Annotated in this window: 49 protein-coding genes and 1 pseudogene (1 of these 50 running past the window's edge); 34 read left to right on the top strand and 16 right to left on the bottom strand. The window is 61.3% G+C overall.

Annotated elements, in window-relative coordinates:
- From D0550_RS22060 to D0550_RS22050, 3 genes are all read left to right on the top strand, one after another.
- Positions 1-581, top strand: the 3' end of a protein-coding gene (locus tag D0550_RS22060; RefSeq protein WP_116811355.1) for an efflux transporter outer membrane subunit. Its footprint begins 817 nt before the window's first position; the window shows 581 of its 1,398 coding nt (coding positions 818-1,398); the start codon falls outside the window, past its left edge; the stop codon is at positions 579-581.
- Between the two features lie 79 nt (positions 582-660).
- Positions 661-1,914 carry a hypothetical protein gene (locus D0550_RS22055; protein WP_153067267.1) on the top strand — a complete coding sequence of 418 codons (1,254 nt, stop codon included), beginning with the start codon at positions 661-663 and terminating at the stop codon, positions 1,912-1,914.
- A 60-nt stretch (positions 1,915-1,974) separates the two neighbouring features.
- Complete coding sequence (locus tag D0550_RS22050; protein WP_116811353.1) at positions 1,975-3,981, top strand: MSCRAMM family protein; 2,007 nt, start codon at positions 1,975-1,977, stop codon at positions 3,979-3,981.
- A gap of 55 nt (positions 3,982-4,036) precedes the next feature.
- Here D0550_RS22050 and D0550_RS22045 read toward each other — a convergent pair whose 3' ends face one another.
- Positions 4,037-4,879: a leucine-rich repeat domain-containing protein gene (locus tag D0550_RS22045; RefSeq protein ID WP_116811352.1), complete on the bottom strand. Its 843-nt coding sequence runs from the start codon at positions 4,877-4,879 to the stop codon at positions 4,037-4,039.
- A 75-nt stretch (positions 4,880-4,954) separates the two neighbouring features.
- Positions 4,955-6,055 (bottom strand): hypothetical protein, encoded by a 1,101-nt coding sequence (locus tag D0550_RS22040; protein ID WP_153067266.1) that lies wholly within the window; start codon positions 6,053-6,055, stop codon positions 4,955-4,957.
- Positions 6,056-6,424: 369 nt separating this feature from the next.
- On the opposite strand from D0550_RS22040, the gene D0550_RS22035 reads away from it, so the two are divergent.
- The 5 genes from D0550_RS22035 to gstA all read left to right on the top strand — a co-directional run bounded on the left by D0550_RS22035 (position 6,425) and on the right by gstA (position 13,480).
- A complete protein-coding gene (locus tag D0550_RS22035) occupies positions 6,425-6,943 on the top strand; it encodes an RNA polymerase sigma factor (RefSeq protein ID WP_116811350.1) in 519 nt (172 codons plus the stop codon).
- Positions 6,940-7,875 (top strand): FecR family protein, encoded by a 936-nt coding sequence (locus D0550_RS22030; protein ID WP_116811349.1) that lies wholly within the window; start codon positions 6,940-6,942, stop codon positions 7,873-7,875. The genes D0550_RS22035 and D0550_RS22030 overlap by 4 nt, the downstream gene beginning before the upstream one ends.
- A 124-nt stretch (positions 7,876-7,999) precedes the next feature.
- Positions 8,000-11,425, top strand: a complete 3,426-nt coding sequence (locus tag D0550_RS22025; protein WP_161965981.1) for a TonB-dependent receptor domain-containing protein — start codon at positions 8,000-8,002, stop codon at positions 11,423-11,425.
- Between the two features lie 18 nt (positions 11,426-11,443).
- Positions 11,444-12,697: a ComEC/Rec2 family competence protein gene (locus tag D0550_RS22020; RefSeq protein WP_116811347.1), complete on the top strand. Its 1,254-nt coding sequence runs from the start codon at positions 11,444-11,446 to the stop codon at positions 12,695-12,697.
- Positions 12,698-12,871: 174 nt separating this feature from the next.
- Positions 12,872-13,480 (top strand): glutathione transferase GstA, encoded by a 609-nt coding sequence (gstA, locus tag D0550_RS22015; protein ID WP_116811346.1) that lies wholly within the window; start codon positions 12,872-12,874, stop codon positions 13,478-13,480.
- Between the two features lie 492 nt (positions 13,481-13,972).
- Here gstA and D0550_RS34645 read toward each other — a convergent pair whose 3' ends face one another.
- Positions 13,973-14,647 carry a nucleotidyltransferase domain-containing protein gene (locus D0550_RS34645; RefSeq protein ID WP_161965980.1) on the bottom strand — a complete coding sequence of 225 codons (675 nt, stop codon included), beginning with the start codon at positions 14,645-14,647 and terminating at the stop codon, positions 13,973-13,975.
- A 385-nt stretch (positions 14,648-15,032) separates the two neighbouring features.
- On the opposite strand from D0550_RS34645, the gene D0550_RS22005 reads away from it, so the two are divergent.
- Together D0550_RS22005 and D0550_RS21995 are read left to right on the top strand one after the other, a co-directional pair.
- Entirely contained in the window at positions 15,033-15,488 is a 456-nt protein-coding gene (locus D0550_RS22005) for a DUF1877 family protein (RefSeq protein ID WP_116811344.1), read from the top strand.
- A gap of 808 nt (positions 15,489-16,296) precedes the next feature.
- Complete coding sequence (locus D0550_RS21995; protein ID WP_116811342.1) at positions 16,297-17,868, top strand: hypothetical protein; 1,572 nt, start codon at positions 16,297-16,299, stop codon at positions 17,866-17,868.
- Between the two features lie 156 nt (positions 17,869-18,024).
- Here D0550_RS21995 and D0550_RS21990 read toward each other — a convergent pair whose 3' ends face one another.
- From D0550_RS21990 to D0550_RS34970, 8 genes are all read right to left on the bottom strand, one after another.
- Entirely contained in the window at positions 18,025-18,708 is a 684-nt protein-coding gene (locus D0550_RS21990; protein WP_116811341.1) for a hypothetical protein, read from the bottom strand.
- A gap of 752 nt (positions 18,709-19,460) precedes the next feature.
- The gene (locus D0550_RS34640; RefSeq protein ID WP_153067263.1) at positions 19,461-21,470 is read right to left on the bottom strand and encodes an InlB B-repeat-containing protein; all 2,010 of its coding nucleotides are present in this window, start codon (positions 21,468-21,470) and stop codon (positions 19,461-19,463) included.
- Positions 21,471-21,732: 262 nt separating this feature from the next.
- On the bottom strand, positions 21,733-22,065 hold the full coding sequence (locus D0550_RS35585; protein ID WP_206606460.1) for a glutathione S-transferase C-terminal domain-containing protein: 333 nt from the start codon (positions 22,063-22,065) through the stop codon (positions 21,733-21,735).
- On the bottom strand, positions 22,037-22,303 hold the full coding sequence (locus D0550_RS36910) for a glutathione S-transferase N-terminal domain-containing protein (protein WP_349770732.1): 267 nt from the start codon (positions 22,301-22,303) through the stop codon (positions 22,037-22,039). The genes D0550_RS35585 and D0550_RS36910 overlap by 29 nt, the downstream gene beginning before the upstream one ends.
- Before the next feature lie 78 nt (positions 22,304-22,381).
- Entirely contained in the window at positions 22,382-23,128 is a 747-nt protein-coding gene (locus D0550_RS21965; protein WP_116811337.1) for a ribonuclease H family protein, read from the bottom strand.
- A 107-nt stretch (positions 23,129-23,235) separates the two neighbouring features.
- Positions 23,236-24,720 (bottom strand): mannitol dehydrogenase family protein, encoded by a 1,485-nt coding sequence (locus D0550_RS21960; RefSeq protein WP_116811336.1) that lies wholly within the window; start codon positions 24,718-24,720, stop codon positions 23,236-23,238.
- A 14-nt stretch (positions 24,721-24,734) separates the two neighbouring features.
- Positions 24,735-25,700, bottom strand: coding sequence for a carbohydrate kinase family protein (locus D0550_RS21955; RefSeq protein WP_116811335.1), 966 nt, complete (start codon positions 25,698-25,700; stop codon positions 24,735-24,737).
- Positions 25,697-25,834 (bottom strand): hypothetical protein, encoded by a 138-nt coding sequence (locus D0550_RS34970; RefSeq protein WP_161965979.1) that lies wholly within the window; start codon positions 25,832-25,834, stop codon positions 25,697-25,699. The genes D0550_RS21955 and D0550_RS34970 overlap by 4 nt, the downstream gene beginning before the upstream one ends.
- A 160-nt stretch (positions 25,835-25,994) precedes the next feature.
- Between D0550_RS34970 and D0550_RS21950 the strand changes: the two genes are divergently transcribed.
- The 3 genes from D0550_RS21950 (at position 25,995) to D0550_RS21940 (ending at position 28,236) form a co-directional block, all read left to right on the top strand.
- Positions 25,995-26,705 (top strand): hypothetical protein, encoded by a 711-nt coding sequence (locus D0550_RS21950; RefSeq protein WP_153067262.1) that lies wholly within the window; start codon positions 25,995-25,997, stop codon positions 26,703-26,705.
- Positions 26,706-26,721: 16 nt separating this feature from the next.
- Positions 26,722-27,348 carry a hypothetical protein gene (locus D0550_RS21945; RefSeq protein WP_206606458.1) on the top strand — a complete coding sequence of 209 codons (627 nt, stop codon included), beginning with the start codon at positions 26,722-26,724 and terminating at the stop codon, positions 27,346-27,348.
- Positions 27,349-27,957: 609 nt separating this feature from the next.
- Positions 27,958-28,236: a hypothetical protein gene (locus D0550_RS21940; RefSeq protein WP_116811332.1), complete on the top strand. Its 279-nt coding sequence runs from the start codon at positions 27,958-27,960 to the stop codon at positions 28,234-28,236.
- Between the two features lie 67 nt (positions 28,237-28,303).
- Here the strand turns inward: D0550_RS21940 and D0550_RS21935 are convergent, their stop codons facing one another.
- Positions 28,304-28,714, bottom strand: a complete 411-nt coding sequence (locus tag D0550_RS21935) for a hypothetical protein (protein ID WP_116811331.1) — start codon at positions 28,712-28,714, stop codon at positions 28,304-28,306.
- A 572-nt stretch (positions 28,715-29,286) separates the two neighbouring features.
- Between D0550_RS21935 and dusA the strand changes: the two genes are divergently transcribed.
- A complete protein-coding gene (gene dusA, locus D0550_RS21925; RefSeq protein WP_116811329.1) occupies positions 29,287-30,276 on the top strand; it encodes a tRNA dihydrouridine(20/20a) synthase DusA in 990 nt (329 codons plus the stop codon).
- 11 nt (positions 30,277-30,287) lie between these two features.
- Here the strand turns inward: dusA and D0550_RS21920 are convergent, their stop codons facing one another.
- On the bottom strand, positions 30,288-31,112 hold the full coding sequence (locus D0550_RS21920; RefSeq protein ID WP_116811328.1) for an LOG family protein: 825 nt from the start codon (positions 31,110-31,112) through the stop codon (positions 30,288-30,290).
- Between the two features lie 132 nt (positions 31,113-31,244).
- Between D0550_RS21920 and D0550_RS21915 the strand changes: the two genes are divergently transcribed.
- A complete protein-coding gene (locus D0550_RS21915) occupies positions 31,245-33,494 on the top strand; it encodes a serine hydrolase (RefSeq protein ID WP_116811327.1) in 2,250 nt (749 codons plus the stop codon).
- 14 nt (positions 33,495-33,508) lie between these two features.
- Here D0550_RS21915 and D0550_RS21910 read toward each other — a convergent pair whose 3' ends face one another.
- Positions 33,509-34,987 (bottom strand): M20/M25/M40 family metallo-hydrolase, encoded by a 1,479-nt coding sequence (locus tag D0550_RS21910; protein ID WP_116811326.1) that lies wholly within the window; start codon positions 34,985-34,987, stop codon positions 33,509-33,511.
- Between D0550_RS21910 and D0550_RS21905 the strand changes: the two genes are divergently transcribed.
- The 4 genes from D0550_RS21905 to D0550_RS21890 all read left to right on the top strand — a co-directional run bounded on the left by D0550_RS21905 (position 34,938) and on the right by D0550_RS21890 (position 40,650).
- Positions 34,938-35,864 (top strand): adenylate/guanylate cyclase domain-containing protein, encoded by a 927-nt coding sequence (locus D0550_RS21905; protein WP_116811325.1) that lies wholly within the window; start codon positions 34,938-34,940, stop codon positions 35,862-35,864. The genes D0550_RS21910 and D0550_RS21905 overlap by 50 nt on opposite strands.
- Positions 35,861-36,088 carry an FHA domain-containing protein gene (locus D0550_RS34965; protein WP_161965977.1) on the top strand — a complete coding sequence of 76 codons (228 nt, stop codon included), beginning with the start codon at positions 35,861-35,863 and terminating at the stop codon, positions 36,086-36,088. The genes D0550_RS21905 and D0550_RS34965 overlap by 4 nt, the downstream gene beginning before the upstream one ends.
- A 221-nt stretch (positions 36,089-36,309) precedes the next feature.
- Positions 36,310-37,878: a hypothetical protein gene (locus D0550_RS21895; RefSeq protein WP_116811323.1), complete on the top strand. Its 1,569-nt coding sequence runs from the start codon at positions 36,310-36,312 to the stop codon at positions 37,876-37,878.
- A gap of 99 nt (positions 37,879-37,977) precedes the next feature.
- Positions 37,978-40,650, top strand: a complete 2,673-nt coding sequence (locus D0550_RS21890; protein ID WP_116811322.1) for a TonB-dependent receptor domain-containing protein — start codon at positions 37,978-37,980, stop codon at positions 40,648-40,650.
- A 106-nt stretch (positions 40,651-40,756) separates the two neighbouring features.
- Here the strand turns inward: D0550_RS21890 and D0550_RS21885 are convergent.
- Positions 40,757-42,523, bottom strand: a pseudogene (locus D0550_RS21885) (phosphoenolpyruvate carboxykinase (GTP)); the annotation flags it as partial.
- Positions 42,524-42,682: 159 nt separating this feature from the next.
- On the opposite strand from D0550_RS21885, the gene D0550_RS21880 reads away from it, so the two are divergent.
- From D0550_RS21880 to D0550_RS21845, 8 genes are all read left to right on the top strand, one after another.
- Positions 42,683-43,153, top strand: coding sequence for a DUF11 domain-containing protein (locus tag D0550_RS21880; RefSeq protein WP_116811320.1), 471 nt, complete (start codon positions 42,683-42,685; stop codon positions 43,151-43,153).
- The gene (locus D0550_RS21875; RefSeq protein ID WP_116811319.1) at positions 43,153-45,147 is read left to right on the top strand and encodes a DNA repair helicase YoaA; all 1,995 of its coding nucleotides are present in this window, start codon (positions 43,153-43,155) and stop codon (positions 45,145-45,147) included. The genes D0550_RS21880 and D0550_RS21875 overlap by 1 nt, the downstream gene beginning before the upstream one ends.
- Before the next feature lie 4 nt (positions 45,148-45,151).
- The gene (tsaB, locus tag D0550_RS21870; protein WP_116811318.1) at positions 45,152-45,823 is read left to right on the top strand and encodes a tRNA (adenosine(37)-N6)-threonylcarbamoyltransferase complex dimerization subunit type 1 TsaB; all 672 of its coding nucleotides are present in this window, start codon (positions 45,152-45,154) and stop codon (positions 45,821-45,823) included.
- Between the two features lie 172 nt (positions 45,824-45,995).
- Complete coding sequence (gene phoB / locus D0550_RS21865; RefSeq protein ID WP_116811317.1) at positions 45,996-46,691, top strand: phosphate regulon transcriptional regulator PhoB; 696 nt, start codon at positions 45,996-45,998, stop codon at positions 46,689-46,691.
- Positions 46,692-46,694: 3 nt separating this feature from the next.
- Positions 46,695-48,029 (top strand): phosphate regulon sensor histidine kinase PhoR, encoded by a 1,335-nt coding sequence (gene phoR, locus D0550_RS21860; RefSeq protein WP_116811316.1) that lies wholly within the window; start codon positions 46,695-46,697, stop codon positions 48,027-48,029.
- Positions 48,030-48,298: 269 nt separating this feature from the next.
- Positions 48,299-49,681 (top strand): putative porin, encoded by a 1,383-nt coding sequence (locus D0550_RS21855; protein ID WP_116811315.1) that lies wholly within the window; start codon positions 48,299-48,301, stop codon positions 49,679-49,681.
- A gap of 104 nt (positions 49,682-49,785) precedes the next feature.
- Positions 49,786-50,538, top strand: coding sequence for a phosphate signaling complex protein PhoU (gene phoU, locus D0550_RS21850; protein ID WP_116811314.1), 753 nt, complete (start codon positions 49,786-49,788; stop codon positions 50,536-50,538).
- A gap of 3 nt (positions 50,539-50,541) precedes the next feature.
- Positions 50,542-51,042, top strand: a complete 501-nt coding sequence (locus D0550_RS21845) for a disulfide bond formation protein B (RefSeq protein WP_116811313.1) — start codon at positions 50,542-50,544, stop codon at positions 51,040-51,042.
- Here the strand turns inward: D0550_RS21845 and dapE are convergent, their stop codons facing one another.
- Positions 51,043-52,188, bottom strand: coding sequence for a succinyl-diaminopimelate desuccinylase (gene dapE / locus D0550_RS21840; protein WP_116811312.1), 1,146 nt, complete (start codon positions 52,186-52,188; stop codon positions 51,043-51,045).
- 286 nt (positions 52,189-52,474) lie between these two features.
- On the opposite strand from dapE, the gene D0550_RS21835 reads away from it, so the two are divergent.
- From D0550_RS21835 to D0550_RS21810, 7 genes are all read left to right on the top strand, one after another.
- Positions 52,475-53,479: a PstS family phosphate ABC transporter substrate-binding protein gene (locus D0550_RS21835; RefSeq protein ID WP_116811311.1), complete on the top strand. Its 1,005-nt coding sequence runs from the start codon at positions 52,475-52,477 to the stop codon at positions 53,477-53,479.
- Positions 53,480-53,689: 210 nt separating this feature from the next.
- Entirely contained in the window at positions 53,690-54,583 is an 894-nt protein-coding gene (gene pstC, locus D0550_RS21830; protein ID WP_206606457.1) for a phosphate ABC transporter permease subunit PstC, read from the top strand.
- Positions 54,583-55,530 carry a phosphate ABC transporter permease PstA gene (pstA, locus tag D0550_RS21825; protein ID WP_116811309.1) on the top strand — a complete coding sequence of 316 codons (948 nt, stop codon included), beginning with the start codon at positions 54,583-54,585 and terminating at the stop codon, positions 55,528-55,530. The genes pstC and pstA overlap by 1 nt, the downstream gene beginning before the upstream one ends.
- A gap of 111 nt (positions 55,531-55,641) precedes the next feature.
- Positions 55,642-56,439 carry a phosphate ABC transporter ATP-binding protein PstB gene (gene pstB, locus D0550_RS21820; protein WP_349770730.1) on the top strand — a complete coding sequence of 266 codons (798 nt, stop codon included), beginning with the start codon at positions 55,642-55,644 and terminating at the stop codon, positions 56,437-56,439.
- Between the two features lie 12 nt (positions 56,440-56,451).
- A complete protein-coding gene (locus D0550_RS34960; RefSeq protein ID WP_161965976.1) occupies positions 56,452-56,679 on the top strand; it encodes a phosphate signaling complex PhoU family protein in 228 nt (75 codons plus the stop codon).
- Positions 56,597-57,193 carry a phosphate signaling complex protein PhoU gene (gene phoU, locus D0550_RS21815; RefSeq protein ID WP_116811307.1) on the top strand — a complete coding sequence of 199 codons (597 nt, stop codon included), beginning with the start codon at positions 56,597-56,599 and terminating at the stop codon, positions 57,191-57,193. The genes D0550_RS34960 and phoU (D0550_RS21815) overlap by 83 nt, the downstream gene beginning before the upstream one ends.
- A gap of 225 nt (positions 57,194-57,418) precedes the next feature.
- The coding region (locus D0550_RS21810; protein ID WP_153067261.1) for a hypothetical protein at positions 57,419-57,671 on the top strand (253 nt) is incomplete at its 3' end.

Genomic DNA, 57,671 nt, shown 5'->3' with positions numbered 1-57,671 from the left:
CCATTGGCGGACCTGAAGCGTTGCTACGGCGGCGACCGGATGTGCGGATCGCGGAGCGCAATCTTGCCGCCGCGACCGCTCGCATCGGAGTCTCAGTGGCCGACCTGTTCCCTCGCATCACGTTCGTTGGATCAGTGGGCTATGACTCGGCTGCGTGGAGCGATCTCGGCACCGGCGCCGCAGAGTTTTATTCGCTGGGGCCGAGCATCACATGGGCGGCATTCGATCTCGGCAGAGTGCGGGCTCGCATCCACATTGCGCGCGCTGAGACGGACATTGCGCTCGCTGCATACGAGGCTGCGGTTCTCAATGCACTCGAGGACACGGAGAACTCGCTAGTCGCCTACGGTGAGTCGCATCGGCGCGAAGCGACGCTCGAGCGTGCGGCGACTCAGAGCACGATGGCTGCAAAACTCGCTCGGCAACGATTCGAGGGTGGCCTCAGTGATTTTCTCAGCGTGTTACAGGCTGAGCGTGACGCGCTCACGGCCGAGGACAGCCTCGCGCAGGGGCGCACGCAGACAGCCACATCGCTCATTGCCGTTTACAAGGCGCTCGGCGGCGGGTGGATGGCGCCGTGAAAAGACGTGCGGCCTTCGTCGATTTGCAAATATTCCCGGCCAGCGCACAATGTCCCCGGTCGGGAACGAGGGCGAACGGATGCGGTGGGCATTGATACTGCTGGCAGTGCTGAGCCTGGTGGCGCTCATGAATTGGATGCGACACAACTCTCCCGATCTCATTATGGCTGCGCAGAAGAAGGCGCCGGACGAACCCCCGCGACTCTTTGCGCAGCAAGTAATCATCGGCGGCGGACTCCAGGAGCCGCCCGTGTTGCCCATCGAAACTGAACAGCAGCGACTTCAGCGGCAGCGAGAATTGTATCTGCAGTTGTATCCACGTCTCGGTGAGGTTCTGGAGATCGATGCGAAAACCGAAGGCGATCTTTACGATCTCCTCGCGAGGCAGAGCATGGATCCGCGCGGCAGCGAATGGGATACCGCCGACGCGCAGGATCAGGTCGCGTCGGAGAAGGACGCGCAGCTCGAAAAGTTGTTGGGTGAGCGGGCGTTCAGCCGCTTCGAGCAATATCGGTCGATGCCCGCTTCCCGCGATGTCGCGCGGCTCAATGCGACCTTCGATGAAGCGAACAGGATCCGCGGTACGGCGATCTGGCAACTCACCAAGCTGATCCATGAGAATTCGGCCCACGGCAGCAAGTCTCCAATATCCTCCTCGTCATACCAAACCTTACCGCCCGATGTGGAGGGCTCGGGGCGCAGTCAGGCGCTGGTCGCGCTGGCTCAACAGCAAGATCATTTCCGCATGCAGGAGGGATGGCACAATCGTATCGAAACGGAGGCAGCGAGCTTTCTGACTCCGCAGCAGCTCGACGCGCTCAAACGCTCGCACGCGGAAACATCACAAAGTTGGCGGCGTGGGATCGAGAGCCTGCGAGCCGAAGTGGGGCTGACGCCGGCGATCCCGGAAACACCGGAGGCGACGCTGCTCGGCATCGTCCGCAGGCGCATTCCAGTGCCCGGAGAGATCGAGTCGGAGCTCACGCTGACGGTCAATGGTGAGTCCGTTCACATCGAGCACATCGGGCCCAATAGTGAGCGCTTCAGCTTTCAAGCGGGCAGCGGCTTGCAAGTGGGAGCAGTAGCCACGCTCTACGACGATGGCTGGCTCGAGATGCTGCTGGCTTATTTTGAAACGCGACGAGGCAAGCCGCGGCAGCTGGATCAGTGGGTAATGATCGGTAGCCCGACGCGCCACAAGGATGGCGAGCGGAGTGCACCTCACGACGCAGGTATGGAAACGCATCGCGGACGAATGGAGTATCGCATTCGGCCGACGGGCATCACCGCAGCTATTGCCGATAGTCCTGTTCGGCGCAGTCAGGATCGGTAAAGCTTTGCTGAGCATAATATCGCGATCGGCTCCGCCGCCATTCACCTTTGGATCAGCAGCATGGAATTGCTACGCCGTTTGCGTCTTGCCGCGAGTTTGATCCTGGTCGGAGTCCTGGCATTGCTTGGCTGGCAACTGCTGCCGGAAACTTTGCAGCCAACAACTCCGGATACGCAGCAGCAGGCACTCCCAACGCCGCCACCGTCGGCGGAAGCGCCGTCCTCGGCATCATCGGCAGTTATCCCGGCGCCAGCTGCCGAAGCTCCGGTAGCAAATGTTCTGCGCGGCCGCGCCTTCGACGCTGTAACCGGCGAGCCGGTAACGAGGTTTGAGATCGTCTGGCGTCAGCCGCGCGAAGAACGGTGGCAATTTTTCAAGTCTCGGGAGCGAACGTTCGAAACAACCGACGGCCGCTTCGAGTACACCGATGTGCTGCCCGGAAAATGGATCGTCACCGTGACGGCCCGCGGCTATCAACGTTTTGAACTGCCGGATATCAGGATCACCACAGGGCCGCAGCAGGAGCTGTTGCTCCCCCTGCAGAAAGGGCACGCTGTGCGCGGTCGCGTCTATGACGAGGCCACTGATGCGGGCATCGCGGCTGGCATCGACGTGCTCAATCCCACCGCTTCAATGGCGCTCAGAGGCACGGGCGGAAGGAGCCCGAACAAGGCCGGCGAGGATGGCAGTTTTCTCATCGACAGCGTGGCTCCGGGACGCACCACATTGGTGGTGGAAGCAAAGAACTACACCACTCGCACGGTTCTGGTGGAGGTAGGGCCAAACACACCGTCGTTGCAGATCGGTCTGTCTGCTGGGGGTGTCATCGCGGGCCGTTTCACAACCGGCGCCGGCAAGCCCATCGGCAATGGTTTGATAACGCTGTATCGGTCGGACGGCGTCATTGCGGGCACCCACAATACCGGTCCGGCCGGCACGTTCGAATTTCGCGGTCTCGATGACGCCAAATATCAAATAGCGGGCAGGCATGGCAGCGCCATCATCACGCAGGACGTCGTGCTTCGCGGGAGTGCCGCGAATATCCAGCTGGCGCTCAAAGCCGGTCGCATTCTTCGTGGCAAGGTCACGGGCTTGCGGTCGGAGCTGTTGGACAAGGTGTCGATCAGCGTGCTTCGCGAGGGGGAAAACATGTATTCCCACAATCGCGTCGACTCGCGTGGTGAATTTGAATTGAACGATGTCGCGCCGGGGCCGGTGCGAGTGGTGGCCGACGTCAACCGCACGCGCGAGGTGTCGAAGGCGATCGAGATGCCCGCGGACGCGGATATCACAGTTAATCTTGACTTTCCCCCCGGTGCCTCTCTGTCCGGGCGCATGACTCGTAACAACAAGCCGCTGGCCGATTTCGATTTCTTTGTTCGTCCACCCGACTCGGGTGCCATGACCGGATGGCATCGCGTGAAGACATCTGCGGCGGGAACGTACACTGTGAGTGACATGGAGCCGGGCGAGTACGTGGCGATCGCCGGTTCATTCGTCAGCAAGCCGGTGCAGGTCAACAACCAGGCGATATTCGATATCGAACTGTCGGGAGGCGATCTCACCGGGCGCACGCTCGACGAAGCGGGCAGCGCGCCGATGGCCGGCGCATTGGTGGATATCGACTTCGTCGAGGGCGAGTCGCCGCCGATTCGGCTGCATGCTCTATCCGATGCATTGGGGCAATTCAAGATTGCGAGCGTCGTGCCGGCCGAGTACACGCTGACTGTTTACAAACCGGGGTACCGGCTATACCGCGAGCGAATCGTATTCGATCCGCAAAGCGACGCACCCGTTGTGCTATTGCGCCAGGATCCTGGCGTCGAGATCCGCGGCCGCGACGCCGCCGGCAAGCCGGTGCGCGAAATCATGCTGATGGAGACCGTCGGCGGGCGCAACGGCATCTTCACCAATCTGCAGCTCGATGAGAATGGCGTCGGCTATCTGCCGAGCGGGCTCGCCGGCAGCCATCTGCAACTCGTCGCGCGCGGTGCAGGCATGGTCGAAATTTCGTCCTGGGATGGCGCCGCGCTCGATTTGAGGTTCGAGACCTTCAAGAAACAGTAGTCAATACCTCGGGGGTTTCGACGGACAGGAGAGGATCGCGTGCGTTCGCTCCTGCTTAGTCCAAATCTGCAGTGTAGAAAGCCGAGCCGGGCAGTTCCTCGCGGCCCCGATAAGAAACAGTGCCGTTACTGAAAAGGATGGCGGGATACTGAACAGCCAGTTTGCGTAGCGCAGTGCTACCCAGTGCGAGAAAAACATTTCGCAAACTTTTGCATCGACGTAGGGAATCGAAGCCAGTGGGCGAAGCTTTGGTGGCCATGGCGAGTGTGCGCAGCTCACTGCACCCTTCCAGAAATGAGACGTCGTCGAGCCGCGTACGACTGATTAACCGGAGTTCCACGAGTCCAGATGCTTCGCTAAGAGTGCGTAAATCGACGCGGTTGCAGGTCTCCAGCGTAAGCCGACGGATCCGAGCCGGCCCGAACCGTCTAAGCCGCTGGCAGGCTTGCAGAAGGGCGTATGACACCTCGATATCGACAGTCTCTACCGAGCCTCTAATCAGGCGCAGCTTCTTCAATGGGGCCGCTCTCAGCGCTGAAAGGGTTTCGACCTTCGCATTTGCGATATAGAGACTCTCTAGCTTCGTCAGGCTGGATAGATCGCCAATCTCTCGTATATCCCGACCGCCGATATGAAGAAACCGGAGATTGGTGAGACGTCGCAAGTCAGGTAGCGTCCGACTGCGAGATTCATAGTCGATCTCCAGGAGATCTATCTGACTCGCCGGTAGTCGTGCGATAACGTCATCGATCCCTGCTGCACTCGGGCGCGCTTTGTAGTTGGATTTGTCGGCAACAATAGCAATCGCTCGAACACCCTTCGGCACCACGCTGTCACCCGGGCGCGTCTCGACGATAGAAACCGTTCGGTCGAGATAGGGATTGGCTTGCCGGGTCATAGGTGATCGATTGCATCATCAGAGACCGCCTGGACAAATACTATACACGACCGGTTTCATGCGAAGCCCCCGATCTCACTGCGCGTCTGCAGGCGTCGCCGCTTCAGCCCTCTCCTGGGGAGCATAGGCAATCGCGTTGCTATCCGGTCTGGTGTAGTCGAGCGGCTCGGACACCAGCGAGCCCTCGAACGGGAGCCAGTTCATGCGGGACACGACGCGCTTGTCGCCCGTCACCACCGTGGACTTGTCCGGCCGGGAGGATTTATCGACCACCGTCGCGTCTTGCAGATCGCGCGCCAGCAATTCGGCAACACCCGCCAGGCCGGCCTGCAGTTCGTTGCGCAGGAGTTCGGCATCATTGGCAAGCCACATGTTCATGTAGTACTCAGCCAGGAATTCCGGCGGATACTGGCGCGCCCGTGCGGTCTCCTTCTTGATCGCCGCCTCGCGTTCGGCGGTGGTCATATTCGCTCTGGAGCGGTCGCGCGACTTGGAAAGATTGGCTTGCGAGTATTTCTCCTTGATCTGCTCGATCTCGGCATCGACTTGCTGCGCCGGTTTTTCCGGGTGAGAGGCGAGCGGCGTCGAGCGGTACTCGAGCCGATTGCGATAGACGATACCCTCGTCGGGCGTGCCCTTCCTGTTGCCACGCTTCCTTATCTTGACGGCGTCTTTACTTACGGCGCTCGCGGTGAGCACCACCTCGAGCGAGCGTAGATCCTGGGTCAACGAGTACTCTACTTTCGCCAGTACTGCGGCCGCCTCGGGGAACTGCCCCGCCTCCCACTTGCGCGCCTCGTCCAGCGCTTGAATCGTCAGCGCGGCTCCGAGCAACGGCGGTTGCCCAAGCTGTGCCTGCAGCGATTCGCCGAACTGCGCAGCCGTCCGCTCATGGTTGAACGACTGCGACAGCCGGGCCGCGCGACTCGAGGCAACCTCGATCCGTGGGGCATTTGCACCTGCGTCGAAGGTCGTGACCAGCACTGCGCCAAGCACGCCCAATTGCGCGCCCAGATCGGAGCCGTCTTGCGCCACGAATTGCACACCGAAGCCCCGCTCGTCGACCTGCGCATAGACAGCGGCTCCGCGCAGTTTGCCGTTGTTGGCGGCATCGAGGGGTCGCTTGGGAGCGGCCTCGCACACCGATATGCCGATGGCTGCCGCCAGCAACAACACTAGCTTCCACATTACTTGTTTTCCCGCAGTTCAAACGCCGCAGATTATGGGGATGCCACGACCCCCTCTGCAACGCAGTTCACGATTCGCCGAGTTGTCCGCTGTACGTCGAGAGTTCTCCCGATGCCGTGCTACAGATAGGAACAGGTCGTCGCGACACATCTTCGTCGAAACCAAGATATCCAAACCGGTGGCGGGCGACCCGGTGAAATTCGCCAGGTTGATCGGCGCCGCTCGGCAACAAAACTGTAGTCAAAGCTTCCTATACTGACGGTTATCGGTCGACGTTCCCAAGCGCCCAGTGCGATCACGCGGGATCGGATCATCTTTTGCCGTGAATGCGAAGCGCAATTTTGGAAGTCTCGTTCGATGCGGGCTACTCACTTGATGGAGCAGCTCTATCTCAAGTACTGGCGCGAGCTGAATCGCTATATTGCAAGACGCTTCGGACCAGGCTCGGTAGAGCCGGAAGACGTCGCGCAGGCTGCCTTCGCCAAGCTGGCGGAGTCGAGCAATGTCGCTGCCCTCAACGATCCGCGAAGCTATTTGTGGACGATTGCCTGCAATATCGCGATTGACGATCAGCGGCGCAGGGGTTACCGAAACGCGGTTCAGCGCGAGCTGTCGGCGCTGGATGCCGATGATGTGTCGGAACTGTCGCCCGAGCGCGTTCTGCAGGACGAGGAACGAATGGCGGTTTTCGGCGCGGCGCTCCGCGCCATGCCAAAGCTTCGACGACGAATATTCCTTCTGGTGCGTGTTGAGGAGCAGTCGCCCAGGGACGTTGCTCAACAGTTCGGCCTGACGGAAGCGGCAGTCTACAAGCACATCCAGCGCGCGCTGCAGGACTGCGTCTGCGCATTTGCGGCGGCGGAAAAGACCAAGTGAGCGACGGAAAGAAAGGAGCGCACGGAGCGGTGGGTGAAATTACACCTGCACAGATCGCACGTGTCTGGTCCGATGCGGCCCGCCTCAAGCAATACCCAGAATATTCCGAGCTGCTGGGCTCACCGACCGTCCGCGAGCGCATCGTCGCCTTTGGGCGCGATTTGACGGGCAATCTACCGGCGCGTTGGGCGCTTGGCTCGACGCTGGCGGCCGTTGTGCTGGTGGCGGTCTGCGTGGCGATCTTCGACCGCTCCGATTACTCCACGCGAGTTGCGGAGATCCGCGAGTTGCCGCTGAGTGATGGCAGCGTCCTCACGCTCGGAGCGAAATCGGAACTCGACGTCCGGCTTACGGATACGGAACGAACCGTGCGTCTGGATCGGGGCGAAGCGTTCTTTTCTGTGGCCCACAACGCCGCACGGCCTTTTGTCGTGATGGCGGGGGACACGCGAATCCGGGTGATCGGCACTCAGTTCAACGTCGCCTACGATGGTCGCCGGGCCAGGGTCACCGTGGTGAAAGGCGAGGTGCAGGTCACGACCGAAGGCGGCAAGATCGCGCGGTTGTTTCACGGCGGCGAGATCTCAACGCCGGTGCGGCTGTTGGCCAATCAACGGATTGAGGCCGAGGACAGTGCGCCGCCTGGCGCTCCCGAGACGTTGCCGGGAACTCAAATCTGTTCCTGGTGCGAGGGGCGGCTGGATTATCAGGATGCGGCGCTGGCGGATATCGTTGCGGACGCGAACCGTTACTACCACGGACGGATCGTTATCGCCACGTCCGCCCTGGGCGCTGAGCGCCTGACGACGTCTTTCGGCGCATCTCAGATCGACGAGATGCTCGATACTCTTTCAGGCACGCTGTCCATCACCGTGGAGCGACGCGCTGACGGCACGGTTGAACTGGCGCGGAAGAACGGCTCGCCTCGCTGAACCGCTGCAACACAAACTTCATAAAAATCCCTGTCCAAATTTCCGTTCCCCCTCGTCCTTTCCAGCAATTGGTCCGCCTTCGCGGACGTTCACATCGGAAATGCGGCCTCGGGGAGATATCGAATTGGGCGGAAGTATCGTTCGGATTGCGTGCACCGGATTTGCAGCGCTGGCGCTGACAGTCGCGGGTTTGCCGGTTCATGCGCAGACGGAAACTCAGAGTGAGTTCGAGGACAAGCGCGATTTCAATATCCCGGCACAGTCTCTGGCCTCGGCGCTCAACGAGTTGTCGCGCCAGAGCAATATCGTGGTGACGGCGCCCAGCCGTCTCACCAGCGACAGATTGGCGCCGGCAATCTACGGCAGCTACACACCCCACGAAGCGCTGCAGGCGTTGCTGGCGGGTTCGGGACTGTACATACGGCGCACGGGGAGTGCGTTCGTCGTCACCGATGAGAAGGAAACCGCGATCTCCGCGGCTCATGGGGAAGGCGTGATTGCCGGTCGAGTGTTCGAGCCGGCCACAGGCCAGTACCTGCGCAATGCCATCATCAAACTCAACGGCCGTCAGGTGACGACCTCGGGCGACCGCGGGGAATTCCGCATCGACGATGTGCCCGCGGGCCCCGTACAGCTGAGCGTGGAGTTCACTGGCTACACCGCCGAGACGGTGGAATTTAGCGTCACCGCGGGCAAGGTTGTGCAGCAGGACATCGAACTGCGCAGCTCGCTGGGCGGCGCAGCCTCTGTGGAGACGGTGCAGGTCGTGGGTGTTCGCGAAGGCGACGCGCGCGCGATCATGGAACAGCGCGCCGCTATGAACATCACCAACACGCTGTCGGCCGACAGCTTCGGTGAAATCGGCGACGGTAATCCAGCCGAGTTCCTCAAGTACATGCCGGGCGTGGACTTCGACGTCGTGGCCGACGACGTTCCGCGCACCATCTCGCTGCGTGGCCTGCCGGCCAACTACACCGGCGTGACCATCAACGGCATCTCCCTCGGCGGCGGCGTGGATGCCAACGCCACGACTTCGCGTTCGTTCAGCTTCGAGCAATTGTCCCTGACGGGTATCGACTCCATCAGCGTCAGCAAGACCACCAGTGCCGACATGGATGCCAATGCTCCCGCAGGCACCATCGACATTCGTACCAGGAAAGCATTCGACCGCAAGGGCCGCGAGATCATCGTGCAGTTCGGCGGCTCCACCCATACCGGCCTGTGGGACAACTACGAGACGGGCCCGATGGAAGGCGGGTACGGCGGCAAGAAGTTTCTGCCTTCGGGCAAGATCACCTACTCAGACGTGTTCCTCGACGGCCGCTTGGGCGTGACCGCCGGCCTCAACGATTCGACCAGTCTGATCGAACACATACAGACCACTGCTGGCCGCAACTACGTACCGACGGCGGCCAGCCCCGACCCGTATGCAGTGACCGAGATCGCCGCAGCCTTCTACGACCGCGAGTACAACCGCCAGTCGGCCTCGCTCGGCGTCGACTTCAAGGCCACGGACGATTTGATATTTTCGCTGGTCGCCTCGGCCAACCGCGGCGACATCGAGCCGAGCACTGTCACGCCCACATTCACCACGAATGCCCGTTCGCGCGGCGTGGTGGGTGGCGGCGATCCCGCGCTCGACTTCACCACTAATTCGACCGAGACGCAGAATACGCTGGGTCTGGCCCACACCTATACCTACAAGGTCGGTAACACCAAGAGCGCGGTGCCGAGCTTCGAGTGGAACTCGGGGCGCTTCAAGCTGGATGGCAATCTGTTCTGGTCCACTTCGGACAGCCGCTACGATTCGGCGGACAAGGGGCAGGTTTCCGCGCTCCTCAATCCGGTGACCTCACGCGGTAACTTCAGCGCCAGGCGCAGTGGCCTGCGCGAGCAGGACTGGCAGATCCAGCAGATCAGCGGCCCGGACTGGTCCGACCCGGCGAGCTTCACGTTGGGAGCCTACAGCGCGACCGGCCAGAGCGCGGCCACGGCGCGGCCGGTTATCCGCACAACCACCGGCTCCACGGCGGAATCGGAGTTTCGCGGCGGCGGTCTGAACTTCTCGTTCGACCGCGCCATCGGCAGCCTGCCGGTGACGTGGAAGACGGGCTTCAAGGTCGCGCAAACCGGCTACGAATTCGGCAACAACAGCGACGCGCTCATGTGGACTTACAACGGTCCGCTGACCAATGCGCAGTTCCTCGAGGCGGTCCGCAGCGCCAACGAGAACTCCTTCGCCCATAGCGGCATGCGGGTCACCACTCTGAGCGGTGGCGGCCTCTACGATTACAGCCTGGCCAAGATCTTCGACATGATGCGGGCCAATCCGGACGAATGGACTCACACCATGAGTGCGGCCAACTGGTACAGCGCCAATGTCGCCAATGTTCGCGAATACGATGAAGACATTCATTCGCTGTACGGCATGGGCACGTTCGACTTCACCGCCCAGCTGAAAGTACAGGCTGGCCTGCGTTGGGAGCAGACCAGGAGTGCGAGCCACGACTTCAATCCGCTCGGCGCGGCTGAGGTCGCTGCGGCAGGTTATGAGGTGAGCGCCGCCACGGGCCGCGCCACTACGATCGAGGGGCTGCAGTATCAGTACCTCACCAACGGCAGGATCAAGCGCAAGAGCGACTACAGCAATTTGTTTCCTAGCGCATCGGTCAAGTACAGCTTTACCGATAGCTTCGACCTCATCGCCGGTTACAGCCGCACCATCCAGCGTCCGGAAGTCAGCGTGCTGGCGGGGGTCTGGTCGGCCTCGATCGGCGCGGAGGAAACCATCGTGACAGCGCCGAATCCGAATCTGGAGCCGGAGTTCTCGGACAACTTCTCCCTCCGTGCCGTGCAGTACTTCGAGCCGGTCGGCCTGGTCGCCGTGAACTACTATCGCAACCGGATCAAGAACGGCATCGTCACCGAGAACCTCAGCGCGGACGAATTCGGTTACACCGGCACTGAATACGCCGATGCGACCTTTGTCACTTCGGTCAATCGTTCCGACGAGACGATCGACATCCAGGGTTACGAGTTCGAATTCAACCACGCTATGGACTACCTGCCTGGCGCGTTGAGGGGCACGACCGTGCGGGGTTCCTACCTGTACGTCGACACGGATCGTGCGTACCGGATCACCGCCAACCGCGTTGCTACGAAGGTCGCGCAGTTCGGCCTCGGCTGGAATTACAACGCTGTGAGCCTGAAGCTCAACGCCGTCTGGGCCAACGAGAAATCCCGCGGCCTGACCGGAAACATCGCCATCCCCAATCCCGATGGCGATGGCACCGTCAACATCAATCAGTGGCAGCCCTTCAAGCCCTATCTGGAAGTTAACATGTCGGGCAGCTACACGCTGGTTCAGCGTGGCAACAACAGCTTCCTCAAGGGCCTGGAAATCTATTTCAGTGCCAACAACCTCTTCGGCAATCATCGGGGTACGTGGTATCGCAACTCCGAGGCCGGACTGGCGGGCAGCGGTCACCACAGCCAGATCGATATCTACAGCGGTCAGAAGGCGACGCTCGGCATGCGTGCCCGCTTCTGAGCTTTACAAGGGTTGAGTATGAAAGCGAGCTTGTTTGCATTCGCGCTGTTGGTCATGGTGTTCGATGCCGACGCACAGGCTTCGGATGTTGGAGTCGGCGGACCGCTTCCCGCATGGAAGAGGGGTGAGCTCGATATCCATCACATCAACACCGGTCGCGGCGAAGCCCAACTGCTGATCCTGCCGGACGGCACCAGCCTGCTGGTGGATACCAGTGGCAAGACTGAAGAGAAGCCGCCGTTTTCTCTGCCCACCCGGCCAGATGCCTCGCGTGCGCCGGGCGAGTGGGTGGCTCGCTACGTCCAGCGCGTCTTGCCGAAGCCCGCGAACAGGATCGACTATGTCTTGCTGACGCACTTCCATGGCGACCACATGGGCGCAATCGTCCCGGAGTCGCCGCGCGCCTCGAACGGAGCCTATCGACTGAGCGGCATTACCGAGATCGCCGAACACTTGTCTATCGGCAAAGTGATCGACCGCGGCTGGCCCAACTACGACTACCCCACGACGCTGAGCAACCCGACCGTCGACAACTATCGTAAGTTCCTCGACTGGCAGTCCGCGAACCGTGGCCTTGCGGTCGAGCAGTTTCAGCCCGGCCGCAACGACCAACTCGTGCTGCTGCGTGACCCGAAGGATCATCCGTCGTTCGAGATCCGCAACCTTGCCGCGAACGGCAATGTGTGGACGGGCGTCGGCACCGTCACGCGCAGCATTTTTCCGCCCATCGAGCGCTTGGCAAAGGACGACTACCCGATCGAGAACAAGCTGAGCATCGCGTTCCGGGTGTCCTACGGCAGCTTCGACTATTTCACCGGCGGCGACCTTTCCTCGAGCGACGAGGAGACCGCGTTCGCCCCGGCACCCTGGAAGGACATCGAGACTGCGGTGGCCCGGGTGTGTGGCCCAGTCGAAGCGATGAAGGCCAATCATCATGGCAGCTGGGATGCGAACAGCATTGCGTTCCTGGCCGCGCTGCGGCCGCGTGTGATCGTGGTGGGGACCCGCGCCGACGGACATCCTGCGATCAACACTTGGAAGCGTATGACCTCGCAAAGAGTGTGGTCGGGGCCGCGCGACATCTTCGCCACCAATGTTTCACCGGCCACCGCCGCGACCAGCTACGACATCGAAAAGATCGCCAAGAGTACGCAGGGTCACGTCGTGATCCGCGTGGAACAAGGCGGGGCGAGCTATCGCGTGTTCGTGCTGGACGACAGCAACGAGGAGATGCGCGTGAAAGCAGTCTTCGGGGCATACGCCTCGAACTGAAGTTGCTACATGGGACCTCGGAAGTTGTAGGGAGAATCAGCAGAGGTATCGATTTCGAACGAGGAGCACACGACACCCCTTCACGCTACCCATTGTGGCAAATAGAATTGCAGAAGGTGTCAGAGTACTTTCCAACCGACGTCTGCCGATCGGTGCGCGTCCTGAGGTTCAGATATGAAGCTTTTCTACTTGCAAGGTGCGTGCTCGCTGGCTTCTCTCATTTCTTTGATTGAGGTGGGAGCAAAGTTCGAGCCTGTGGCGGTCGACCGCAAGAGCAGAAAGCTGCCCGACGGCCGGAACTATGCCGAGGTGAATCCCAAGGGATACGTTCCAGCGTTGGAGCTGGATGACGGAGAGATTCTCACAGAGAACACTGCCATTCTTCCATACATTGCCGACCTGAATCCGGGCGCGAACCTTGCTCCGCCTGTGGGAACACGAGCGCGCTTTCGTCTGCAGGAGTGGCTGGGATACTTGAATGGCGAACTGCATAAGAACTTCTCTACGCTATTCAATCCGTCGGCGCCTGAAGCGATGAAGCAGATTGCCAAGGAAAATATCGTGCGACGTGCCGCTTTCATCGAGGCGGAGCTCGGCGATAAGCCGTTTCTGATGGGGGAGAGCTTCTCGGTCGCGGACGCCTACCTGTATGTCATCTTGAGCTGGCGTCAGAAACTCGGTGTCGATCTCAGCAGTTTTCCCAAGGTCACCGCATTGTATGAGCGCGTTCGTGCGCGTCCTTCGGTTCAGGCCGCGAGAAAAGCTGAAGGATTGGACGGCTAAAGCAGAGCGCGCTGGAACTCGCCGCAGTCGACGCGCGCTTCAATTGAACCCGCTCACACAGCTGTGCTGAGCTGATTGTTTGCACCGAGCCCTGTGAGGAAATCATGATAGTGCGCTTGTCCGCTCTTGTAATCGCTTCGTTGCTATTCGCTGCCTGTGCCAAAGAGCCGGCTAACTCCGATGGCAATGGTCCGGGCAACGCCGATGGGATCGGTGGGCGTGAGGGTCCCCCAACGGTGACGCCGCCCGGCATCCCACCCGGTGGCCCTACGGCGCCTCAGTCATCAGACAGTGATTCGGCGCCCGCGGAAACGCCGCCTCCCGCTCAGTAAGTACTGTTTGCTCATCCGGTCTTCTGCCCGTCGGGCGATGGTGGCGGCGGCCGCCATCATTCCTCGGGCTCTTTAACGCTGCAATCATTTCGGATCGCTGTGTTGATAGTCTCGGCGAGCTGTGAAGCTTGCTACTTGCTGGATAGCGCTGCTCCACCGGTCAATCGTCGGTCTGCGCGCGTAGAGAAGGTAGCCACTCATGCTCTGGATCGGTTCGCAGCAGCGTGTGGCGTAACCATGCGCGTGCGTTGGAGTCCATGCGAGGTGCGATGTGATCGAAATCCGCTTGGTCCTTTGCGCGCCGAGATCGCGCCTTGTATAGGAGTTGAATCTCTGGCGAGAGATATGGAATGCCCTCTGGGTTCCACCGAATCACCGTGGCGAGAGGTCGCTGGATCTCGGGTTGCCGACGGAACACCCACCGGTCATCGTCGGCTGCATCGAGCATCAGCTCCATTGCCCACAGCGTCGTGCCGGCCGGTCGGCACCACAATGAATTCACTTCAGCTTTTGGTAGGGTCCCGGTCTGCAGTCGAGTGAGTCGGCCCTTGTGGGCCTCGAAGAACTCCCACGATGACAGCGTTCCAAGAACTTGCGCCACATCACGTCGGAGTACACCGATATCGAGGTCGCCGTGGCGACGGCTTTGCGTACCCCCGAATAGATCGAGCGCCCACCCGCCAGCGATCCACCAAGGGCCGGAAACCCCGGCCAGCCAACTGGCGCCGTCCGCTGGAGATGCTGCCCGCCATTCTGCGAGTTCTGATTGATCGACTGCGGCCATGGTAGAAACCGGAATTGGATTGGTGGAAAGGGAGGGGCTCGAAAACGCCATAGGGACTGATTTGATTCGAGTCCAAGTCCCCCTCAATTCCCGTCAATCCCCCAATCTGGCACTGGATTTGGCACTCGATAAAGGACGTCGAGCCCGCCATGAGCGCGAGAAAGATCTCTTACGTGCATTGCAGGCGAGGGCGAGAGGATGCGCCTTGGGCCGCAGCCAATATATTTGCCGACTTTCCCTCTTCGATGATAATAAGGCACAAAGCAGAATTGATGGAAATCAGCCAACACGAATGGCTATATCTGAAGCAGCCCGCGTTGGAGGCATTGGCCAAAGTCAATGCCAATGGCACATAACAAACGCGTGCAGCCGCCGCTCGGAAACCCTCGCGCCGTGACGCGTGGCGTTGGGCGGCAATCTAGGACGGGCTATCGCGATGGGTTTGACATGCACTCTCCATGCCCTCTCGGAAGAGGATGCCTCGTTTCTGCTGGCAGGTAACCGCGAGCATCAGCCGCGAATACTAGATAGTTGCGAACTCGACAAGGCTTGGGGAGCAATTCACTACTTCATCTCGGGCTCCAGTGCTGTCAATCCTGGTAATCCAGAGGCGAAGGATTTCCTTCTGAGCGGAATGACCATCGAGGACATGGAAGGAGTAACCATCCACACCTGCATCGCTGTCGCCGCTTTTGCCAATCAAGTGACCTCTATAACGAGCGAGCAGTTAATGAGTCGCTTCGATCCAGATCGAATGAATGAAGAGAAGGTCTATCTGGAACCGTGGGATGAATCCGGCCGCGAGTATGTCTTGCAGTTTATTGAGCCTTTCAGAAGATTTATTGTTGCCGCAGCCGATGCGAAGCGCGCGGTTCTAGTCGTCATATGCTGATTGAGGGAGCGAATGAGGCTGGCGGGAAGGTCAAGAACGAGCATCTGTTCTTCCGTGCGATGGCAGAGCGTTCGGGCTTCTCAGGTGAGCATAACGAACAAGGGGCGGTATCGCAGCTGATCCCCAACTTGTGGGGCCGAAGAATGGAGCATCTCGAAATGGGGACGACGAGGCGTTGAGCAGTCGTCGTGAGAAAGTGGGGGCCAGTATGTTCCTCGCCGTCTTGTTTGCGGCGATTGGTGTCGGAGCAACCATGGACGGGCATCTCGAAGCGATACCGTTGCGTTGATCTTCGGCGCGTTCGCTGCGTACTGCGTCATGAGGGCTGTTCGAGTCCTCCGCAGCAAGCGCTGAAGGAAGCAATCGAGCTGATAGTAGGGCTGACTCGACTACTCGTGCGCTGCTGGTTCCCTCCTCGGGTTCCCGGTCTGCGATGATCATTGATGGACTGCGGCGGTGGTGTCTAGCGGAGACCTAGAGTGCAGGCGGCGGGAGCCGCTGAGCGCCGCTCGAGATCAAACAAACGAGTGTCTGGTGCGCTGCGGGTCGTCGGATGCGTCCATAAACGGTCGAGAAATCGATCGCTAGAATATATCGTCGATGTTTCCGATAAGCGTGATTCGATGGAGACGCTGGACGTATGTACATCTTGACGACGCCGAAGGACGCTCGACAATCGCTCAGCCTGGCCGTGCGATAGCGCGGGCCAGGCTTGCATTCCAGCCGTACCCGCCCGTTCTCGCAACCAGAAGAAGGTACGATGATGCCGCCTCGCTCTCACCTTGCGATTCTTGCGTGCCTCCTCGCGATGGTTTCATCGGCATTCGTGCCGCGTGCCGCGCTCGGGCAGGAAATCTCCGTGGCCGTCACATGGCAGCCGATCCCGCTGAATGGTTATAAGAGCTGGTCGCTGTTTCTGGTGTGCAATCCGCAATGGGCAAAACCTCAGGAAGCTCCCAAGCTGCGCGAGTTGTATCGTCAGTTTCTCGAGTTTGGCCAAGCGATCGGCGACACGCATCTTGCGGTCTGGTTGGTGGCCTCACGCTCGGCGCCTGCCCGCATCGACACGGCGCGCAGTGTGCGCTTTTGTGAGAATCTGAATCTGCCGCTCGCCGACGGGCCCTACGTGGTCGTGACAGGACGATACCCCGGAGCCGCGCTCACCGAGCAGCCCGATACGTTCGTCTCGGACCTGGGCAATCATTTGGTGGTGTCATTGAACGGCCTTGATGCCGAGCAAACGACGCACCTGCTCGAAACATTGGCAAAGCAGCTCGAGGCGAACGACCTTCAGCAGCGCACCGTGGACTCCGAAGCCTTCTGGCAAGCGCTGCGATCGCCCTTCGAATCGACCAGCGATCCGGTGTTGCGCGGAGTGAGTGCTACGTTCAAGACGAGCTATTTTTCGACCGCGATCGCCCAACCCTCTGCCGCGCTCGTCACGGCCGCGATCCCGGGCGCAGCCGCGATCGGCTCGGGCTCGACGTGGACGAGCATGAGAGCGGATCGCACGCCGGTGCGCCTCACCGCCTTCGTGGTGGGCCGAACTGGACTGACCTTCGATGCCGCCAAGAGCAGCTACAAAGGCACGTTCGCCGTCGCGCTTCAGAATCTCGATGACAGCTTGGATCGCGGCGTCCTTCATGATGCGGTGACGATCGCAGTGATCGCCGCCGGCGCGAGTGCCTTCAACCCGAGCCCGGTCAAAGTGGCGCGCCTGTCGGAGTGGAGCGACGTAGAGGTGTGGGTCGCGGATCCGCCGCCGAGGAAATATCGCGTCTCGGTGAGCGCCGGACCGAACGATCCCGGTAACTCCCTCGAGCTCGACGTTAGCCGGCCTCGGGCGGCGCTGCGCGCCGCGAGCACCAGCATTCTTGGCTGGGGCTTGGGCACGACCCGACTGTACGTGGCCTCGCGTGGTAATGGCGGTGCCTGGGTGCAGCTCTCTACGGACAATGGTTCTTTGGATCCGGCATCCATCCAACTCGATAGCGCGGGCAACGCGGTGACGACCTTGCGCTCGGATGTGTCGGGCAACGCGAGCATCGCGGTGGATCCTTTGCTGTGGGACGCCGAGCACGTGGTGATCACATTTCGAGCGCCGTATTACTTTCTGCTCGCCGCGATTCTGGGCGGGCTGCTCGGTGCGTTCCTCCGAGGACGCGGACGACGCAAATGGGTGCAGGCGCTTGCGATCGGGATCGGGACCGCTCTGTTGATGACCGTCGGCCAGGCGGTGGGTTTCAATGCGTGGATCGCGACCGCGCTGGGATCGAATACGTTGGCGACCTCAGGTGAAGCCGTGGTGTTTTTCCTGGGCGCGATTGCGGCGCTGATCGGAGTGTCGGTGTTGTTGCGTCCTGCGGCAAAGACTGAGTGAGCGCTGGTCGCTGGGCAAGGGCTCGTTTGGATCCGGGGATCGCTCAGGCTTGGTTGCCACGATCCCTGTCGGCGAGCCGACGTCCGCCTCAATTCCCCTTGATCCCCCGATTTGGCACTGGATTCGGCAGTAGACGTTGTTGCTAAAGATCATTGCTTAAGCATGGAGAGCGGCGCGGACCGCATCACGCGCGGGCGGTGACTCAACCGCAGCTAGTGCACTCTCCCGAAGTGACTCAGCGATCTCCATTTCACCAACACCGATGAATACGTCGAGGAGTAGGCGTACCTGCGTCACGTAGTAATCGACGTAGGCGTCAAATCGTGGGGCGTTGCTGGGAGGCTCGTTGGCGAGATCTGCAATGTCTTCGTTCAATATTCGACTCCACCTGCGAATCGCGCCGTCCGGGTCCCGAACGAGTTTGCGGGCGAGGTCAAAATCCTTGGCGCTGACTATCGATGCCATCGCGAGGTCAGCGCATTTTTCTGCGAGAGCCGGGTAAGTTTCTTGTAGGCGGACGAACAGTTCGTGAGTTAATTCTTGCTGGCCCAGTTGCTCATTGATCGCCCTGACGTCGTGAAATAAGCGCCGATCGCCATCGCCTCGCGCGAGCCGGTCCGACTTTGCGTCGCGGATTGCCTTCAGTGCCACCAATGCAGGCGGATACCGATTGGCGAGCTCGACCCAGTCACTCAATGCATACGAAAGGCGGACGCCGTAGAGCGATGGCTGCTCCTCCAGTGCGTGATCGTGAAACCATATGTGCTCGCGGAGAGCCTCTTCGTAGCGGCCGGCGGCGGTAGCTGCCAGAGCAGCGTGGTATCGTTCCTCGGCTTTCACATAAAATCCCAGCGGCGAGCATTGCTCGATATCGTACTCGAAGCTGTTTCGCTCTATCGACTGCCAGTAGGTCGCTAATCGCTCGGGTTCACGTGGTAGGAGTGACGTGTGATCCTACGCGCTTAGTGGACGCGGATTGGCACGGCCACCGGCGGTAACGGCTCAGGTGCTTCCAGCATCAACGGTTCACAACCCACTACATGTATCGCTTCACGAACCCATCCCTGCGGCTCTTTCCGAAGGACGAAGGCGTACGTTGGGATACATCGGTCGCTGACGTGCTCGATTGTGCAGACTGCGACCCGCCCTTGCTCGTCGTGAAACCAGCGATACGCCGATACGAGCGTGCGCCTGGGTCGAAAATCCTTGCTGCCAGGTGCGCCATAGTGAAGCCCTTTCGAAGCAGCGCGTCGCAATTCTAGCGAGTTGGTAGGGGGCTGGGCATCAAGCGTCCAAGTGAACTCGGACTTCCCGATTGCCTCGCGACATCGGTGTTCGCCACTTGCTGCAAGTACAACTTCAGGAGATGTACACGCCTGGATGGAGAGGAGCGGCAACAAGAGCAAATGCCTGCGCATAATCGATTTCCCCATCCGCAAATGGCTGCCTCAATATTGACTGCGAAAGCGGCAAAACTCACGGAATAGGTCGGTTGACTCTCGATGCCTCATTGCCGCTGGTTCATTTTTCTCGCACGACGCGGCGGGGCGTCGGTCATGACGAACATCTGACCGACGAGCGTCCCGGCCGAATCAATGCGTCAACGCCCGGGAACAGCGCGCCCCAAGCGGCTGATTCTTGAAGAAGCTCACCTGAAACCCCGCACCCACATCGAAGATATTGCTCCACGCAGCGTTCTGTGGATTCGAAGCGCTCGCGGTAGAACTCCAGTATCCGCCTGCAAGACAATCGGTTCCGGCCGGTGGAGTGCATGAGGTAGAAGGTGTGGAAGCGCTCTGGTCGCCAATCAGGAAAGCCAGATGGCCCGACATGCCTTGGGTCTGCGCAGGACAGGCGCCGTTCGCCGCATCGAGCTCGCAAACCGCGGGCAAATACCAGTCGGAGTAGCCACTGATCGTCGCCGTGCATAACCCCGCTGCGTAGTCTGACGAGGATGACGGACCAGACGAAAGCGTAAAGGGCGAAGCGCCGATTCCATATCCCGTGCGATACGAATGGTAGAGCGCCAGGATGTTGTTGGAATTGCACGCTCCATCAATTGATCCATTGCAGGCAGCGAACTCGCTCACTGGCGGAAAAGGAAAGGTGCTTGAATTGGAGTAGGAGCTGTCGAACATCCCCTTGGCCTGAGCGTAAGAGTCGCCCGCACCGGGGACTTCTGCGATCAAAGGAATGATGTCGAAGCTCACATTTGCGGGGGACGATCCACTGCCGTTGGAACTCCAGATGGTGCTCGTCGCCTGAGGGCCCGAGCCAATGTAAGGTGCAGCCTGATCCACCAGGGAGACCACTTTGCCGCCGATACTGCCTGTGTTGGCCGTCGTATCGTCGATTGAATAGACAAAGCCACCCTGGTATTGGCACCCGAAAGTCAAGACCAGTACGTTGCTTACGAGGGTGTTGGAGTTGTCCGCGCTGACGGTGATGGTGCCTGGCGTCGGGGCGATGCCTGCTGAGCACGAAGAGCTCGCGATGCTTCCCGGTGTGATCGTGATCGCGCAGCTGCCGCCGGGCGCAATCGATCCCGAACAGGTCGAGGATGAAATCGAAGTATCGGTGGGCAGACCGGCGCTGGCCACCGAGGTGTTTATGGCTGGACTGATTCCTGTGTTTGTGACCGTGATTATCCTGGGGGTCCCGGTCAGAGCGCTGCTCTGGGTCGTGCCGCAAGCACTCGAGGGCGCGCAGTTGGTTGCCAGCGCCAGGTTGCTCACCGATAGCGAGAGGGTCGTCGGATGGTCTACGCACGTGACGGCGACGTCGGTGACATCCGCGCTTCCCATGATTCCCGAGCCCCTGGCAATCGAGCAGGTTTGAGTTGCCGGTTGCGCCAAGACAGTCACATGGTAGGCAGCGCTTACGTCGATCGGGTTCGAGAAGGTGAAGCCGCCATTGCTGGCGATCGAGAGGTCGTTAGTGCCGTTGTTCTGAAGCACTACAGTTCCTGCCAGGCCCGCAACAGTCCCGCCGACGTGGTGAGTCGCGATTTGAGCGGCGGCATTGAAAGTAGCCGTGATGGTGGTCGACTCGCTCATCGTCACGACGCAAGCGCCGGTTCCTGAGCAGCCACTGCCGCTCCACCCAGCAAAGGTGGAATTGCTATCTGCGCTGGCTGTCAGGGTCACCTCGGTTCCGGGTGCATAGTCTTCGTCACAGTCATCCCCGCAATTGATTCCCGTGGGAGCAGTCGTCACGGTTCCGGATCCGGTACCCGACTTGGAGACACTCAGGGTGTGAGTCAAAAGGCCGAAACTAGCCGTCACGGACTTCGCTGCGTCCATCGTCACGGCACAAGGACCGGTTCCCGCGCAGGCTCCGCTCCAGCCTAAGAATTCAGAGCCGCTGCTTGCGCTCGCAGTCAAGGTCACTACCGTTCCGGAGGGGTAGGCCTCTGCGCAATCAGTTCCGCAGTTCACGCCGGGCGGCGAGCTCGCCACCGTGCCGGCGCCGACGCCATCTCGTGAAACCTGTAAAGCAAAGCGGGTGTCATCCGGCTGCGGGCGGCCATGACGATGATCGCTGCATGCACTCACCATCGTGAGCAATACGAGGGCGCACAACGGGATTTTGTTGTAGTTCATGTGAGGCCGAGAAAAGTGCCAGTGTGTGTGCGAATGCCCCCATCGGATTCTTCAAATTTCAGCGACGCGCAGATATCTCGCGCCGATTCCGATACAGCAGGTGCTCCGCTCGGTGGCCGCGAAGATTGTCGCCCGGAAGGTCGAGAGGGAGCGCGACGAGGTTCACATAAAGTGATTGCCGTCCCTTCAGAGCCTGTCGGACCGCGTTGACATGCCATCAGAAGGGAGTTGTCTGACCGCGTCGACGCTTGCTGCTCTCGATTCAGCCTGCCGGCCGCATGATCCGTACGAATCGAGGGGAGTCCAGAATTGCCGCCAGCCAGCGCGCTGTGTTGGGCAGCGGCAGACTTGCGAACCAGGGTAGATCGACCGCGGAGAACTGGCGGACGAACGGCGCGATCGCCATGTCCGCCAGGGCTACTCGATTCCCGAACAGGTAGCTCGATGATTGCAGCCGCGACTCCAGCAACTGCAGGCTGATTACCGCTTCGCTGCGGCTGAGCTCTCGATCCGCTCCGACGAATCGATTCGGATACTTGTATCGATCGAGATGCCCCTTGAAGTGTTCATCGAAATGGCGGATCAGCGAGCTCATGGTTGCGAAATCGTCGAGCTCCGGAGCCAACCATTGCTTCGGGGTCGTTTAAGGCGCAGAGCCCAAGAGCATGATGTCGAGGCTTTTTTCGTTCGATCACCGTGCCGTCGGTGTCGATCAGGACTGGCACCGTGCCCTTCGGCGACGCACGTAACATGTCGGCTGGCTTGTCGCGTAACGCGACTTCTACTACTTCAAAGGCTAGGGAACTTACGTCGAGTGCCAGCCGCGCCCGCATGGCATAGGGGCAGCGCCGAAATGAGTACAGTTTGGGGAGCTGCGCCTGCATGGGGCGCGAAGTATACCCGGTGGCTCGTCAACCCGCGCGCATGCGCAGAATCGTCGGGATATCGATCTTGCCGCCGTACTCGCTCAGCTCCTCATTGCCGCTCTCGACAGCGAACATCGCCATGCGATCCGCGAGCTCATTGCCTTGCGTGCCCACATGGGCGCTGACGTGAGTCAGGTGCACCTTGGATTGGATGCGACTGTAGACCGCGTAGGCGGCTTGAATGATCTCGAGGTTCTTGATCTCTCCGCCTGCCTTGCGCCAGCCTTTCTTTTCCCAACCCGCGGCCCACTTCGAAATGCAGTTGATCGCGTACGTCGAATCGCAAAGGACCTGCACTGTGGAGCCGGCGGTGATGGAGACTTCCGCCATGACCAGCGCGCGATGCAGAGCATTGAGTTCGGCTGTGTTATTGGTGCCAGCAGGGTTGTAGAGGCCGTACCAGAGCTGCGCTAGCTTGCCATTGTGGTAGACCGCGAGCCCGGACCCCGCCCGGCCAGGATTGGGATCGCAGGCGCCGTCGCAGTAGATCCGAAAGTCGAACGAAGATGAGTCGGCTTGCACCGGAGCCTGCTCGCTTGCCTTGTTTGCAGCCCGGCGCGCGAACGTGGACCTAGGCGCACCGCCCGCGAACGCGCGCTCCGCTTCCGCACGGGTCGCAAATGACTTGTAGCGCGCGCCCGCGAATCTATCGACCTGTCGATGCGTGGTGGGCCAGTCCGTAAACACACCCGTCTGCCGTCCCGCCCACACCACATAGAATTTCTGTGCCAACGCGCTGCCTTCGTTCGATCGGATGATCAGCGGCCAAGTCTAAAGCACGCGCCGCGTGATGAGTACGGCGCGCTTTCGACGGGCAAGTCGAATTCGCCACGCACAGCTCAGAAATGCAGAACCTGTCTGGCTCGTAGCAGCGTCGCCTTGGCGCCGGCGCGATAGAGCAGCGTCAGCCACCTTTGCACGATGGCGACGAACGCCTGATTGTCGGCCAGTTCGCCGAACAGCGAGGAAATCGCCAGCAGCGGCCTCGGATCAGTCCCGCCTTCGATTGCTCGAGAGCGCAGCAGCGAGGCGAGCGGATGAACGACAGGGATGGGTTGGCCCGACTCGTCCTCGCCACGCACCCGCCGCATCCAAGCCGCTAGTCCCAAGGCCAACAGCTCGACCGTCTGCGCTGCGTCGAGCCGGTCGCGAATCGGGTCGAGCAAATAATTCAGCGGCGCATCGTTGGTGACGCGCTCGACCGTGTCCTTGATCTTGGAGTTGGCAAAGCGCTCGAGAAGTTGCGCTCGATACGCCGGCAGGTCGACCCCGGGAACGGGCAACAGCGTCGCACCGGTCTCGCGCTCCATCAAGGCTGCCATGTAGGCCCGCAAGGCTGGATCACGAATGGTTTCGTCGATGTAAGTATAGCCGGCGAGGCGGCCGAGTTCGGCGATGGCAAGATGGCTGGCGTTGAGCAGGCGCAGCTTCATGAGCTCGTAGGGAGCGACATTGGGCACGAACTGCGCGCCGACCTCTTCCCAAGCGGGACGGCCAACCACGAAATCGTCCTCGATTACCCACTGCCTGAAAACTTCGGAGAACATCGGCCAGCGATCCTCGATTCCGAAGTGGGCGGCAAGGTAGCTCACATTCTCCAAGGTCGTGAGCGGAGTGATTCGATCGACCATGGTGCTCGGAAAGCGGCCATTCTTTTCTATCCAATCCGCCAGATGCGGGTCGCGGAGTTTCGCGAATGCGAGAACTGCACCCCGCAGCACGACGCCGTTGTGCTGAATGTTGTCGCAGCTCAGGGCGGTAAATGCCGGAAGGCCGCGCTCCATGCGCCGCCGGTACGCCTCCACGATGACGCCAATGGTACTGCGAGGGCGCGCGGGGTCGGCGAGATCATGCTTTACCAACTCATGCTCTGCGTCGAGTTGCTTGGTGGCCGAGTCGAGACAGTAGCCGCTCTCTGTGACGGTAAGACTCACGATACAAATGGCGGGATCGTCGATCGCGTCCAGCACGGCAGCCGATGATTGGCCGCCATAGAGAATGCCGGCAAGCGAACCGATCACCGTCGCGCGCTCATCGGAATCCTGACGTTCCAGCAACGTATACAGCGCGTCTTGCGGCGCCAGTGCTTCATGCACGCGCTCATCGGCAGGCATCAGCCCGACACCGATGATTCCCCATTGCAGGGAGTCGGCACGCCGACTCATCAGGTCATGGGTATATCGAGCCATGTGTGAGCGGTGAAATCCACCCAGGCCCAAGTGCACGATGCCGGCGCGGACGCTTGCGGGATCGAAGGCTGGCCGGTCAATCGCCGCGGGCAATCGAGCGAGGGAGTGACGACTGAGCTGAATAGTGGGGCGCATTTCTTTCCCTGGACTTACTTTGACCCGTAACGTTGGGCGCCCATCAACTTTCCCATGTCCGCGAGCCGAGGCAGATCCGCACCGCGTTTTTCGCAGGTCAAGCTGGCAGCGAAGCTCGCGTAGTGCATGGCGTCCGAGATGGCGGTTCGATCGAGAGTCGACAACGCAGGTAGCGTCAACAAGCCGTTCTGCGCCAGTCGCGCCAGCAAGGCTGTCTGGAAACTGTCGCCGGCTCCTACGGCGTCGAGTACTTTGACCGGCGGAGCCGGAACCGTCACGCGCCCGGATCGATGCCAGGCGGTCGCTCCGCGCGGCCCGTGAGTCATGATTACAAGCTTCACGCCGAGCTCGAGCCAATGTGCGGCTTGATCGTCTGGCTGCGCGCTGCGGCTCCAGCCACTCGCGAAGTCTTCGTCACTGAGCTTGATGATAGAGGCGCAGCGGGCGAAGCGTTCGATGCGCTGCCGCCATGAATCAAGCGAGCCCACTAGCGCCGGCCGCAGATTGCAGTCGAGTGCGATGACGATTCGCTGTGCTTCGCGCTCCGCCAGGGCAAGCAGCGCGCTTCCCACGGGTTCCACCGCCAGAGCGTAGGAGCCCAGCGCAATCGCCGCTATCGAAGCTGGCAATGGCCGCGGTACATCGGCAAGCTGCACGTCCTGGACCGCCGAGTCGTGAGCATAGAATGTGTAGCTCGGATGACCCTCAGCATCCGGCGATACGAGAACCAGAGGCGTCGGCCGCCCGCAACGCTTTACTAGAGATGTATCGACTCCCTCCTTCTGCAGGGTGTCGACCAGCAGCGCACCGAAGTAATCGAGCGACATGCCTGCAAAGAAGGCCACGGGGATTTCGAGCCGCGCCAGACCAACAGCAACATTGAAAGGCGAGCCGCCCACGGTTCCCTTCAGTGTCGGTCCGGAGGCGCTGTCCGATGTAGTGAACAGGTCGATCAGCGCTTCGCCGCAAACGAGGATCATGCTGGCACCAGCTGCGACTGGAGTGTGTTGCGCGCGAGTGCACGGCTGGTGTGTACGATGGCGCGCCCAGGTCCGACGAACACGATGAACTTACCCTCCGAGATCTGCAGGCTCAGATCATTGATGACATCCACGGAGGTATAACGCTTGCAGACGTTGTGAAGTTGCAGGGTCGCTATACGCAGGCCCTGTCCTGATCTCCTCTGTGCCAAGCTGTCCGCAATAGCATCGATCGCGGATGGGATGAGTCCGCAGGCAGCCACGACACAAGGGCGCTCGGGCGGGCTTCGGCAAGTGATGACTGTAAACGACACGATCGCGCTGGATAAGGTGCTGAGAAACGTGAGGCCGCCGAAAGCACAGTTCGCCCATGACCAACCAATGGTTGGCTCGATTGGCATCGGTGGGGGAAATCTACTCAATCCGATTGCTGGGATGATTCCTGAGAGTGATGCGACCAGCTTCGCTACTTGGAGTGATATCGAGAGATGGAGTGGATACGCCGGCGAAGCACCGGGGTTGGCGAGCGCAGGATTGCTTTATCTTGCGAAAAGTGACGCGCAAGACATTCTGCGGTCTGCATTGTCGCTACAGAGGGAACGTATGGTTGGCGTCGCTGTTGCTGACACTTTGGACGATGCCGCAGGAGTATTTAGAAACCCGAACGGCAGGGCGGCCTTGTCTTTGGCTGAGGCAGCTGGAAGATACGGCACTGCGCTGAGTGGATTGAGCGTTGCAGGTAACATAGCTACTGTCGCTGAGCAAGGCGCTTATGTGATGTCTGTGCCAGACAGTCAAAAACTTCTGGCAGCTGGAGCGGCTGTGACCAACGTTGCGGGCGATATCAGTAGCACGTACTTGGGCGCGCAGGGAGGAGCGGCAGTTGGTGCGTGGCTTGCGCCGTGGACGTTTGGCCTAAGCATTCCGGTAGGTGCAGTAGCGGGCGGAATTATTGGCCACTACACTTACTCGGAGGTTGCCACTGAACGTGTACGTGAAGGCTGAACGGGAATTAAGAAGAATGAGTAGAGCGGGCAATAAGTCATATCGGCTTCCAAGCAAAAGGGTGACAGTTTGTTCGTTTGCAGCGGCTGTTTTGTGGTGGGTTTTGATGGTCACCGGGATGCGGTTGCCGTACTTGCAGACCCATCTGGCTTTTCAGCTGCGCGTGTTTGTACTGTTCCCTCTGTTTGCCTCGGTACTGGCCTATTTTTCGTTCTTTTTTAGAGGCAAGCTGTTGTCGTCAGGATATGAGTTGCGGATGGGGCAGCTCGCAACTCGAAAGGATCGAGTTAAAAGCACGTTGTGGGGGCTGTTTGGTCTGGTTCTGATTTCTGGCGGCGTTGCGTGGACGAGTATTGGATTTCCGGCTTGGGCTACGGATCTTGTGGCTAAGGAAGTTTATTCCCGTGAGTATATTATCGAGAGCATCGAGGTGAGAGGTGGGCCTTTGTGGAGCACAATGTATCACTTGCGCCTACGAAGGCAGGGCGCTGATGAGACAGTGATGCTGCCTTTGAAGAGAATGATCTATGAGCAAGCTCGCTGGAAAAGGGGGCAATCTGTTTGTGTCCACGGGCGCTCGTGGATTTTGGGGACGATCATTGATGACGTTAGCCCAGACACTGAATCTTGCGCCAATCGGTAGTCGCGGACTGGCGTCCTACGAGAGGCAGCGCTCACCTGAGGTAGCGCTCACCTGGACACCCACCACCACTGCTGGAGGCTCCGACCGGATTGCTCCAGCGGTAGCAAGCACTGTATGCCCACCACACCAACAGCAGTTCGGTCTGCTTGATTTCTAGCAAATTGCCCAGTTAAGTCGCAGAAGATACTTGGACACCCATCAATCTTTTGCCGCATGGGCGCCGGCCGGGGCACTCTTGACTATCTTGCGCGGCAGACGTTGCGCGGGATCGCCGCGACTTCTCTACCCGCTCGGTAGCGGCCGGGTAGGGGAAGGTTCGAATTGCCGCGTGACCATCACCGCGCGGACCGCGCACATCCGAGCGGTGGTAATTGATGGGTGTCCAAGATTGTCCTCACACCAAGGACTTGATCAAAGGCAACGCACGTTCCTGGGAGGTGGGGCATGCCGACGATCAAGGTTAACGCCCTCGGTGGGAAGCCTCTGTTTGATATTTCGAGCCACGGTCGGCGCGGTCCAACGCAGCGGGTCGGCTGTCGCCCGCTGAGATCGCGCTCATATCCCGCACGGTTCATCGGGTGCCAGAAGTGATGGTCAAGGTGACCAGCGGTGCAGGCGCGTCGACCGCTCGGGGCGTCAGCGCTCAGCTACATCAGTCGGAAGGGCGAACTCGAGCTCGAGACCCATGAGGGCGAGCGGCTGTCCGGCCGCGGCGCGGGGCGGCAACTGATCGAGGAGTGGGATCTGGATCTGGAGGAAGCTCGGAAGCGGTCAAATCTGTTTGCAGTTGATCGACGAAAGGCCCCCAAGCTCGTTCAAAGCCGATTGTCAGCTCTGGAGGATCAGCACGAGCTCCTGAAACGATTCGGTATTGACGGAACGGTCTAGGTCGAACTTACATAGTCATCTCGTGAAGCAAACAGATCAATGGATCGCGTCAACCGCGGTCGAGCTTTCAATCTATCAAGGTGCTAGAAGCAAGCGAGACGATGGGAAGGGACCGAACGTTCTTTACTGCATTCAACAGCCGTTCCTCCAGGTCTTGCGGCAGATCGCGCAGTGACTCGTCCTCAAAGTAGGTTAACGCTTTCAGGCACTCCTGCGGCGCGAACGCCGGAAACAGAATCCGTGCGCCCGCCAATCCGGAAGACAAGCTCAGCCCGTTCCGCAGCAGTGCGTCGACGTCTAAGTAGTCCAAGGTCAAATGTGTGAAGAAATCGAACTCCACCGACTCGCGGTGTCCGAGATACAGTGCGACTGCAGAGCCGCCGTATAGCACAAAGGAGTCTCGACTGGCGTCCGCGAGATGCGGCCACAACGTGTGTTGCGAGGCTGGAAGAATGTCGAGCCTCGGGAAAGCACTCAAGACAGCTGCCTTCGGGGCAAAGGCGGAATGGCATGGGGCTTGGCCATTCCGAGGACCAACTGCCAGTAGTGCCACGAGCGTTCGGAAAACTCTCCTGCTCGCGCCTCACGGAGCGCGTGCTTGAACTCTTCGTCGCCCAGCGCGGCGCGCAGTGCCTCCACGTCAGCATGCGTTCCGATATTCATGACCTGGGCGATCAATCGGCGCCGGTCGCGAAGCGACCGCTCCGGAGGTTGCCACCAAATGTACTTGCGGGCGAGGGGTGTCAAGTCCATAGATGGGATTTTACAGGGTTCCGCAGGATGGCGCAGTTTCCGCTTCGACTCCATGAATGCGTGACGGGCGGTGCTGGTGCTCGGGCGTCCGAAACGATCCGCACAACTGGTGCACGCGTTTCTTGTACCAAGTTTGTACTAACCGTGGGCCGCCAACCCCAACGCTGCATGCGAAGTTGCTCGCGCGGGCAGCGAAATTGCTGCAAATACAAGGTTTCCAGATCGGGGGCGCTCAGCGGGAAATGACCTTGATGTCGTGTTAGGCTAAACTGGCGATCTCCTGAAAAGAGCTTATCGATGAACGAGTTAGATCGCCGCATCAGCGTGGCCCCCATGATGGACTACACTGACAGGCACTTCAGGTTTTTCCTACGCCTGCTCAGCCCGAACACGCTCCTATACACAGAGATGCTGACCTCGGCCGCCCTGGTCCGAGGGGATGGAGCGCGGCTGCTCACTTATGACAATGCCGAGCATCCCGTGGCGTTGCAGCTGGGTGGCAGCGATCCCAAAGAGCTGGCGATCGCGGCGAAGATGGGCGAGGACGTCGGTTACGACGAGATCAATTTGAACTGTGGCTGCCCGAGCGATCGAGTGCAGAGCGGGCGCTTTGGTGCTTGTTTGATGGGCGAGCCGTCGCTGGTCGCGGAGTGCGTGAGCGCGATGCGTAATGTCGTGAAGGTGCCGGTGACTGTGAAGTGTCGCATCGGCATCGAACCCATGCCGCAGGCAGGCGATGAGTTCGAGTTCCTGCGTAACTTCATTGCGACGGTCGCTGCGGCGGGGTGCGATGTGTTCGTCATCCACGCGCGCAAGGCCATCCTCAAAGGATTGAGCCCGAAAGAGAACCGCGAGATCCCGCCGTTGAAGTACGACGTCGCGGCCGCCTTGCGCGCCGAGTTTCCCGATCTCACATTCGTGTTGAACGGTGGCATCCGCACTGTCGAAGAAGTGCAAACGCATTTGCAAACATTCGACGGCGTGATGATCGGGCGCGAGGCGTATTCGAATCCGTATTTGTTAGCGCAGCTCGAGCAAGCCGTGTTCGATCCGAGCTGGAATCTGCCGGCGCGTGAGCTGGTGATCCAGCAATACGCAGACTACGTGCGCACCCGACTCTCAGAGGGCCATCGGCTGCGAAGCATGGTGAAGCACGTGCAGGGCCTGTATGCCGGCCTGCCCAGAGTGCGATCGTGGCGTCGCTACCTGTCCGAAGGCGCAGGCCAGCCCACCGCCGGCGCGGACCTGCTGATCGATGCGCTACGCATCGTGCAGGCCGCGGCCTGAGCTCGAACGCTTTACGGCTGATGCAGCGGAGTGCGCAGCCCGCGTTCGACGAGCACGCGCCAGGCGTCTTCCGCCGAGTCGACATAGTCGAATAGCTGCAAATCATCGGGACTAATCATCGCCTCTTCGAGCAGCACGTCGAGATTCAGCAGGCGCTGCCAATAGCTGCGATCGAAGAGCACGATCGGGATTGCGGGCGCCTTGCCGGTCTGACGCAGCGTCAGCAGCTCGAACAGCTCGTCCATGGTGCCGAAGCCGCCGGGGAAGATCACCAAGGCGTTGGCGCGCATCGCCAGATGCATCTTACGCATCGCGAAGTAGTGGAAGCGGAAGCTCAGCTCCGGCGTGGAGTAGTGATTCGGAAATTGCTCGTGGGGCAGGCGGATGTTGAATCCGATGCTCGGAGCGTGTGCCTCGGCGGCGCCGCGATTGGCGGCTTCCATGATGCCGGGGCCGCCGCCGGTCGCAATCACGTTGTCTCTCCACCGGTCCTTGGGTGCTTTGGCGCCGCCGCGTTCGCTGGCGATGCGTCCGAACTCGCGAGCGGCTTCGTACCAGGCGCATTGCCGCTGCAGGCGTTCCAGTTGCGGGCCGTCGACCGGCGTCGCTGCCTGCTGCAGGGATTGCAGCCGTTCTGGCGAGGGGACCCGGGCGCTGCCGAAGACAATGATGGTCGAGCGGACGCCCCAGTCCTTCAGCAGCAGATCTGCCTTGGCGTATTCCAGCGCGAAACGGACCGCCCGCATCTCATCGCGCAATAGGAAATTGGTGTCCTCCACCGGCAGGAGGTAGCTGGTCGATTCGATCTGCGCGTTCGCGCCGGCTTCGTCGTTCATCAGGTCTCGGTCATTGATCGTGGAGCACCGATTCTCCGAAACAAAGCGCTGCAGTGCAAATCCAGGGGCGCCGCCACGGTAGAATCGCCGAACGCTTTCTGGGCAAGCCGGCACAAGAACGAGGGAAAGGAGATGTGGCGATCCGTAGTCATGGCTGCCGCGTTGATGCCTGCCATCGCGACGGCGGCGACCACCAACATCGATGGAGTGTGGCAACGGGCGGGCGAGGCGGCACTGGTGGTTGCCGAGCAGGAGCGTGCCGCTCACGATATTCCGTCCATCATGGTCGGCGTCGTTACGCGGGACGGTCTGGTTTGGTCGGGCGGCGTCGGGCACGCGGACGCTGCAGCGAAAGTGCCGGTCGATGCGAACACTATCTATCGAATTGGTGGCTTGACGCAGGCGTTTACTGCCGAGCTGGTGCGATCGCTCGCGACGCGTGGTGCGCTAGATCTCGATGCGTCCGTGACTCGCTATCTGCCTTCGTTTCAACCGCGCAATACATTCGGTGGCGAGATCACGTTGCGACAGTTGCTCGAACATCGCAGTGGCTTGGTACGCATGCCGCCCAAGGGAAACTACGCGGACCTCGAAGGTGCGACGCTCGCTGAAACGGTCACGAGCTTGAATGCGACGGCGCTGGTTGCGCAGCCGGGCTCGGTGGTCAAGCATTCCGATGCGGGCTACGCCGTGCTGGCTCATGTACTCGAAGTGGTCGGCGGCAAACCGTTCGATCAGCTGCTTGCGGAGACAGTCTTATCTCCGAAAGCCATGACGCACACGTCTGTGCGAGCGGACAAGCAGTCATTGGCTCACGCCACCATGGCACCCTTCGACGGCGAGCGTTTCGCGCCGGCAGTGTTCGATACGGGTGTTGCGGCTTCAATCGGTGCACAGTCCAACGTAAAGGATCTCGCGCGATTCACGCAGGAGTTGATCGGGCGCGAAGCTGCATCGCTTGCCGGTGAGCGAGGCGTGTTGGATCGGCACGATGTCGTCTCGTTGAGTGGCAGCGTTTACGGCTACACCTCCGATCTCTCAGTGTTTCCTGCTGACGGCTTTGCCGTTATCACATTGATGGCAATCGACAGCGCGCAGCCTGTGCTGAAACGCGTGCGCGATTTCACAGCACGGCAGATCATTGCCGCGCGAGCGAAGCAGCGTCAGCCAGCATCGGAGCCGAGCAACAGAGTAGCCGTCGGGCTCGCGCATCAATTGCAAGGCCATTACAGCGACAGCGCTCGCAGCCTCGACATTCGCATCGTCGATCAGCGACTGTTTCTCGAAGCGCCGGGAGTGGCGGGNGAGTTGCGTCAGCGCGGCAAGCGCCTCGTTGTCGACGACCTCGCTGTCGCGGGCGATGAAGTGCAGGCCGACACCAAGTCACGCGCGATTACTTTTCGTGGCACGACTTATCGGCGTGCGAATTGGGAACAACCGCCAGAGCCGCGCGAAGATCTTGCAGGTCTCATTGGCGAATACGGCTGGCCGCACAACATCCTGCGCGTTTACGAGCGCGATGGTGAGGCATATGCGCGCGTCGATTGGTCGCAGCACTTCAAGCTCGAACAAGTAGGGGAGGACGCTTATCGGTTCCCGGCTGCGGGATTGTTCGCGAATGAAGAGCTGCGATTTATGCGCGACGAGCGAGGCGCCGCTGCGGCAGCGAACTTGAGTGGCATGGTGATGCCGCGCCGAGATCTTGGAGCTGAGACTGAAGTCCGCAGCCGCGCGAATGCGCCATTCATTTCGGGCTTGCTGGCCGGCGCGCGCAAGATGTCACCGCCGTCGCAATCCGGTCGGCTGCGCAAGCCGGAGTTGGTCGAAGTCAACAAGCTCGAGCCGGGCACGAAGCTCGATGTGCGTTACGCGACGGCTGAGAACTTCATGGGCGCGCCGTTCTACGATTCGCCGCGTTTCTTTTTGCAGCGTCCGGCGGCGAGCGGTTTGATTCGTGCGCATCACAAGCTGGCCGAGCAGGGCTTTGGCATCGTGTTGATCGATGGCTATCGACCTTGGTACGTGACAAGGATGTTCTGGGATGCCGTGCCACCAGAGAGCCGGCCATTTGTCGCGGATCCTTCCCAGGGCTCGCGACACAACCGCGGCTGCGCGGCGGACATCAGTTTGTTTGATCTGGCGAGCGGTAAAATCGTGGAGATGCCGGGCCGTTATGATGAGCCGTCGGCGCGCTCGTCGCCGCTATATGTAGGCGGCACTTCGCTGCAACGATGGCGCCGCGACTTGCTCAAGAATGCGATGGAGGCCGAAGGCTTCGATGTCATTGCCAACGAGTGGTGGCACTTTGACTACGGAGAATGGCGGCAGTATCCCGTCATGAATGTGGACTTCAGCGAGATCGGCTCCAGCCAATCTCGCTGAGTCGTACAATCACCTCATCGATTGAACGGCACCGGCGCGAGCCGACCGAAATCGCCTTGCTTGGTCGCGGCCAGATAGGCGGCGACCGCATAAGCCGCGACGCTCTGGTCGAGTGCCTTGGGGTCTACCTTGGCGAGCGTGTCGTTCATCGTGTGGTGCACGTCGAAGTACAGGCTGGCATCGAGCACGGGATCGAGCACCGGTACGCCGAGCGAGCGCAGCGGCCCGAGGTCGGCACCGCCCGAGGCGTTATTGGGGCCGCCTTCGATGGGCAGCGGCAGCATCGCGGCACGCATCTTCTCGATGGCGCCCAACGATTCCGGTGCCACTTGGGTCTCGAGGCGAATCACCGGGCCAGCGCCGGTATCGGCTTCCATCGCCAGCACATGCTTGGCATGTTCATCGCCGATCAGTCGCGCATATTCCCTAGCGCCCGACAGGCCGAACTCCTCGTTGGCAAACAACACCACGCGAATCGTGCGTGACGGCTTGCGATCCAGGCGCGAGATCAAACGCGCCGCTTCGATGACGATGGCCACGCCGGCGCCGTCATCCAGAGCGCCTTGGCCCAGGTCCCACGAATCGAGGTGGGCGCCCAGCAGCACGATCTCGCTGGCGCGGTCCGTGCCCGGAATCTCGCCGATGACGTTGGCCGACCAGGCCGGCGGCATTTCGCGGGCCGTGGACTTCAAGCGCAGTCGCAGTTGTTTGTTTGTTTTCAGTTGCCGCGACAAGGTGTCGGCGTCCGGATTGGACAGCGAGAAGGCCGGAATGCGGGGCGCATTTACGTCGTAGATCATGCGGCCGGTGTGGGCGAAGCGCTCATCCGACGTACCGATCGATCGGATCACCAAGGCGACGGCGCCGAGATTCCCGGCCACGCTCGCGCCTTGTGCGCGGTTCTTTACGGTTTTGCCATAGCCCGAGCCGTCCTTGGTCCGCTCCATGCGCTCGTTGATGAAGACGATCTTGTTCTTGATGTCACCCGCCTGCATCGCGCTCAGTGCGTCCAGCGAGGCGACCTCGATCACCTGCGCTTCGATGCCTTCTTCGCCGGTGCCGATGCTACCGCCCAAGGTGGCGGCGACCAGCGGCTGTGGAGCAGGGCCCAACAGCGTGACCTCGGTGGAGCCGCGGACCCAGCGGGGCACCAGCACGTCCTGGGTGCGCACCCCCGTGAAACCCAACTTGCCGAGGCGGTTCATGGCCCACCGCACCGCGGCCTCATCGCCGGGGGAGCCGGCGAGGCGGGGGCCGACTTCCGTGACCAGCGAGCTGACATGGTCGTAAGCGGAGGTGCCTTTGAGGGCGCGGTCGCGCAGAGCGCCGGCGGTGGCCAGTTCCGCCTCGCTCCAATCGGCGATCTGCGTGCCTTGCGCGAGCGCCGGGGTGGCGGAAAGCTGAACGGTTAGTGCCAAAAGCGCCAAAAAGCTGGCGCTGCGGATGGCGCTGGCCGGGCGGCGCGGGGCGCCGGTGGGAAGCATTTCGAGCATCCGAACTCCTTTTTCTGTCCCTGCGGCCCCCCAATGTGTAGGGATCCTGCGGGGTTATGTAGCGTTGTCGTATATACTGCCGCCCGTACCCGGCCGTTCGGGTGCGGGCCGGCAACCTCAAGCGGAACAGCAAGGATACCAATGGGGCGGCGACGAGGCGGGAGACGACGATGAGCGCCAAGGGGTCATGGGAAAGGACATCGAACTAGCCATTCTGTTTGCCGACGTCGTCGGCAGCACGCGAATCTACGAAGTCATGGGCGACCTTCGCGCCCGAGACATGGTGCTGACCTGCGTGGAGATCATGCGGGCCGCCACCGAGCAGAATCACGGCACGGTCATCAAGACCATTGGCGACGAAATCATGGCGACGTTCCCGACCGCGAACGACGCCATCAACGCCGGCAGCCGCATGCAACACGACATCCGCATCCATGCGGAGTTGAAGGTCGAGGGCCAGCCCATCGCCATCCGCATCGGCGGCCACTTCGGCCCGGTGGTGCTCGAGAACCGCGATATCTTCGGCGCCGCCGTCCACACGGCGAACCGCATGACCAGCCAGGCCAAGGCCGGGCAAATCATGGTCACCAGCGCCATGGTCGATCGGCTGGCGCCCGAGTGGCAGTCGGCCGTGCGTCAGATCGACGTGGCCACCCTCAAAGGCAAGACCAGCGAGGATGAGCTGTTCGAAGTGCTCTGGCAGAAGGAAGATGCCACCAGCAGTTGCCCGCCATCGCGCTCGGCGCCGCGGCCTCGAGTCGCGACAAACAGCGTGCGCGTCGCCTGCGGCTGCGATTTCAAGGACAGGAAATCGTCGTCGACGAAAGCCGTGCCAACATCGCCATCGGCCGCGCCGAAGAGAATGACATCGTCGTGAAAGGCAATCTGATTTCACGCCTGCACGCCAAGATCGAGCTGGTCCGCAACAAGTTTCAGCTGGTCGATCAAAGCACCAACGGCACGTTCGTCACCACGCGCGAGGGCGAAGAGGCTTTCGTTCGTCGCGACAGCATGCAGTTGAAGGGCGAAGGCCTGATCGGCTTCGGTCGTGTCCCCGAGAACAATTCGTCGCTGACTGTTCGCTACGTTTGCGAAGAGTAAGACCGCGGCTGCTCTCGATCGCAGCTGCCCTCAATAATAAGTAACAGTCGCGCCCCTTTCAGACTCGTCTCAAGGATTGAGGTTTGCTGCGCTGTGAATGTTGCAAATATTTAACATTCACCTTCGATAAGCCAAACCGCAACGTTACTGTAGTCTGACTGAAATATTCGCCCCACAAACTACACACATTCCTTCAGTGTGTCGTCGTCGGGAGCGACTAGATGAGAACATATCAGTGGATTATCGCCAGCGCGGTCGCGATGGCACTTGCTGGCTGCGGTGCGGACGAGATTTCCTCGGCGGGCGCGGGCGGTCCCATTACGATCAACAATCCGCCGGCGCAGAATCCTGATCCGGGTAACGGCGGCGGCGGCGACGGTGTCCAGCCTGCTACCGGCTGCCCCACCATCGACAACCCTATCGGCCTGACCGACTCCGGCACGATCACCGGACCGACGGGTACCTATCGTGTTTGCGATCTGCCGGCGCGTTTCACCGCGAACTCGCGGCTGCCTCGCGTCCCCGGGTTGCTGTACGCCCTGCATGATCGCGTTGACGTCGGCAACGACCTCGGTCCCGCAGCTACGGCCAACGAAGCGTCGGCTACTCTGACCATCGATCCGGGCGTCGTGATCTTCGGCAAGGCCGGCACCTCGTGGCTCGCTGTCAACCGAGGCAACAAGATTCAAGCAGTCGGCACGGCTGAGCGGCCGATCGTCTTCACCAGCCGTGACAACATCCTGGGTCTGGCGACCGATGACTCTCAGGGTCAGTGGGGCGGTGTCGTGTTGATGGGCCGCGCGCCGATCACTGACTGCCGTACCGCGGCGACGCCGGGTGCTGTCGATTGCGATCGACAGACGGAAGGCTCTGCGGCTCTGGCGCTCTACGGTGGCGCGACTGTGAACGACAACAGCGGCACGATGAGCTACGTGCAGATCCGCTATTCCGGATATGTGCTCGGCGCCAACTCCGAGCTGCAGGCGCTGACGCTCGAAGGCGTGGGCAATGCCACGACCATCAATCACATCCAGATGCACAACAGCTCTGACGATGGCTTTGAGATCTTCGGCGGCCGTCCGCACATGCGCCACATCGTGGTCACCGGCGCGGATGACGACAGCATCGACGTGGACACCGGCTACAAGGGCACGCTCCAGTTCGTGATCGCTGTACAGAAGACCTCGGGTGCTGCTGACTCGATGATCGAGCTCGATTCCGCGAATACGCTCGAGGCTCAGACGCCGCGTACTCACATGAAGCTCGCGAACTTCACCTTGGTTCATCGCAATCCTGCCACGGGCAACCAGGCTGCCATGCTGTTCCGTGGCGGCGCTGATGCGACGCTGGTGAACGGTGTGGTGACGAGCCCGATGGCGTGTCTGCGCCTGGCTGGCGCGAACATCCTCGCGACCGATCCCGCCATCGACAAGCTGGGTCCGCCGTCGTTCACCTCAGTCGTCATGTCGTGTGGCACCACGGCTACCGTCGATGGTAGCGGCGTGAACGCGGCGACCGCGCTGAGCACATTCGAAGCGGGCACCAACAACAACGCCACGTTCTCTCCGACGCTGACCAACACGTTCGTCAATGGCGCGAACGAGGCGGCCGTGACGGCGGTGAATCCGCAGACGATCGATCCGGAGTTCGATGCTCTCACCACGCCGTACATCGGCGCGGTCCGCGATGCTTCGGACACGTGGTACGCGGGTTGGACCTGCAACTCGGCGACTGCGAATTTCGGCACCACCAGCGGGGCCTGCACCTCGCTGCCGTCGCTCGCTGAGTAACTGCTAGCACGGCGTGCGGCGGGTTGCGATGACGAGTCGTGACCCGCCGCATTCAAGTTTTTGAAGTTCGAAAATCTCTACAGAATGGTAGGAATAGATATGGCCAAGCCGCGCAAGTGGGGCATGTTGCTCGCCGCTACCGCGTTTTCCACCCAGGCATTTGCCGAGGCGCCGGTCGAGGTTGATGCTTCCCAGCCAGCGCAAGCGGCCGACACTGCCGCGGCCTCGGAGCCTCGCGCAAGAGAATCTGTCGATGTCGCCATGCCTGGCGGCATCCCCACCGTAACTGTCGTCGGTCGCCGCGAGCGCGAAGTGCAGCGGGAAACGACGCAGGTCATCACAGTGCTTTCGAGCGAAGATATCGCCCGCACCGGTGAAGGTAACATCGCCGGCGCGCTCGGCCGTGTGACGGGATTGAGCGTGGTAGGCAGCGGCTTCGTTTACGTTCGCGGTCTCGGCGATCGTTATTCGCTCGCGCTGCTCAACGGTTCCCCGCTGCCGAGCCCCGAGCCGATGCGTCGCGCCGTGCCGCTCGATTTGTTCCCCACCGACGTGATCGCGTCCTCGTTGGTGCAGAAGACGTACTCGCCGAACTTTCCCGGCGAATTCGGCGGCGGCGTGATCAACCTGACCACGCTCGCGATTCCCAGACAGCCGTTCCTGGATGTGAATCTCGGCGTCAGCGGCGATACCGAGACGACCGGCCAGCTCGGCTACGATTACTACGGCAGCAAATACGATTGGACCGGTTACGGCAATCGCGACACGCCGTCGGCGCTCCGGGATTTCTTCAACAGCGGTCAGCGCATCAGTCAGGGTGGCGTAGACACCGGTGCAATCGCCAGTCAGCTGGTGGGTCGCAATAACGGTCTGGTGCAGAAGGGCAATGACACTGCGCCGAACTACTCTGGAACCATCACCGGCGGCACCACGTGGCAATTGGGCGAGTCGGATCTCGGCGTGATCGCCACGGCCGGCTTCAGCAACAGCTGGCGTACCCGTGACAACCTCCAGCAGACACCGGCCAACGCCGACCTGTCTGAGGTCGACCGGGATTTCCGCCAGGTTGCAACGGAGAACCGCGCTGTCGCCAACGCGCTGGTCGGCGTCGGCTACGAGTTCGGCGAAGGCAACACCCTGCGCTGGACCAACGTGTACATCCACGACACGCTGAAGCGCAGCAGCCTCGCGGAAGGCAGACAAAACAACTCGCGCCCGGGCGCGGACTTCAACGATCAAAGCACCGCGCTGTACGAGCGTGAGCTGATCAGCACGCAGCTGACCGGTGGGTTCAATCTGAATCCGCTCAAGGTCAGCACGCGAGCCTCTTACTCCACCTCCAAGCGTGAAGCTCCGTACGAGCTGGGCATCGGCTACATACGCACGAACCAGCCCTCGAGCCAGTTCGGCGAGTACTACATCAACCGTCTGGACAACGGCAACATGGGCCATGCCGAGATTGCCTTCTCGGATCTGCAAGAGGATCTGTGGTCGGCGGGCGTCGACCTCACCGCGCAGATTCTGCCTCGCCTGGCGCTGTCGGGCGGTATCGACATCACGGACACAAAGCGCGATTCCACGCGTCGTGAGTTCCAGATCGTCGCGCCGTCGACGTTGCCGAACTCCATTGCGATGCTCCGGCCCGATTTCCTGTTGAGCCGTACGATCATCGAGCAATACCGCATCGGGCTGATCGAGACGACCGAGGCCGACCCTGCATTCACCGCGACCCTGCGTACCGAGGCGGCCTATGCGCAGTTCCAGACGGAGCTGATGGATGGGCTGGAGCTCAGTGCCGGCGCCCGCTACGAAAAGGGCAAGCAGGAAGTGCGTCCGTTGCAGGTCTTCACGAACCCGATCACCTCCGGCGCCAACACCAACATCGAGAACGATTATGTGCTGCCGGGTGCGACGCTCACCTATAAGTTCAACGACGCCATGCAGCTGCGCTTCAACGCGTCGAAGACCATCGCGCGTCCGCAGTTCCGCGAGCTGATGTTCCAGTTGTACTTCGATCCCGAGTACAACCGTTACTATCGCGGCAACCCGTTGCTGAACGATAGCGAATTCGTCAACGCGGAAGCGCGCTTCGAGTGGTACTTCGCTCCCGAGCAGCGCTTCTCGGTCGCCGGCTTCTACAAGACGATCGACGATCCGATCGAAGCGTACACCGGCTTCACCGACAACACGCCGGAGACCAGCTTCGCCAATGCGCCCGAGGCTGTGTTGTATGGTGTGGAATTCGAAGCGCAGAAGTACTTCCCGCTGGACGGGCTGTTCTCGAACGAGTTCCTCGGCTCACGTCGTGCGGTGGTGATCGGCAACTACACCTTCACGGACTCGAAGATCAACGTCAAAGCTGGCGATACCGTGCGCGTGTTTGGCGCGCCGACGCAGCCGGCGAGCAACGTCTTCAGGGACGGCAGCCAGCTGACGGGTCAGTCGGATCACCTGGTCAATCTGCAATTCGGTCTGGAGAGCCCGCAGCGGTTGTCGCAGCAGACGATCCTGCTGTCCTACGCAAGCGACCGCGTGACCAGCCGTGGCGCGACCGGTCTGCCGGACATCTACGAATCGCCGGGCCTGCGAGTCGACTTCGTGGCGCGTGAGGCGTTCAGCCTGTTCGATACCGAGCTCGAGGGCAAGCTGGAGGTCCGCAACATCTTCGGTCGCGGTTACAGGGAATTCCAGGAGCGCGGTCCGAACACGGTGTACTACAACAAATATGATGTCGGCACGGTGTTCTCAGCGTCGCTGACGATGAGCTTCTGACGCAACCAGCGGCGCGCCACTCGGCTCGCCGCTTTGATGGTGCAAATAAAAAGGGCGGCGAGGTCAAAAAAACCTCGCCGCCCTTAAACTTAAAACGAACGTCGTCTTACGCCGCGTTCGCCGCTTCCAATCGCTTCGCCACGCTCTGCAGCTCTTCACGCAGCTGGCTCGGCACGCGGCTGCCGTACTCATCCAGGTACTTGCCGATAGCATCGACTTCCTGACGCCACGCGGCAGGATCAATGGACAGCAGGGTCTCGAGCGTCGACGCGTCCATGTTCAGGCCGCTCACGTCGAGGTCTTGCTTGCGGGGCACGAGGCCGATCGGGGTTTCGACCGCTTCGGCTTTGCCTTCGCAACGGTCGGCGATCCACTTCAGCACGCGCAGGTTTTCGCCGAAGCCGGGCCACATGAACTTGCCATTGCGGTCCTGGCGGAACCAGTTGACGTGGAAGATCTTCGGCAGCTTGCTGGCGTTCTCGCCGCTGCCGAGCTTGAGCCAGTGGCTGAAGTAGTCGGCAAAGTTGTAGCCGGCGAACGGCTTCATCGCCATCGAGTCACGACGCACGACGCCCATCTGACCGACGGCGGCAGCGGTTGTCTCGGACGCCATGCCGGCGCCGACCAGCACGCCGTGTGCCCAGTTGCGCGCTTCATAAACCAGCGGCGCAACTTCGCGACGACGGCCACCGAACAGGATCGCGGAAATCGGCACGCCTTCCGGCGCGTCCGCGAGCGAGGAGTAAATCGGGTTCTGCTTCGCCGACACGGTGAAGCGTGAGTTCGGATGAGCAGCGGGGCCGTTGCCGGTGTACGGCTTGCCTTGCCAATCCAGGGCGGGCTTGCCGGTCTCCAGGCCTTCCCACCAGGGTTGATTGTCTTCGGTCACCGCGACGTTGGTGAAAATCGTGTCGCGCTGGATCATGTCGTAAGCGTTGCAGTTGGTCTTGCGGTTCGTGCCGGGCACGACGCCGAAATAACCGGACTCAGGATTGATGGCGCGCAGCTGACCTTCGTCATCGACGTGCAGCCAGCTGATGTCGTCGCCCAGCGTCCAGATCTTCCAGCCGGGCATGGAGTTCGGCGGCACGAGCATCGCGAGATTGGTTTTGCCGCACGCGGACGGGAAGGCTGCGGCGACGTAGTAGGTCTTGCCTTCGGGGCTCTGCAGGCCCATGAGCAGCATGTGCTCGGCGAGCCAGCCTTCTTCGCGAGCCTGATAGCTGGCGATGCGCAGCGCGTGACACTTCTTGCCGAGCAGGGCGTTGCCGCCGTAACCCGAGCCGACGCTCTTGATGGTGAGCTCTTCGGGGAAGTGCATGATGAAGCGGCGGTCGGGATTCAGGTCGCCGATCGAGTGCAGACCCTTCACGTACTTATCTTCGCGCTCGATGCGCTTGAGCGCGGCTTCGCCCATGCGCGTCATCATGCGCATGTTGACGACGACATACGGGCTATCGGTGATCTCGACGCCGCAGCGGGCGAACGGCGAGTCGATGGGGCCCATGCAGTATGGGATCACGTACATCGTCCGGCCCTTCATGGCGCCGGCGAACAGGTTGTCGATCTTGCTATGGGCCTCGGCAGGCTCCATCCAGTGGTTGTTCGGACCCGCGTCCTCTTTATTGCTCGTGCAGACGAAGGTCAGGTGTTCGACGCGCGCCACATCCGACGGATGGGAGCGGTGCAGGTAACAATTGGGATGGGTGTCCTGGTTGAGCTTGATAAGATCGCCGCTCTTGAGCATCGCTTCGATCAGCGCGGTGTTCTCGGCATCCGACCCGTTGCACCAGTGGATCGAATCCGGTTGGGTGAGGCGGGCGACATCCTCAACCCAGCGTTTGAGCGATGCGTTAGACGTGGTCATTAGAGCGGCAACCTCGCGGCTTCATGAAAACTCATAGATGTATTAGTGGCGGTGATTATACCCAGCGCCTTTCGCGCTGCATGGCTTGTCGAGTTCCTTGACGCAGGCGGGCGACAAAATGCAACGCCAAACTCAGGAAGCGACGCCAAAAATTTACGTATCTTGATGAAATTCCTAGTTTTAATAACTGTGTGGCTGACAACGTTCGCCACGCTTGCCAAAGCCACCGAGGCGGTCGAGCTGCGCACCCAGCTGGTCGCGGAGGTGCGCGAGAGCGCCGGGACAGCGGAGCGCTCGACCTTTCGCCTCGTGCCAGCGGACCGGCTTTCGCAGGGGCAAGTCGTCTACTACACAGTACGAATCACCAACCCAACGCCGGTATTCGCCAATAAGGTCCAGGTCAGTCAATTGATTCCAGCCAATACCAGCTATCAGCCGGGCTCGGCGGCCGGGCCGGGGGCGCAGGTCGATTTCTCGATCGATGGCGGGCTGACCTTCGCCCGGCCCCAGGACTTGAAGCTGGCCGACGGCACGCGCGCTCCCCCTGAGCGCTACACCCACATTCGCTGGACGCTGCGTAATCCGCTGGCGCCAGGAGCCACCGCGCTGGCGCGGTTTAGAGCTACCTTCAACTGATGCAGGACTTCGAGGAAATCTTTGGCGCCGAGGGGCCGCTGGCGGCGGCGATCCCTGGGTTTGCGACGCGCGACGAGCAGATCGCGATGGCCGAGCATGTCTGGCAGGCGTTGCGCTCGCAGGGGCGGCTCATCGTCGAAGCGGGGACCGGCACCGGCAAGACGTTCGCGTATCTCGTGCCCGCGCTGTTGTCCGGCCGGCGAGTGATCATTTCCACGGGCACGCGCAATCTGCAGGATCAGTTGTTCCATCGCGATTTGCCGACCGTGTCCGCGGCGATCGGCCGCCCGGCGCGCGTTGCTCTGCTAAAAGGTCGTGCGAATTACCTTTGCGTGCACCGGCTCGAGATGGCCGAGCAACAAGCCGTTTCTCGCGGCCTTCGGCGTGAAGTCGCCGCCGCGTTGTCGCGTGTGCGGAGCTGGGCGCACGTCACCAAAGAAGGCGATATCTCCGAGCTGACGCAGCTCAGCGATTCGGATCCGGTGTGGCCGTGGGTGACGTCGACGCGCGATAACTGCCTCGGCCCCGATTGCCCATCGTTCGATCGTTGTCACGTCGTCAACGCCAGGCGCAATGCGCAGGGCGCCGACATTGTGGTCGTGAATCATCATTTACTGATGGCCGATCTGGTGCTCAAGGAAGAGGGCTTCGGCGATCTGCTGCCGGGCGCCGACGCCATCGTCATCGACGAGGCCCATCAGTTGCCCGAAGTGGCCGCGAACTTTCTCGGCTTCACCGTATCGAGTCGTCAGCTGCAGTCATTGGCGCGCGATCTGGCCAGCGAGCTGATGCTCGCGGGGCCTCAGCAAGCCGTGTCTGCGGCGTTTTCGCAAACCATCGATCGACAACTCATCGATCTGCAGGACTCATTGCGCAGTCAGCGGGATCGGTGCGAATACAAAGATTGGCCGTCGCTCACGATCGAAGGGCTCGCGAATCTGCGCGCCTCGCTGGACGATCTGACTCAATCGCTGGTCGAGGCTGCCAAAGACAATACGGGCCTGGCAAATCTGCGACGACGCAGCTCGGACCTGGCGGATCGCTTGAATTCGATGATCGAAGAAGAGGGCAAGGCTGTTGTGCCGAGCGTGCGTTGGGCGCAGAGCTCGGGGCAGGGCGTGTCGTTTCATCTGGTGCCGCTCGACGTGGCCGAACAACTCGGCAAGCTGGTGCAAGCGAATGCCGCGGCCTGGGTGTGCACGTCGGCGACGCTCGCGATTGGTGAGAGCTTCGACCATTTCATGCAACGTATCGGCATGCGTGACGCGCGGACCGCGCGCTACGGCAGTCCGTTCGATTACGAATCGCAGGCCCTTTTGTATCTGCCGAAGGGATTGCCGCCGCCATCCTCGCCGCGACACACGGTGAGTGTCGTCGATGCCGCGTTGCCGGTGTTACGAGCAAGCGGCGGACGCGCGTTCATGTTGTTCACGAGTCATCGAGCACTTCGTGAAGCGGCCGATTTGTTGTTGGCGCGCTTGGGGCCGGCATTGCCGTTCCCGGTGCTGGTGCAAGGCGATGCGCCCCGCGAAGCACTGTTGAGCAAGTTTCGAGAGCGAGGCAATGCTGTGCTGCTGGGAACGAGCAGTTTCTGGGAAGGCGTGGACGTGAAAGGCGCGGCACTGTCGGTCGTCATCATCGACAAGCTGCCGTTCGCTGCGCCAGATGATCCTGTGCTCAAGGCGCGCCTGGATGCCATCGAGCGTCGCGGCGGCAACGCGTTCTTCGAAGAGCAGATCCCGCAGGCCGTGATCACCTTGAAACAGGGCGTCGGCCGCTTGATGCGCGATCCGAATGATTTCGGCGTGATCATGCTGTGTGATGAGCGCCTGCGGACCAAGGGTTATGGCCGCATTTTCCTCGACAGTCTGCCGTCCATGCCGCGTACCGATAATCTGGTCGACGTGCAGCAGTTCTTGTATGAGCGGTTGAGCGCCATCGGGCTCGCGCCCGATCCCGATGCGATGAATCCTTCAGCCGTGATTGATTGGTAATCCCATGCGTTTGCTTGCAATTGATACGGCCACTGAACGTTGCTCCGTCGCACTGCGCCTCGATGGCCGCGTGGTTGAGCGTAGTAGCGAACAGCCGCGAGGAGCCGCGGATTTGGTGTTGCCCATGGTCGAGGCGGTGCTGAAAGAGGCCGGTGTGCGACTGGCCGATCTCGACGGCATTGCCTACGGACGCGGGCCAGGTGCGTTCACCGGGGTTCGCATCGGCGTCGGTGTCGTTCAGGGCCTGGCATTCGGCGCAGGCCTGCAGACCGTCGGCATCTCGAATCTGGCGGCGGTGGCTCAGCAAGTCGCCCGGCCTGGCGATCGAGTGCTGGTGTGCATGGATGCTCGGATGGATCAGGTGTACTGGTCGAGCTTCGTGCGCGAGCCTGGTGCAGAGTTGGTCACGCCGCTAGCAGCGGAGCGGGTGGATTCGCCGGATAACGTTGCTGACGGTGACTACACCACTTTGGCCGGAACGGGCTTCAAGGCATATCCCCATTTGCGAGCACGATTGGCGAGTGGCGCTCGCATCGTTCATGAAGCGGCACTGCCGCACGCCAGCGACATTGCGTTGCTCGCGGAAGCGGAATTTCGCGCCGGTCGGGCCAAGCCGGCGACAGAAGCCGAGCCTGTCTACGTGCGCGATCAGGTCGCCCACGTCAAAGGCGCTTGAGACGGCGCAAACCTGTCAACTGACTGCAATAACCCGGGCAAACCGTGCCGGGTTCGCAGCTCTGTCATCAATCAGGCATTTTCCCAGGCCCGCGTCATGGGACTGTAATACTGGGTTGTTGTAATGTGCCCCGTCACCCATGTCATTGAATTGAAGGCGACTTCGCTTACTCATGGCAACCAAGCAAATTCTGATCGTCGAGGATGAGCGGCCCATCCGGGAGATGATTGCATTCGGATTGCGACGTAGCGGCTTCGAGGTCAGAGAGGCGGCAGACGTAAGCGCGGCACGCGCCAGCATCGCCGATCAGCGGCCCGATCTGGTGTTGATCGACTGGATGTTGCCCGACATGAGCGGCCTGGAGCTGACCCGCGCGTTGAAGCGCGACAAAGAGACCCAGGAAGTGCCGGTGATCATGCTCACCGCTCGCGCCGAAGAGCAGGACAAGGTCATGGGCCTGGACAGTGGCGCCGACGACTACGTCACCAAGCCGTTTTCGCCGCGCGAGCTGCTGGCGCGCATCAATGCAGTTTTGCGTAGGTCGACCAACGGCAGCGGCGAGGAGCTGATCGAAGCCGAAGGCCTGGTGCTGGATGCGGCCGGGCACCGCGTGACCGTGGGGGATCGCACAGTTCAGCTCGGACCCACGGAATACAGATTGCTGTCCTTCTTCATGACGCATGCGGAGCGGGTGTACAGTCGCGCCCAACTCCTTGATCGCGTGTGGGGGGGCAATGTTTATGTGGAAGAACGAACGGTCGATGTGCACATCCGTCGCTTGCGTAAGGCGCTCGAGGCTTTCAATTACGATCGTTTCATTCAGACCGTGCGAGGCTCGGGATATCGATTCTCAACGCGCGCGGAGTAGCCGTTGAAGAAAATACTCAGCGCTTTTTCGCCGTCGGGCTGGCGATCGGTGTCCCGGCTCGGCCTTGCGCTGGCAGTCGCCTTCCTGATCGGCCTCATGTTCGGCCGCGTCGCGCTAGCGCTGGCGATCACGCTCGGCATCTATTCGTTCGTGCAGCTGAAAAACGTGCTGCGCGTGGAGTATTGGCTGCGCCACCGCCGTGTCGAATCGCCACCGGACATCAGCGGCGTCTGGGGAGAAGTCGTGACCATCATCAGCCGCATTTATCGACGCAAGCAGTTCCATCGGGCCCGAGTCACCGGCTTGCTGCGTGAATTCCGCCGGCTCACCAGCGCGATGCCCGAGGGCGCCGTGCTGCTCGGCCTGGATCATGAAATTCTCTGGTTCAACGGCCGCGCCGGTGAATGGCTGGGGCTGCGGCGCAAGCGCGATGTCGGCATCCGCATCGAGAACCTGGTGCGTCATCCGGCGTTCGTCGATTACTTGAAAACTGGTTACCCGAGCGAGGGTCCAGTGGTGCAGGACCTGGAGACCGATCGCTGGCTCGCGTTCAACATCGTGCGCACCGGCACCGCGGAACGGCAGTTGCTGATGGTTCGCGACGTGAGCCAGGAGCAGCAGCTGCAGTCGATGCGCAAGGACTTCGTCGCCAACGCGTCGCACGAGCTGCGTTCGCCGCTGACCGTCATCAGCGGTTATCTCGATGCGCTGGCCGATGACGACGAGCTCGATCCGGCCTGGAACTCACCGGTGCTGGAGATGCGGCGGCAGGCCGAGCGCATGCGGACCATCATCAAGGATCTGCTCGAGCTGTCGAAGCTCGAGTCCGGCGAGCACACGCAGGAAGAGCACGCAGTCGACATGGGCGGCATGCTCGCGCTGTTGCGCAAGGAAGTCATGGCGCTCGATGAGCACCCGCGCAACGTGCGCTTGAACCTGGAAACCGATGCTCTATTAAAAGGTGTCGAGTCGGAGCTGCATTCGATTGCGTCGAACCTGATCACCAACGCGGTGAAGTACACGCCCACGGAAGGCGAGATCGAGTTGCGCTGGTGGGCCGATGAGACCGGCGCACATCTGTCGGTCCGCGACACCGGCGTCGGCATCGCCGAAGAACACATTCCACGTCTGACCGAACGTTTCTACCGCGTCGATCCCGGCCGGGCACGCACCATGGGCGGCTCGGGACTGGGGCTGGCGATCGTCAAACATGCTTTGCAGCGTCACGACGCCTTGCTCGAGATCAAGAGCAAGGAAGGCGTCGGCAGCACATTTACCTGTCATTTCCCCCGTGCCCGTGTGATTCCACGCAGCACCGGCGTTCTCGCCACCGCTTGATCTGCTTGCCAGCCCGGTCGGTCGCACCGGGCTTCGGCCTCCACCCTGACACCGTTTCGGCCTTGCGGTCACTCGCAAGGCGCCGGCGCGCCGGTCGCTTGTAACATTGCTCCTGCCGCCGTAATGCAATTGACATGAACGGTGTCCGGAAACGGCCTTCTGCAACATTACTGTAATAAGTCGGCCGTATAACGCTCCCCGTTCAAGCTCATTGGGACGATGCCTGCAGGTCGCAGGCAGGTTTTCCCCAACCACGAACGGAGAGCAACGTGAAGAACCTCGTCCTCGCAGCCGCGTTGGCGACTGCACTGTCCTCGGTGTCCTCGGACGTCCAGGCCGCCGACAGTTCCAGCGAGCTGGCGCAGATCCGCGAGCAGCTCGAAGCGCTGCTGCAGCGGGTCGACAGGCTGGAGAAGGAGAACAACGAGCTGAAGTCGCAGAATGAATCGCTGCGGGCCACCGACGAGAAGCTGCTGGCCAACGACGACTATTTAAAGAGCGAGGCTCGCGGCCTGCGCAAGGAGACCGCGCAGCAGGCGGTGGAGGTCAACAAGACCAAGGGTGCGGACTGGGCCAGCAGGGTCGCGATTACCGGCGACATGCGTTATCGCTACGAAATGATCACCGATGACACCTTGAGCAACGGCCAGAAGACGGCGGATCGTTATCGCGATCGCATTCGGGCGCGCCTGGTCGCCACGGCCAGACCGACGGATACTCTCACCGTCGGTATCGGCATGACCACGGCCGAGAACGGCGACCCTCGCTCCGGCAATCAGAGCCTGACCGGCGTGTTCACCAAGAAGCCGTTCGATCTGGATCTGGCGTACTTCGACTGGCGCTTCGCCGACTGGGGCAACCTGATCGGCGGCAAGATGAAGCAACCGTTCGTCAAGCCGGGCCAAAGCCTGTTCTTCGACAACGACATCACTCCGGAAGGTCTGGCGGTCAACGTCCAGCGCGGCATGTTCTTCGGTACGGTCTATAACTACTGGCTGCTCGAAGCGTCCGGTCCAGAGAACACTCGTACCGCCGACACCATGCTGCACGGGGTGCAGTTTGGCGCGCGCATGCCGATGGGCTCGAGCAGTTTGTTGATGCTCGCCGCCACGTACTACGATCTGAGCGCGGCGGTGGGGCGTTCGCCGTTCTACAACGGCAGCGGCAACGTCAACAACGCCAACGGCAATACCGTTATCAATCTTGCGCAGCCCCCCGCGGTCAACGCTGTGCTGGTCTACAACTACGAGGTCGTCAATCTGAGCGCTGAGTTCAACACCCTGTTCGGCGCTGTGCCGTTCCAGGCGTGGGCGGACGTGGCGCAGAACCAGGATCCGTCCAACCACAACAACGCGTGGGCCGCGGGCGTGCTGTTCGGCAAGGCCACGAACTATCGCACTTGGGAACTGGGCGCCGGCTATCAGAAAATCGAGAAGGATGCATTGTTCGCGCAGCTGATCGATTCCGACTTCGCCGGCGGCTTCTCCGACAACAATGGTTGGGTGCTGCGCGCGGGCTACGCGCCGGTGCGCAACTGGATCCTCAACGCCACGTTCTTCTTGAACCACCGCAACGTCGATGTGGCCAACAGCGCCGGGCAGACGGAGGTCGAGTACCACCGTCTGCAGGTCGATTTCAACGTCAAATTCTGATTGCGGCGAGCTGGGAAAATGGGGCGGAGAGCGCGGCTCGCTCTGCGCCCTTTTCTTTTCCCAGTCCGCAGGTTATACAGCCAAACGATCGCAAAGGTGATGTCATGGAAAAGTCCGACCTCTCTCATCACATCCTGAGTCGCTACAACGACGATCTGGAGCGCGTGCGTAGCAACGTGCTGCAGATGGGCGGCTTCGTCGAGGAGCAGCTCAAGCTGGCCGTGCAGGCGCTGGTTCAGGGCGACAGCCGCCTGGGCGAGCAGGTCGCGCGCGGCGATCAGAAAGTGAATGCCATGGAAGTGGCCATCGACGACGATTGCAGCCGAATTCTGGCAACGCGCGCCCCGGCCGCGTCGGATCTGCGCCTGATCGTCGCCGTGATCAAGACCATCACCGACCTGGAGCGCATCGGCGACGAGGCGGAGAAGATCGGCTACATCGGTTCACGCCTGGCGGCGGTGGAGCGACCAGCGGATCGCTATCGCGAGATCAAGCACCTGGGCCGTCTGGTCGGCGACATGGTGCATGAAGCGCTCGACGCGTTCGCGCGCCTCGATCCGGAAGGCGCAGTGGCGATCGCGAAAAAGGATCGGCTGGTCGACGAAGAGTTCGAAGCCATCCAGCGCCAGTGCATCACCTTCATGATGGAAGATCCGCGCACCATCCGTCGGGCGCTGGACGTGCTGTGGGTTGCTCGTGCGCTGGAGCGCATCGGCGACCATGCGAAGAACGTCTGCGAATACGTGGTTTACATGGTTCACGGCAAGGACATCCGCCACCTGTCCATGGAAGACGTGGAAAAGCATCTGCAGTCGCGCTCGCAGCGTCAGCAGGAACTTCCGCCTCCCGCTCGCTAATCCATGCTGACTATCAATCGTCGCGTCGGTAACGCGCTGGGTTTCATCGCTTGCGCGGTCCTGATGGCTTACGCGCTGTATGCGCAGCACGTGCTCGGATTGGAGCCGTGTCCGTTGTGTATTTTTCAGCGCGTGGCCGTGGTCTCGGTCGGCGTCTTGTTCCTGCTCGCCGCGCTTCACAATCCTGCATCAAGCAAAGGAGCGCTTGCGTATGGGGTGGTAATCAATCTGGCTGTGCTCGCGGGCATCGGCATTTCCGCGCGTCACATCTGGATTCAGGCGCAGCCGCCGGGGTCGGTGGCGGCTTGCGGCGCGGACTTGAACTATCTGCTGGACATCCTGCCGTTGACCGAAGTGATCAACAAAGTGCTGTTCGGCTCGGGCGAGTGCGGCAAGGTCGATTGGACCTTGCTCGGTCTGTCCATGCCCTGGTGGGTGCTGATCTCGCTGGTCGCGCTGGGCGCGTGGGCGGTCCTCGTGAATATCGTGGCCCGCCCCCGGTAACTATCTCGCCAGCATCAACTCCATCACACGCTCATACATATCGGTGAGCGCGATGACGTCGTCCACACGCACGTTCTCATTCACCTTGTGAATGCTGGCGTTGAGTACGCCGAGCTCGACGACTTGCGCGCCGGTCGGTGCGATGAAGCGACCGTCTGAAGTGCCGCCCGTGGTCGACAGCTCCGGGGTGCGATTCGCTTTCTCCTGAATCGCCTGCACTACCGCCTTCGACAAGGCCCCGGGGGCAGTGAAGAAGGGCAGGCCGGACACGAACCATTCCAGGGTGTAGTTCACCTTGTGACGGTTCAGGATCTCGGTGATGGTCGCCTGCAGCTTCTCGACCGTCTGCTCGGTGGAGAAGCGGATGTTGAAGCGCGCCTTCAGATCGCCGGGAATCACGTTCGGCGCGCCGGTGCCGGCGTTGATGTTCGAGATCTGGAAGGTCGTCGGCTGGAAGAACTCGTTGCCCTTGTCCCAGGTGCGTGCCGCGAGCTCCGCCAGTGCCGGCGCAACGGCGTGTACTGGGTTGTCCGCCAGATGCGGATAGGCGACGTGTCCCTGGATGCCGTGCACAGTCAGCTTGCCGGACAGCGAGCCGCGCCGGCCGATCTTGATCACATCGCCCAGCTTCTCGGTGCTGCTCGGCTCGCCGACCACGCAGTAGTCGATCTTCTCGTTGCGCGCCTCGAGCACTTCCATGACGCGGCGGGTGCCGTCGACCGACGGGCCTTCCTCGTCGCTGGTCAGTAGATAGGCGAGGGTGCCTTTGTGGTCGGGATGCTTGGCGATGAAGCGCTCGGTCGCGACCACCATGGCGGCCAGGCCGCTCTTCATGTCAGCTGCGCCGCGGCCATACAGAATGCCGTCGCGGATGACTGGCTCGAACGGATCCGTGCTCCATTCCTCGCGCGGACCCGTCGGGACCACGTCAGTGTGTCCGGCGAAGCACAGCAGCGGGCGCTCCGTGCCGTGCACCGCCCACAGGTTCTCGACCGGACCGAACGGCATGCGCTCGATACGGAAGCCGGCGGCTTCCAGGCGCTGCGCGATGATCTGCAGGCAACCCTGATCCTCGGGGCTGACCGAGGGACGACGGATGAGGTCCTGGGTCAGGAGCAGAGTCGGGTCGTCGGCATGGGGCGGCAAGGGCGTGAACTCCAGGCAGGGCAACGGCGAGGCGGGAAGTGGGCGCGGTCTTATATCCAGGGTTGCCGCGGCTCGCAAGTGCTGTCGCTAAGTAGCTGCACCATAAGCGAATTCGTGCGACCCGTCGCGGCTTGTTACGTCTAGATGACGAAATTGCAGCTGCGGCACGTCGGCTGTAATACGACTGTCATCGAAGGCCGTCAGACTCCGCGCCAGCCAAGTGATGCGCCGGTCACGAGTGACCGCAGCGGATCTCGGTCCTCACACCCGTAACGAGGTCAAGTCAATGAAGTTGTGGCACAAGTTGGGCGCGTCGATGCTCCTGACGAGCTTCGCGGTCGTGGCCGCGCCGCAGTTCGCACACGCCCAGAGCGTCATCAAGATCGACGGCTCCAGCACTGTGTTCCCGATCGCCGAGGCGGTCGCCGAGGAATTCCAGATCAGCAAGAAGGGCAAGGTCCGCGTCACCGTCGGCATCGCTGGCACGGGTGGCGGGTTCAAGCGCTTCTGCCGTGGCGAGACCGACATCTCCAACGCTTCGCGCCCTATCTTGAAGGAAGAGATGGAAGCCTGCGCGGCTGCCGGCATCAAGTACATGGAGCTGCCGGTGGCGTTCGACGCGCTGACCGTCGTGGTCAACCCAAAGAACGACTGGGTCAAGTCGCTGACCGTGGCCGACCTGAAGAAGATGTGGGAGCCGAGCGCGCAGGGCCGCGTGACCAAGTGGAATCAGGTGCGCTCCGACTGGCCGGCCCAGCCGCTGATGCTGTTCGGCCCGGGCGCCGACTCCGGCACTTTCGACTACTTCACCGAGGCCGTGAACGGCAAGGCCAAGGCCAGCCGCGGCGACTACACCGCCAGCGAAGACGACAACGTGCTGGTGCAGGGCGTGGAGAACAACAAGAACGCCATCGGTTACTTCGGCTACGCGTACTACATCGCGCACAAGGACAAGATGCGCGCCGTGCCGATCCTGAATCCGCAGGGCAAGGAAGTGGGCCCGAGCATCGCCGCCGTGAACGATGGCAGCTATTCGCCGCTGTCGCGCCCGCTCTTCATCTACGTGCGTGACACCGCCGCGGCCCGCGCCGAGGTCAAGGACTTCATCCAGTTCTACCTGAGCGACGGCGCCGAGCTCGCCAAGGAAGTGGGTTATGTCCCGCTGCCGGCCGAGGCTTACAAGCTGGCGTTGAAACACTTCAGCGACAAGAAGCTGGGCACGGTATTCGGCGGCGTGCCGGAAGTGGGCGTGACCATCGACGCGCTGCTGGCGCGCGAAGGCAAGCTCTAAAAATCCACTGGTAGGGCGGGATTCTCGGGGCTCCCCTTGCCGAGAGTTCCGCCGCTTTGCCCTAACGTCTGGGATCGGGAGCGCCGGGACACTACAATGGCGCCCTTTCGCAGCAGGGCCGGTGCACCCCCAAGAGGCGTGCACAACACGGACAGCGAGTAGCGGGTATCTATGGTTTCCACGGCGGCCACAAAGTCAAACGATCTGGTTTTGCGCAGCGGTCTGCGCTATCGCAAGATCCGGGACCGCATCATCGAGACCTTGCTGCTCGCGGCCGGTCTGGTGGCGGTGTTCACGACGCTCGCCATCGTCGTCATCCTGTTGAGTGAGTCCTCGGCGTTCTTCGAGCACGTCTCGTTGAAAGAATTCCTCACCGACACGATGTGGACGCCGCTGTTCGCGGACGCCCACTACGGCATCCTGCCGCTGGTCGCGGGCACGCTCACCACCACCATGGTGGCGCTGGTCGTCGCGGTCCCCGTGGGCACCATCATTGCGATCTACCTGAGCGAGTTCGCCTCGCATCGACTGCGCGAAACCGTCAAACCCATTCTGGAATTGCTCGGCGCGGTGCCGACCGTCGTGTACGGCTACTTCGCGCTGACGGCGGTCACGCCGTTGTTGCAGAAGCTGATGCCGGAGCTGCCGGGCTTCAACATGCTGAGCGCCGGCCTGGTGATCGGCCTGATGATCGTTCCTTATGTCGCGTCGGTCAGCGAGGACGCGATGCGCTCGGTGCCGCGTTATATGCGTGAAGGCTCGTACGCGATGGGCGCGACGCGCTTGCAGACCGCGCTGCGCGTCGTCGTGCCGGGCGCGTTCTCGGGTCTCGCGGCCGCCTTCATTCTCGGCATCTCGCGCGCCGTCGGTGAGACGATGGTGGTGGCGATCGCCGCCGGCATGCAGCCGAATTTCACATTCGATCCGCGCGAGCAGGCGGCCACCATTACCGCGTACATCGTGCAGGTCAGCCTGGGCGATCTGCCCCACGGCAGCATCGGTTATCAAAGTATTTTCGCCGCCGGTCTGGTTCTGATGTTGATCACGCTGATCTTCAACGTCATTGGCTTCTCGCTGACTCGTAAGTTCCGGGAGGCTTACTAATGGCCACGTTGCCCAATGCCGTTCCGGAGTACTTGAAGCCGGACTCGATTCGCACCGGCCTGTCCCGTCGCAAGATGCTCGATCAGGTGTTCGTGATCGTCGGCCTGGTGCTGATGTTTGCCTGTCTGGGCATCCTGGCGATCCTGTTCATGAACCTGGTGATGGACGGCTCGGAGCGCTTCGGCTGGGACTTCTTCACCAACTTCCCGTCACGCCGTGCCGAGCGCGCCGGCATTCTGGGTGCTTGGGTGGGCACGTCGCTCATCATGCTGGTGACCGCGTTCTGCGCCGTGCCGGTGGGTGTCGCGGCGGCGATTTATCTCGAGGAATACGCGCCGAAGAATTGGTTCACGGCGATCATTGAAATCAATGTCACCAACCTCGCGGGCGTGCCGTCCATCGTCTACGGCCTGCTGGCGCTGGGCTTGTTCGTGTATCAGTTCGGCCTGGGGCAGAGCATTGCCGCGGCCGGCTTGACGCTCGCATTGTTGATTCTGCCCATCGTCATCGTCGCGACGCGCGAGTCGATTCGCGCCGTGCCGAAATCGATTCGCGAAGCGGCGTATGGCTTGGGCGCGACGCGCTGGGAAGTCACGAAGGATCACGTGCTGCCGTATTCCACGGGCGGCATCCTCACCGGCATGATCCTCGGCCTGTCGCGTGCCATCGGCGAGACGGCGCCCATCATCACGATCGGCGCACTGAGCTTCATCGCCTTCCTGCCGTCCTCACCGGTCACCAGCGAATTCCCGTTCATTTCCTTTGCGTGGTTGAAAGATCCGTTCACGGCGATGCCGATCCAGATGTTCAACTGGGTGTCGCGTCCGGACCAGGCGTTCCAGGCGAACGCAGCGGCCGCCGGCGCGATTCTGCTCGGCATGACGCTGCTCATGAACGCGGTGGCGATCTGGATCCGCTATCGCTTCCGCAAAAAGATCAATTGGTGATCTATGATCGACACCACGAGCACACGGGGCACCCCGGAGAGCACATTGCGTAACGAAGAACCTGCACGCTCGAGCCAGCCGCCGGCGGGAGCCGCGACGCCTCGGGTCACCATCGCAGTGGATGACACTCGTCAGACACGTGCGATCACCAGCGTCAAAGCGCAGGTCGACAATCTGAACTTCTATTACGGCCAGAACCGCGCGCTGAAGAATCTGTCGATTCCCATTGCGGACAAGCAGGTCACGGCGCTGATCGGTCCGTCGGGCTGCGGCAAGAGCACGTTCCTGCGTTGCTTCAACCGCATGCACGATCTGCAGCCGGACACGCGTTACGAAGGCAGCATCACGCTGCATCCGGACAACATCAATCTGGTCGGCTCGGGCATCGATCCGATCGAAGTGCGCATGCGCATCGGCATGGTGTTCCAGAAGCCGAACCCGTTCCCCAAGACGATTTTTGAGAATGTGGCCTACGGATTGCGCCTGCGTGGCGTGCGCAATCGCGCGACGCTCGCCGAGGAAGTGGAGAAGGCTCTGCGTGGTGCTGCGTTGTGGGATGAAGTAAAGGATCGCTTGCAGGATTCGGCGCTGGCGTTGTCCGGCGGTCAGATGCAGCGTCTGTGTATCGCCCGCGCGCTCGCGACCACACCGGAAATTCTGCTGTTCGACGAGCCCACCTCGGCGCTCGATCCCATCGCCACCGCGAAGATCGAGGAGCTGATCTCAACGCTGCGCGATCAGGTTACGGTGCTGATCGTGACTCACAACATGCAACAGGCCGCGCGTGTTTCGGACTACACCGCCTTCATGTACCTGGGCGAGCTCATCGAGTTCGACGAGGCCGCCAAGATCTTCACGAACCCGAGCAAGAAGGCGACCGAAGATTACATCACCGGCCGTTACGGCTAAGCCCGGTCGACCATGAGCACCCTGGGCGGACCCGATCCGGTGGAAGGCCACACCGCCAAGGCATTCGATGCCGCGCTCTCCGACCTGCGCCTGCAGATCGTGGGCATGGGCGGACTGGTAATCGATCAGGTGTCCTCCGCCGTGCACGCGCTGCTCGATGGCGATGCCGCCATTGCTCAGCTGGTGTTGTCGCGGGAAGCAAAGGAAGGTCAACGAGCTGGAGCGCTTCGTCGATCGTGAAGCGTTCCGTCTGATCGCGCTTCATCAACCCATGGCCAGCGATCTGCGCATGGCCAAAGCCGCTTCACGCATCACTGTCGAACTGGAGCGAGCCGGTGATGAAGCGAAGAAAATCGCCAAGTTTGCAGGCCGTGTCGCCACGGGCGAGCCACAAGGGCCGGTGCTCGCAGTCGCACGGTTCCTTCGCCACATGGCCGAGCTGACCACCGGCATGCTTCGCGACGCTGTTCGTGCGCTCGACGAATCGAATGCAGACATGGCCCGCGCGGTACGTGCACGCGATTCAGAGCTCGACAGCGAATTCGCCGCCGCGCTCCGTCAGATCCTGACGCNCGTTTCCATGCAAGACGCTCGATACCTCGGCGCGACCATCGACACCGTGTTCGCGCTCAAAGGCCTGGAGCGCATCGGCGACCACGCCAAGAACATCGCCGAGCAGGTTCTGTTCGTCGCCAGCGGCGAAGATGTGCGGCATACGAAGAAAGGCGCTGCAGCCGGCACTCCCGAGAAATAATTGCACCGCGCTGCCGTCGTCAGATGAGTTGAGTAAAGAACTAAATCTGTCCCTCTCGTCGCGTGCGGTAATCGAACACATCGACTACGTATTGCAAAGCGCTCTCCCCGATTGATCCTGTCACGATTGGCGGTGTAGGCTCGGTCTGCATTCGGATACAACAATCATCTCGGCTCAGGGACGGCGCATCTACCCCTGACTGGTTATCGCAAGGGGTACCTCGATATGGATTTCGGCCGCCGTGTTCACTTCGTCTGTTTGTTCCTTTCCTCACTGCTCTTTCAGTCCCTCGCGTTCGGTTCTTCGATTCTTCCGGCGTCGAAAAGCGATTGGATCTACTTCGACAAGTACATCCCTTCTCTGGGCTGCTTTTCCAGTGACACTGAAGCGGCGCAGGCGCGGATCGACTACGATGACGCCGGATCGACCTACGTTGTGCAACGCGAGGTTTTTTTCCGGATGGACGACGGCGTGGCCC

This window comes from Steroidobacter cummioxidans (assembly GCF_003104955.1).
The sequence above is the reverse complement of the archived record's forward strand: the minus strand, read 5'-3'. Positions and strand labels throughout refer to the sequence as shown.

Excerpts from the sequence above, each read along its gene's own strand:
- D0550_RS22055 (WP_153067267.1), top strand. The coding sequence starts at position 661 with ATGCGGTGGGCATTGATACTGCTGGCAGTGCTGAGCCTGGTGGCGCTC.
- D0550_RS22050 (WP_116811353.1), top strand. The coding sequence starts at position 1,975 with ATGGAATTGCTACGCCGTTTGCGTCTTGCCGCGAGTTTGATCCTGGTC.
- D0550_RS22045 (WP_116811352.1), bottom strand. The coding sequence starts at position 4,879 with ATGACCCGGCAAGCCAATCCCTATCTCGACCGAACGGTTTCTATCGTC.
- D0550_RS22035 (WP_116811350.1), top strand. The coding sequence starts at position 6,425 with ATGCGGGCTACTCACTTGATGGAGCAGCTCTATCTCAAGTACTGGCGC.
- D0550_RS22020 (WP_116811347.1), top strand. The coding sequence starts at position 11,444 with ATGAAAGCGAGCTTGTTTGCATTCGCGCTGTTGGTCATGGTGTTCGAT.
- gstA (WP_116811346.1), top strand. The coding sequence starts at position 12,872 with ATGAAGCTTTTCTACTTGCAAGGTGCGTGCTCGCTGGCTTCTCTCATT.
- D0550_RS34645 (WP_161965980.1), bottom strand. The coding sequence starts at position 14,647 with ATGGCGTTTTCGAGCCCCTCCCTTTCCACCAATCCAATTCCGGTTTCT.
- D0550_RS22005 (WP_116811344.1), top strand. The coding sequence starts at position 15,033 with ATGGGTTTGACATGCACTCTCCATGCCCTCTCGGAAGAGGATGCCTCG.
- D0550_RS21995 (WP_116811342.1), top strand. The coding sequence starts at position 16,297 with ATGGTTTCATCGGCATTCGTGCCGCGTGCCGCGCTCGGGCAGGAAATC.
- D0550_RS34640 (WP_153067263.1), bottom strand. The coding sequence starts at position 21,470 with ATGAACTACAACAAAATCCCGTTGTGCGCCCTCGTATTGCTCACGATG.
- D0550_RS35585 (WP_206606460.1), bottom strand. The coding sequence starts at position 22,065 with ATGAGCTCGCTGATCCGCCATTTCGATGAACACTTCAAGGGGCATCTC.
- D0550_RS36910 (WP_349770732.1), bottom strand. The coding sequence starts at position 22,303 with ATGCGGGCGCGGCTGGCACTCGACGTAAGTTCCCTAGCCTTTGAAGTA.
- D0550_RS21960 (WP_116811336.1), bottom strand. The coding sequence starts at position 24,720 with ATGCGCCCCACTATTCAGCTCAGTCGTCACTCCCTCGCTCGATTGCCC.
- D0550_RS21955 (WP_116811335.1), bottom strand. The coding sequence starts at position 25,700 with ATGATCCTCGTTTGCGGCGAAGCGCTGATCGACCTGTTCACTACATCG.
- D0550_RS21945 (WP_206606458.1), top strand. The coding sequence starts at position 26,722 with ATGAGTAGAGCGGGCAATAAGTCATATCGGCTTCCAAGCAAAAGGGTG.
- dusA (WP_116811329.1), top strand. The coding sequence starts at position 29,287 with ATGAACGAGTTAGATCGCCGCATCAGCGTGGCCCCCATGATGGACTAC.
- D0550_RS21920 (WP_116811328.1), bottom strand. The coding sequence starts at position 31,112 with ATGAACGACGAAGCCGGCGCGAACGCGCAGATCGAATCGACCAGCTAC.
- D0550_RS21905 (WP_116811325.1), top strand. The coding sequence starts at position 34,938 with ATGGCGCTGGCCGGGCGGCGCGGGGCGCCGGTGGGAAGCATTTCGAGC.
- D0550_RS21910 (WP_116811326.1), bottom strand. The coding sequence starts at position 34,987 with ATGCTCGAAATGCTTCCCACCGGCGCCCCGCGCCGCCCGGCCAGCGCC.
- D0550_RS21895 (WP_116811323.1), top strand. The coding sequence starts at position 36,310 with ATGAGAACATATCAGTGGATTATCGCCAGCGCGGTCGCGATGGCACTT.
- D0550_RS21890 (WP_116811322.1), top strand. The coding sequence starts at position 37,978 with ATGGCCAAGCCGCGCAAGTGGGGCATGTTGCTCGCCGCTACCGCGTTT.
- D0550_RS21880 (WP_116811320.1), top strand. The coding sequence starts at position 42,683 with ATGAAATTCCTAGTTTTAATAACTGTGTGGCTGACAACGTTCGCCACG.
- D0550_RS21875 (WP_116811319.1), top strand. The coding sequence starts at position 43,153 with ATGCAGGACTTCGAGGAAATCTTTGGCGCCGAGGGGCCGCTGGCGGCG.
- tsaB (WP_116811318.1), top strand. The coding sequence starts at position 45,152 with ATGCGTTTGCTTGCAATTGATACGGCCACTGAACGTTGCTCCGTCGCA.
- phoB (WP_116811317.1), top strand. The coding sequence starts at position 45,996 with ATGGCAACCAAGCAAATTCTGATCGTCGAGGATGAGCGGCCCATCCGG.
- phoU (WP_116811314.1), top strand. The coding sequence starts at position 49,786 with ATGGAAAAGTCCGACCTCTCTCATCACATCCTGAGTCGCTACAACGAC.
- D0550_RS21845 (WP_116811313.1), top strand. The coding sequence starts at position 50,542 with ATGCTGACTATCAATCGTCGCGTCGGTAACGCGCTGGGTTTCATCGCT.
- D0550_RS21835 (WP_116811311.1), top strand. The coding sequence starts at position 52,475 with ATGAAGTTGTGGCACAAGTTGGGCGCGTCGATGCTCCTGACGAGCTTC.
- pstA (WP_116811309.1), top strand. The coding sequence starts at position 54,583 with ATGGCCACGTTGCCCAATGCCGTTCCGGAGTACTTGAAGCCGGACTCG.
- D0550_RS34960 (WP_161965976.1), top strand. The coding sequence starts at position 56,452 with ATGAGCACCCTGGGCGGACCCGATCCGGTGGAAGGCCACACCGCCAAG.